At 71.3% G+C, this 57,168-nt stretch carries 50 protein-coding genes and 2 pseudogenes (1 of these 52 cut by a window edge); 35 read left to right on the top strand and 17 right to left on the bottom strand.

The features are described 5' to 3' along the window. Positions 1-10, bottom strand: partial view of a mandelate racemase/muconate lactonizing enzyme family protein gene (locus ACQP0U_RS23125; RefSeq protein WP_433310635.1) — the 5' end (the start) only. The gene continues 1,088 nt to the left of window position 1, outside the view; only the first 10 of its 1,098 coding nucleotides appear in the window; the start codon lies at positions 8-10; its stop codon lies beyond the left edge, outside the window. Between the two features lie 44 nt (positions 11-54). Here ACQP0U_RS23125 and ACQP0U_RS23120 point away from each other — a divergent pair, with 44 nt between their 5' ends. Next, positions 55-852 carry a tyrosine-protein phosphatase gene (locus ACQP0U_RS23120; protein ID WP_433310632.1) on the top strand — a complete coding sequence of 266 codons (798 nt, stop codon included), beginning with the start codon at positions 55-57 and terminating at the stop codon, positions 850-852. Here ACQP0U_RS23120 and ACQP0U_RS23115 read toward each other — a convergent pair. From ACQP0U_RS23115 to typA, 3 genes are all read right to left on the bottom strand, one after another. Then, positions 821-1,522 carry a lysoplasmalogenase gene (locus ACQP0U_RS23115; protein WP_433310629.1) on the bottom strand — a complete coding sequence of 234 codons (702 nt, stop codon included), beginning with the start codon at positions 1,520-1,522 and terminating at the stop codon, positions 821-823. The genes ACQP0U_RS23120 and ACQP0U_RS23115 overlap by 32 nt on opposite strands. 88 nt (positions 1,523-1,610) lie before the next feature. Continuing rightward, positions 1,611-2,468: a serine hydrolase gene (locus ACQP0U_RS23110; protein WP_433310626.1), complete on the bottom strand. Its 858-nt coding sequence runs from the start codon at positions 2,466-2,468 to the stop codon at positions 1,611-1,613. 113 nt (positions 2,469-2,581) lie between these two features. After that, positions 2,582-4,450 carry a translational GTPase TypA gene (typA, locus tag ACQP0U_RS23105; RefSeq protein WP_433310623.1) on the bottom strand — a complete coding sequence of 623 codons (1,869 nt, stop codon included), beginning with the start codon at positions 4,448-4,450 and terminating at the stop codon, positions 2,582-2,584. A gap of 133 nt (positions 4,451-4,583) precedes the next feature. Between typA and ACQP0U_RS23100 the strand changes: the two genes are divergently transcribed. Beyond that, positions 4,584-6,002: a DedA family protein gene (locus ACQP0U_RS23100; RefSeq protein ID WP_433310620.1), complete on the top strand. Its 1,419-nt coding sequence runs from the start codon at positions 4,584-4,586 to the stop codon at positions 6,000-6,002. Positions 6,003-6,036: 34 nt separating this feature from the next. Continuing rightward, positions 6,037-6,912 carry a transglycosylase SLT domain-containing protein gene (locus ACQP0U_RS23095; RefSeq protein WP_433310617.1) on the top strand — a complete coding sequence of 292 codons (876 nt, stop codon included), beginning with the start codon at positions 6,037-6,039 and terminating at the stop codon, positions 6,910-6,912. A gap of 45 nt (positions 6,913-6,957) precedes the next feature. On the opposite strand, the gene ACQP0U_RS23090 is transcribed toward ACQP0U_RS23095, so the two are convergent. Beyond that, positions 6,958-9,084, bottom strand: coding sequence for an MMPL family transporter (locus ACQP0U_RS23090; protein ID WP_433310614.1), 2,127 nt, complete (start codon positions 9,082-9,084; stop codon positions 6,958-6,960). A gap of 123 nt (positions 9,085-9,207) precedes the next feature. On the opposite strand from ACQP0U_RS23090, the gene ACQP0U_RS23085 reads away from it, so the two are divergent. The 5 genes from ACQP0U_RS23085 to ACQP0U_RS23065 all read left to right on the top strand — a co-directional run bounded on the left by ACQP0U_RS23085 (position 9,208) and on the right by ACQP0U_RS23065 (position 14,408). After that, positions 9,208-9,723 (top strand): MarR family winged helix-turn-helix transcriptional regulator, encoded by a 516-nt coding sequence (locus ACQP0U_RS23085; protein ID WP_433310611.1) that lies wholly within the window; start codon positions 9,208-9,210, stop codon positions 9,721-9,723. Between the two features lie 3 nt (positions 9,724-9,726). Then, complete coding sequence (locus tag ACQP0U_RS23080) at positions 9,727-11,406, top strand: CocE/NonD family hydrolase (RefSeq protein WP_433310608.1); 1,680 nt, start codon at positions 9,727-9,729, stop codon at positions 11,404-11,406. A gap of 158 nt (positions 11,407-11,564) precedes the next feature. Further along, positions 11,565-12,440: a hypothetical protein gene (locus ACQP0U_RS23075; RefSeq protein WP_433310605.1), complete on the top strand. Its 876-nt coding sequence runs from the start codon at positions 11,565-11,567 to the stop codon at positions 12,438-12,440. 115 nt (positions 12,441-12,555) lie between these two features. Beyond that, complete coding sequence (locus tag ACQP0U_RS23070; protein ID WP_433310602.1) at positions 12,556-13,131, top strand: ArsR/SmtB family transcription factor; 576 nt, start codon at positions 12,556-12,558, stop codon at positions 13,129-13,131. Next, positions 13,128-14,408, top strand: a complete 1,281-nt coding sequence (locus ACQP0U_RS23065; RefSeq protein ID WP_433310599.1) for an MFS transporter — start codon at positions 13,128-13,130, stop codon at positions 14,406-14,408. Before ACQP0U_RS23070 ends, ACQP0U_RS23065 begins: the two co-directional genes overlap by 4 nt. 48 nt (positions 14,409-14,456) lie before the next feature. Here the strand turns inward: ACQP0U_RS23065 and ACQP0U_RS23060 are convergent, their stop codons facing one another. After that, positions 14,457-14,660, bottom strand: coding sequence for a cold-shock protein (locus ACQP0U_RS23060; RefSeq protein WP_007462771.1), 204 nt, complete (start codon positions 14,658-14,660; stop codon positions 14,457-14,459). Positions 14,661-14,853: 193 nt separating this feature from the next. On the opposite strand from ACQP0U_RS23060, the gene ACQP0U_RS23055 reads away from it, so the two are divergent. Both ACQP0U_RS23055 and ACQP0U_RS23050 read left to right on the top strand, forming a co-directional pair. Then, positions 14,854-15,537 carry a class I SAM-dependent methyltransferase gene (locus ACQP0U_RS23055; protein ID WP_433310597.1) on the top strand — a complete coding sequence of 228 codons (684 nt, stop codon included), beginning with the start codon at positions 14,854-14,856 and terminating at the stop codon, positions 15,535-15,537. Between the two features lie 102 nt (positions 15,538-15,639). After that, positions 15,640-16,248: a DedA family protein gene (locus ACQP0U_RS23050; RefSeq protein ID WP_433310595.1), complete on the top strand. Its 609-nt coding sequence runs from the start codon at positions 15,640-15,642 to the stop codon at positions 16,246-16,248. A gap of 88 nt (positions 16,249-16,336) precedes the next feature. On the opposite strand, the gene ACQP0U_RS23045 is transcribed toward ACQP0U_RS23050, so the two are convergent. Both ACQP0U_RS23045 and ACQP0U_RS23040 read right to left on the bottom strand, forming a co-directional pair. Continuing rightward, on the bottom strand, positions 16,337-16,990 hold the full coding sequence (locus tag ACQP0U_RS23045; protein ID WP_433310592.1) for an MBL fold metallo-hydrolase: 654 nt from the start codon (positions 16,988-16,990) through the stop codon (positions 16,337-16,339). Between the two features lie 7 nt (positions 16,991-16,997). Continuing rightward, a complete protein-coding gene (locus ACQP0U_RS23040; protein ID WP_433310589.1) occupies positions 16,998-17,714 on the bottom strand; it encodes a maleylpyruvate isomerase family mycothiol-dependent enzyme in 717 nt (238 codons plus the stop codon). Between the two features lie 179 nt (positions 17,715-17,893). On the opposite strand from ACQP0U_RS23040, the pseudogene rsgA reads away from it, so the two are divergent. The 5 genes and pseudogenes from rsgA (at position 17,894) to ACQP0U_RS23015 (ending at position 26,736) form a co-directional block, all read left to right on the top strand. Next, positions 17,894-18,963 (top strand): annotated as a pseudogene (gene rsgA, locus ACQP0U_RS23035) (ribosome small subunit-dependent GTPase A). 239 nt (positions 18,964-19,202) lie between these two features. Then, positions 19,203-22,148: an excinuclease ABC subunit UvrA gene (gene uvrA / locus ACQP0U_RS23030; RefSeq protein WP_433310586.1), complete on the top strand. Its 2,946-nt coding sequence runs from the start codon at positions 19,203-19,205 to the stop codon at positions 22,146-22,148. Between the two features lie 162 nt (positions 22,149-22,310). Further along, the gene (locus ACQP0U_RS23025; RefSeq protein ID WP_433310584.1) at positions 22,311-22,793 is read left to right on the top strand and encodes a Rieske (2Fe-2S) protein; all 483 of its coding nucleotides are present in this window, start codon (positions 22,311-22,313) and stop codon (positions 22,791-22,793) included. A 179-nt stretch (positions 22,794-22,972) separates the two neighbouring features. Further along, a complete protein-coding gene (uvrC, locus tag ACQP0U_RS23020) occupies positions 22,973-24,961 on the top strand; it encodes an excinuclease ABC subunit UvrC (protein ID WP_433310581.1) in 1,989 nt (662 codons plus the stop codon). A gap of 1,115 nt (positions 24,962-26,076) precedes the next feature. Further along, positions 26,077-26,736 carry a C39 family peptidase gene (locus tag ACQP0U_RS23015; RefSeq protein WP_433310578.1) on the top strand — a complete coding sequence of 220 codons (660 nt, stop codon included), beginning with the start codon at positions 26,077-26,079 and terminating at the stop codon, positions 26,734-26,736. Between the two features lie 64 nt (positions 26,737-26,800). On the opposite strand, the gene recQ is transcribed toward ACQP0U_RS23015, so the two are convergent. Together recQ and ACQP0U_RS23005 are read right to left on the bottom strand one after the other, a co-directional pair. Next, the gene (gene recQ / locus ACQP0U_RS23010) at positions 26,801-28,645 is read right to left on the bottom strand and encodes a DNA helicase RecQ (protein ID WP_433310575.1); all 1,845 of its coding nucleotides are present in this window, start codon (positions 28,643-28,645) and stop codon (positions 26,801-26,803) included. 76 nt (positions 28,646-28,721) lie between these two features. Continuing rightward, positions 28,722-29,066 carry a hypothetical protein gene (locus ACQP0U_RS23005; protein WP_433310573.1) on the bottom strand — a complete coding sequence of 115 codons (345 nt, stop codon included), beginning with the start codon at positions 29,064-29,066 and terminating at the stop codon, positions 28,722-28,724. Positions 29,067-29,319: 253 nt separating this feature from the next. Between ACQP0U_RS23005 and rapZ the strand changes: the two genes are divergently transcribed. The 8 genes from rapZ to ACQP0U_RS22965 all read left to right on the top strand — a co-directional run bounded on the left by rapZ (position 29,320) and on the right by ACQP0U_RS22965 (position 36,341). Continuing rightward, on the top strand, positions 29,320-30,222 hold the full coding sequence (gene rapZ, locus ACQP0U_RS23000; RefSeq protein WP_433321059.1) for an RNase adapter RapZ: 903 nt from the start codon (positions 29,320-29,322) through the stop codon (positions 30,220-30,222). Next, positions 30,219-31,208: a gluconeogenesis factor YvcK family protein gene (locus tag ACQP0U_RS22995; RefSeq protein ID WP_433310571.1), complete on the top strand. Its 990-nt coding sequence runs from the start codon at positions 30,219-30,221 to the stop codon at positions 31,206-31,208. Before rapZ ends, ACQP0U_RS22995 begins: the two co-directional genes overlap by 4 nt. Positions 31,209-31,262: 54 nt before the next feature. Continuing rightward, positions 31,263-32,243 carry a DNA-binding protein WhiA gene (gene whiA, locus ACQP0U_RS22990; protein ID WP_030491583.1) on the top strand — a complete coding sequence of 327 codons (981 nt, stop codon included), beginning with the start codon at positions 31,263-31,265 and terminating at the stop codon, positions 32,241-32,243. A gap of 266 nt (positions 32,244-32,509) precedes the next feature. Further along, a complete protein-coding gene (gap, locus tag ACQP0U_RS22985) occupies positions 32,510-33,514 on the top strand; it encodes a type I glyceraldehyde-3-phosphate dehydrogenase (RefSeq protein WP_088988543.1) in 1,005 nt (334 codons plus the stop codon). Then, the gene (locus ACQP0U_RS22980) at positions 33,511-34,710 is read left to right on the top strand and encodes a phosphoglycerate kinase (protein ID WP_433310567.1); all 1,200 of its coding nucleotides are present in this window, start codon (positions 33,511-33,513) and stop codon (positions 34,708-34,710) included. Before gap ends, ACQP0U_RS22980 begins: the two co-directional genes overlap by 4 nt. Further along, positions 34,711-35,502 (top strand): triose-phosphate isomerase, encoded by a 792-nt coding sequence (gene tpiA / locus ACQP0U_RS22975; RefSeq protein ID WP_433310564.1) that lies wholly within the window; start codon positions 34,711-34,713, stop codon positions 35,500-35,502. 96 nt (positions 35,503-35,598) lie between these two features. Next, positions 35,599-35,859, top strand: a complete 261-nt coding sequence (gene secG / locus ACQP0U_RS22970) for a preprotein translocase subunit SecG (RefSeq protein WP_121653040.1) — start codon at positions 35,599-35,601, stop codon at positions 35,857-35,859. A gap of 140 nt (positions 35,860-35,999) precedes the next feature. Next, complete coding sequence (locus tag ACQP0U_RS22965) at positions 36,000-36,341, top strand: RNA polymerase-binding protein RbpA (RefSeq protein ID WP_433310561.1); 342 nt, start codon at positions 36,000-36,002, stop codon at positions 36,339-36,341. A 17-nt stretch (positions 36,342-36,358) separates the two neighbouring features. On the opposite strand, the gene pgl is transcribed toward ACQP0U_RS22965, so the two are convergent. The 6 genes and pseudogenes from pgl to tkt form a co-directional block, all read right to left on the bottom strand. Further along, on the bottom strand, positions 36,359-37,129 hold the full coding sequence (pgl, locus tag ACQP0U_RS22960) for a 6-phosphogluconolactonase (protein ID WP_433310558.1): 771 nt from the start codon (positions 37,127-37,129) through the stop codon (positions 36,359-36,361). Between the two features lie 143 nt (positions 37,130-37,272). Beyond that, a pseudogene (locus tag ACQP0U_RS22955) lies at positions 37,273-38,288 on the bottom strand (glucose-6-phosphate dehydrogenase assembly protein OpcA). After that, positions 38,285-39,838, bottom strand: a complete 1,554-nt coding sequence (gene zwf / locus ACQP0U_RS22950; RefSeq protein WP_433310555.1) for a glucose-6-phosphate dehydrogenase — start codon at positions 39,836-39,838, stop codon at positions 38,285-38,287. The pseudogene ACQP0U_RS22955 and the gene zwf overlap by 4 nt, the downstream one beginning before the upstream one ends. Positions 39,839-39,840: 2 nt before the next feature. Beyond that, positions 39,841-41,490 carry a glucose-6-phosphate isomerase gene (locus ACQP0U_RS22945; RefSeq protein ID WP_433310552.1) on the bottom strand — a complete coding sequence of 550 codons (1,650 nt, stop codon included), beginning with the start codon at positions 41,488-41,490 and terminating at the stop codon, positions 39,841-39,843. 52 nt (positions 41,491-41,542) lie between these two features. Continuing rightward, positions 41,543-42,718 (bottom strand): transaldolase, encoded by a 1,176-nt coding sequence (tal, locus tag ACQP0U_RS22940; RefSeq protein ID WP_433310549.1) that lies wholly within the window; start codon positions 42,716-42,718, stop codon positions 41,543-41,545. A gap of 15 nt (positions 42,719-42,733) precedes the next feature. Then, positions 42,734-44,872, bottom strand: coding sequence for a transketolase (gene tkt, locus ACQP0U_RS22935; RefSeq protein WP_433310547.1), 2,139 nt, complete (start codon positions 44,870-44,872; stop codon positions 42,734-42,736). A gap of 266 nt (positions 44,873-45,138) precedes the next feature. Between tkt and ACQP0U_RS22930 the strand changes: the two genes are divergently transcribed. The 3 genes from ACQP0U_RS22930 to ACQP0U_RS22920 all read left to right on the top strand — a co-directional run bounded on the left by ACQP0U_RS22930 (position 45,139) and on the right by ACQP0U_RS22920 (position 47,687). Then, a complete protein-coding gene (locus ACQP0U_RS22930) occupies positions 45,139-46,092 on the top strand; it encodes a heme o synthase (RefSeq protein ID WP_433310544.1) in 954 nt (317 codons plus the stop codon). A gap of 325 nt (positions 46,093-46,417) precedes the next feature. Next, complete coding sequence (locus ACQP0U_RS22925; RefSeq protein WP_030491570.1) at positions 46,418-46,753, top strand: hypothetical protein; 336 nt, start codon at positions 46,418-46,420, stop codon at positions 46,751-46,753. A gap of 13 nt (positions 46,754-46,766) precedes the next feature. Next, complete coding sequence (locus ACQP0U_RS22920; RefSeq protein WP_433310541.1) at positions 46,767-47,687, top strand: ATP-grasp domain-containing protein; 921 nt, start codon at positions 46,767-46,769, stop codon at positions 47,685-47,687. Between the two features lie 632 nt (positions 47,688-48,319). Here ACQP0U_RS22920 and ACQP0U_RS22915 read toward each other — a convergent pair. Then, positions 48,320-49,285 carry a COX15/CtaA family protein gene (locus ACQP0U_RS22915; protein ID WP_433310539.1) on the bottom strand — a complete coding sequence of 322 codons (966 nt, stop codon included), beginning with the start codon at positions 49,283-49,285 and terminating at the stop codon, positions 48,320-48,322. Between the two features lie 98 nt (positions 49,286-49,383). On the opposite strand from ACQP0U_RS22915, the gene ACQP0U_RS22910 reads away from it, so the two are divergent. The 9 genes from ACQP0U_RS22910 to ACQP0U_RS22870 all read left to right on the top strand — a co-directional run bounded on the left by ACQP0U_RS22910 (position 49,384) and on the right by ACQP0U_RS22870 (position 57,061). Further along, positions 49,384-50,184, top strand: coding sequence for a helix-turn-helix transcriptional regulator (locus tag ACQP0U_RS22910; protein WP_433310536.1), 801 nt, complete (start codon positions 49,384-49,386; stop codon positions 50,182-50,184). Continuing rightward, positions 50,181-51,611, top strand: coding sequence for a Fe-S cluster assembly protein SufB (gene sufB, locus ACQP0U_RS22905; RefSeq protein WP_091403689.1), 1,431 nt, complete (start codon positions 50,181-50,183; stop codon positions 51,609-51,611). Before ACQP0U_RS22910 ends, sufB begins: the two co-directional genes overlap by 4 nt. 88 nt (positions 51,612-51,699) lie before the next feature. Beyond that, a complete protein-coding gene (gene sufD / locus ACQP0U_RS22900; RefSeq protein ID WP_433310533.1) occupies positions 51,700-52,842 on the top strand; it encodes a Fe-S cluster assembly protein SufD in 1,143 nt (380 codons plus the stop codon). After that, positions 52,842-53,168: a non-heme iron oxygenase ferredoxin subunit gene (locus tag ACQP0U_RS22895; protein ID WP_091403693.1), complete on the top strand. Its 327-nt coding sequence runs from the start codon at positions 52,842-52,844 to the stop codon at positions 53,166-53,168. Before sufD ends, ACQP0U_RS22895 begins: the two co-directional genes overlap by 1 nt. Then, positions 53,168-53,941 carry a Fe-S cluster assembly ATPase SufC gene (gene sufC, locus ACQP0U_RS22890; RefSeq protein ID WP_238682679.1) on the top strand — a complete coding sequence of 258 codons (774 nt, stop codon included), beginning with the start codon at positions 53,168-53,170 and terminating at the stop codon, positions 53,939-53,941. The genes ACQP0U_RS22895 and sufC overlap by 1 nt, the downstream gene beginning before the upstream one ends. 20 nt (positions 53,942-53,961) lie before the next feature. Beyond that, a complete protein-coding gene (locus tag ACQP0U_RS22885) occupies positions 53,962-55,266 on the top strand; it encodes a cysteine desulfurase (protein WP_433310530.1) in 1,305 nt (434 codons plus the stop codon). Next, entirely contained in the window at positions 55,266-55,739 is a 474-nt protein-coding gene (gene sufU / locus ACQP0U_RS22880) for a Fe-S cluster assembly sulfur transfer protein SufU (RefSeq protein WP_387171343.1), read from the top strand. Before ACQP0U_RS22885 ends, sufU begins: the two co-directional genes overlap by 1 nt. 76 nt (positions 55,740-55,815) lie before the next feature. Further along, the gene (locus ACQP0U_RS22875) at positions 55,816-56,265 is read left to right on the top strand and encodes a metal-sulfur cluster assembly factor (RefSeq protein WP_433310526.1); all 450 of its coding nucleotides are present in this window, start codon (positions 55,816-55,818) and stop codon (positions 56,263-56,265) included. A 187-nt stretch (positions 56,266-56,452) separates the two neighbouring features. Next, positions 56,453-57,061, top strand: a complete 609-nt coding sequence (locus ACQP0U_RS22870) for a TIGR03086 family metal-binding protein (protein WP_433310523.1) — start codon at positions 56,453-56,455, stop codon at positions 57,059-57,061. Positions 57,062-57,168: the final 107 nt, after the last annotated feature.

Genomic DNA, 57,168 nt, shown 5'->3' with positions numbered 1-57,168 from the left:
AGATCGTCATGTGAGGCACCCTATACGGAGGTTCACGGTGGGAGGGGAGACCGGATGACCGGGCAGGGCTGGGAGCTGGTGGGTGCACCGAACGCGCGTGACCTGGGCGGGCTCGTCGGCGCGGACGGGCGGCGGGTGCGTGTCGGCCAGTTGATCCGTACTCCGGCGCTGGGTCGGCTGACCGACGAGGATCTGCCGGTGCTGGCGAAGCTGGGGCCGGCGTGCGTGGTCGACCTGCGCGACGGCACGGAGATCGCGGTCGCGCCGGAGGACCGGTTCGCCGGTGAGCCACGGGTGGTGCGCCTGCCGGTGCACGACCCGCAGCACCCGGTCTTCACGTACGTCTCGGCGGTGCTGCTCGGTCACGACCTGGACGCGTACGCGGAGCTGGCCCGGCAGGGCACGGCGGAGGCGATGGCGGCGATCTACCGCTGGTTCGTCACCGGTGAGTCGGCGCGGGTCGGTTTCGCCGAGGCGGTGCGGCTGGCGGCCCAGCCGGAGAACCTGCCGCTGCTCTACCACTGCTCCGCCGGCAAGGACCGCACCGGGTGGCTGACCGTCATCCTGTTGACGGCGCTCGGGGTGGACGAGGCGGCGATCCGCGCCGACTACCTGCGCAACAACGAGCTGACCGACAGCCTGCGGGCGGTGATCGTCGAGGCGATGCGACGGAGGAACCCCGAGCTGGACGTCGACGCGGTGCTGCCGGTGCTGGAGGTTCGCGCCGAGTACCTCGACGCCGGTTACGCCGAGGTGCGTCGGGTGCACGGCTCGTTCGACGCGTACCTGCGGGACGGGTTGGGGCTCACCGATTCCGACCTCAGGGCGCTGCGGGCGCAGCTGCTGGAGTGACAGGCGCGTCGGTGGGTGTGCCGGCGCGGGCCGCCCGACCGGTGACGATCAGTGCCTGGCCGGCGGCGTAGGTCGCCATCACCAGCACCGGCGCGCCGGGTGGTTGGGCCACGTCGGCCACCCCGGCGGCGATCAGCAGGTCGGAGCCGAGGAACAGCGCGGCGCCGAGTCCGACGCGCCAGCCCTGGGTGGTGGCGGTGGTGGCCATGGCGGCCAGCGCGAGCGCGTAGCCGGCCACCGGCACGGCCAGCCCGGCATCGGCCAGCCCCGCCCACATCCAGGTCAGGGCGACGGCGGTCAGCACCGCGTACCCCAGGGGGACGGCGACCAGCGGCGCACGGCGCAGCGCGGTCGCGGCGCCGTGTCGGGTGAAGGCCGCGAGGTAGCACAGGTGTGTGCCGAGGAAGCAGGCCATGCCGGCGAGGAACCAGCCGGTGCCGTCGATCATCAGGGCGACGTCGCCGCCGGTGGCGAAGGCCAGCCCGGCGAGGAGCAGCCGGTCCGGTCGGGCCGCGCGTTCGGCGCTGGCCCGCCAGAGGTACGCGGCCAGCAGCGGCATCAGCAGCGGCTTGGTGAGCAGGAAGGCCAGGCCGCCCCCGGTGGCGTTGGCCAGCAGGTTCGCTGCCGTCACGACGAGGAAGGCGATCAGCACGGTGCGACTGCGGGGCATCGGCGGCTCCGGGGTGGGGGTGCGAGCAGCCTAGCCGGAGTCGGCGGGTGTCGAGCGCGGCGCTGGCCTCGCCGCCGAGGTCGTGGGGTCAGAGTTGGTGGCGGGCGGCCCAGACCTGCGCCGAGATGTGCGCGAGCAGCAGGCAGGCGTCGTCCTCCACCTCGTCGCCGTCGTCGCTGCCGTCCAGGTCGGTGGTGGTGCAGACGGCGATCAGGTACGGCGGGGCGTCGTCGGGCAGCACCACGCCGGCCCCGTGCCGGACGCCGCGCACCCAACCGCTCTTGTGCGCGATGCGGGTGCCCTCGGGTAGGCCGGCGGCGAGGTCCTCGCGGTGCTCCTGGGCGAGCAGGACGTCCAGCATGGTGGCGCAGGCCGTCGGCGAGGCGAGTTGGCCGGGGGTGTCGGCCCCGCTGGCCAGGGCGCCGAGCAGGGCGGCCAGGTTGGCGGCGGTGACGGTGTTGGTGATGCCTGCCTCGCGGGCGGCGAAGTCCTCGATGCCGCGGCCGGTGACGCTGTTGCGGGCGCCGGCGAGCGCCCAGACCTCGGCGACCGCGGGCAGCCCGACGTGGCCGAGGGCGAGGTTGGTGGCGAGGTTGCTGGAGCGCACGATCATCCGGTCGGCCAGCCAGCGCAGCGACGTGGTGCCGCCGAGGAGGTCCCAGACCGCGTCGTCGTTGTCGTAGGGCTGCGCGCAGGCGAAGCGGGGTGCGCCGGGCTGGGCGGAGTCGAAGTCGTTGACGACCGGAACCGGGGCGTCGAGGTCCAGGGTGCCGGCCTCGGCGGCGCGGTGCAGCGCGGCGAGCACCGCCACCTTCATGGTGCTCGCGGCGTAGTGGGTGGCGTCCGCGTGCCGGGTCCAGGTCGGCGGGGTGTCGAGCCGTCCCACGTACGCGGAGACGGTGCCGGGCACCCGGTCCAGGTGGGCGTCGAGATCATCCCAGGTCATGCCGGTGACCGTAGCGGATCACGGAGTGGGCGGGTTCGCGTACCTGTCGCCGGGAAGCGAACGGGCGCGCCGGCCGCAAGCGGCCGACGCGCCCGGTGTCGGGTGCTGGTGGGTCAGCCGGCGTGCTTGCGGCGGGCGGCGGCGCGGCCCCGCAGCTGCTGGTCGAGCACCACCTTGCGGATGCGCACCGCGGTCGGGGTGACCTCGACGCACTCGTCCTCGCGGCAGAACTCCAGGGCCTGCTCCAGCGAGAGCTTGCGCGGCGGGATCAGCTTCTCCGTCTCGTCGGAGGTCGACGCCCGCATGTTGGTGAGCTTCTTCTCCTTGGTGATGTTGACGTCCATGTCGTCGGAGCGGGAGTTCTCCCCGACGATCATGCCCTCGTACACCTCGGTGGTGGGGTCGACGAAGAGCTGGCCGCGCTCCTGAAGGTTGATCATCGCGAAGGCGGTGACCGCGCCGGCCCGGTCGGCGACCAGCGAACCGTTGTTGCGGGTGCGCAGCTCACCGAACCACGGCTCGTACGACTCGAAGACGTGGTGCAGGATGCCGGTGCCCCGGGTGTCGGTCAGAAACTCGGTGCGGAAGCCGATCAGGCCGCGCGCCGGGACCAGCCACTCCATCCGGATCCAGCCGGTGCCGTGGTTGACCAGCTGCTCCATCCGGCCCTTGCGGGTGGCGAGGAGCTGGGTGATCGCGCCCAGGTACTCCTCCGGGGCGTCGATGGTCAGCCGCTCGACCGGCTCGCAGGTCTTGCCGTCGATCTCCTTGGTGACCACCTGCGGCTTGCCGACGGTCAGCTCGTAGCTCTCCCGGCGCATCTGCTCGACCAGGATGGCCAGCGCCAGCTCGCCGCGGCCCTGCACCTCCCAGGCGTCCGGCCGCTCGGTGGGCAGGACCCGCAGCGACACGTTGCCGATCAGCTCCTTGTCGAGCCGGTCCTTGACCATCCGCGCGGTGACCTTGGAGCCCTTGACCCGGCCGACGAGCGGCGAGGTGTTGGTGCCGATGGTCATCGAGATGGCCGGCTCGTCGACGGTGATCAGCGGGAGCGCGACCGGGTTCTCGACGTCGGCGAGCGTCTCACCGATCATGATCTCGGGGATGCCGGCGACGGCGATGATGTCGCCCGGGCCGGCGCTCTCGGCCGGCTTGCGCTCCAGGCCCTCGGTCATCAGCATCTCGGAGATGCGGACCCGCTGGGTGCTGCCGTCGGTGCGGCACCAGGCCACCGTCTGACCCTTGCTGATGGTGCCCTGGCGGACCCGGCACAGCGCGAGCCGGCCGAGGAACGGGGAGGCGTCGAGGTTGGTGACGTGCGCCTGCAACGGCGCGCCGTCCTCGTACGCGGGTGCCGGGATGGTGTCCAGCAGGGTGCGGAACAGCGGCTCCAGGGAGGTGCTGTCGTCGGGCACCGAGCCGTCGGCGGGCTGGGTCAGCGAGGCGATGCCGTCGCGGGCGCAGGCGTAGACGATCGGGAAGTCGATCTGCTCCTCGTCGGCGTCCAGGTCGAGGAAGAGCTCGTAGGTGTCGTCCACGACCTCCTTGATCCGGGCGTCCGGGCGGTCCACCTTGTTGATCACCAGGATGATCGGCATCCGGGCCCGCAGCGCCTTGCGCAGCACGAAGCGGGTCTGCGGCAGCGGGCCCTCGCTGGCGTCGACGAGCAGCACCACACCGTCGACCATGGTCAGGCCGCGCTCGACCTCGCCGCCGAAGTCGGCGTGGCCGGGGGTGTCGATGATGTTGATGGTGACCGGGTCGGAGCCGTCCGCCGGCAGGTAGTGCACGCCGGTGTTCTTGGCCAGGATCGTGATGCCCTTTTCCCGCTCCAGGTCCCCGGAGTCCATGACCCGCTCGGTGTTCTCGCCGCGTGCGCCGTACGCGCCGGCCTGCCGCAACATGGCGTCGACCAGGGTGGTCTTGCCGTGGTCGACGTGAGCGATGATGGCGACGTTGCGGAGGTCGGTGCGAAGCTGCATACCCTCTATCCTTCCGCCTGCGCTCGCGCAGGCTGCGTCGGGGTCACCCCCAGGTGCCCCTGATCTATGGTGAAACCGCTGTGCCGGTGGTTCCCCCGGCTGGCATGCTGGCTCCCGTGTCCCGGGGGCCTGAGTGCACGACCTGCTGACCTGGGTGCAGGGTCTGCCCACCCTGTGGATCTACCTGGTCGCCGCGCTGATCGTGGCGGGCGAGACCGCGGTGATCTTCGGCCTGCTCGTGCCGGGTGAGGCTACCCTGCTGCTGGTCGGCTTCCTCACCTACAACGGTACCTTGCGGCTCGGGCCGGCGTTGCTCGCGATGATCGTCGCCGCGGTCCTCGGCGATGGGCTGGCCTTCCGCGCCGGACGGCGGTACGGCCCTCGAATGCGCGCGGGGCTGGGTCACCGGGTCGGGTCCGAGCGGTGGGCCCGTGCCGACGCCATGCTGGCCCGCCTCGGTGGGCGGGGGGTGTTCGCCGCCCGGTGGGTGGCTTTCGCCCGCACCCTGGTGCCCCGGCTGGCCGGTGCGGCGGGCATGCCGTACCGGCGGTTCGCCCTGTGGAACCTGGCCGGGGTGGTGACCTGGGTGGGTGGCTCGGTGCTGCTCGGTCACCTCGCCGGTGAGTCGTACGACACTGTCTCCCGGCTGCTCGGTCGGGCCACCGGGGTGGCGCTGCTGCTGCTGGCCGGGCTGGTGGGTGTGGTGCTCGTCGGCAGGTGGCTGGGCCGTAACCCCGACCCGGTGCGCGCGCTGCTGTCCCGGGCCGGCGCGCTGCCCCCGGTGCGGTGGCTCACCGCCCGCTACGGGGTGCTGTTCTTCCTGGTGGCCATGCGGATCGGCCCGGCCTGGACGCTGCTGCTCAACCTGGCCGCCGGCCTGCTGTTGCTGTTCGCCGCCGGGCTCGCCATCGCCGGTCTGCTCGCGGTGGCGGTCCGCAACAGTGGGCTGGCCGCGCTGGACGGCGCCATCGCCGGGTGGTTCGCCGCCCGGCGTACCCCGGACGCCGCCGACGCCACGCTTGTCGTGGTGTCGGTGGTACGCGGGTCGGTGCTGATCCTGTTGGTGGCGCTGGTGGCGGCGGTGCTGGCGTGGCGCAACCGGCCGTGGCGGGCGGACCTGCTCAGCGTGGTCGGCACGGTGGGCGCGTTCGTGCCGCTGGTGGTGCTGGCCGTGGTGGCCGAGCTGACCGGCCCGAACGGGACCGCCCCGGGCGGCGGGGAGGCGGCGCCGCTCTCGACCCAGAACGCCGTGGTCGCGGCGAGCTTCTGCACCCTGGCCTGGCTGGTGTCGCGCGGCGCCCACTGGCCGGTGGCCGTGGCCGCCTGGACCGCCGCCGCGGCGGGGGTGCTCGGGGTCGGCGGCGCGCGGCTCTACCTCGGACTGGACACGGCGAGCGGGACCGCCGCGGCGGTGCTGCTCGGGGTGCTCTGGACTGTGGTGTTCATGGTCGCCTGGGCGACCCGGGACCGGGCGGTGGGGGATCGTCAGGCGCCGGTGGACCAGGCCCCGCAGTCGTCGCAGGGGCACCCCCGACCGGTCGAACCTTGTTAGGGTGCGGCGACTGTCACACGGGGGAGGCAACGGCATGGTTCGACGGACGGGCCGGCTGGCCGCCGCAGTGCTCGCCGGGCTCCTGCTGGCGAGCGCGCTGGTCGGCTGCGCAGCCAAGGGGGAGAGCCCACAGGACCTGGCCGCGCCGGTCGCCGTCACGGACGGGCCGACGGATGCCCCGTCCGACGAGGTCAGCGGGGAGCTGAGCCCGTCGGTGAGCGCCGTGGAGTCGATGGGCGCCGCGCCGAGTCGTAGCGCGACCCCGACCCCGAAGCCGACGAAGAAGCCGACCCGGGCGGCACCGAAGCCGCGCGCGGTGGCGAAGCCGCCCACCGAGACCGAGGTTCCGCCGGCGCCGCCGAAGCCGGCACCGAGTTCCTGTAAGCCGACCTACAAGGGCACCCAGGCGACCCGGGCCGAGGTGAAGGCGGCGCTGACCGACGCGGCCAACCGCACCTACTGGCCGGTCTCGGCACCCGATATCAAGATCCCGCTCACCCTGCTCAAGGCCACCGCGTGGCAGGAGAGTGGCTGGCAGTCCAACATCTACGCCTGCGACGGTGGGGTCGGGCTGTTGCAGGTGATGCCGGACACCGCGACGTGGATGAACCAGCGCTTCGACAAGAGTTACAAGATCGACGCCTACCAGGACAACGCCTACCTCGGCGCCACCTACCTGGCCTGGGCGACGAAGTACATCGGTGACATGTACTTCGAGTCCGACTTCCGTCTCGACCCGGCACTGTGCACCAGCGAGTTGAATTCCTGCCTGCTCAACGCCGTCATCGCCGCGTACAACTTCGGGCACGGCGCGGTGGCGCGGGAGGGGGAGCCGCTGGCCATCCCCAATCCGTCGTACGTGCGCAACGTGCGGGCGCTGATGAGCGAGTGCGTCTGCCTGGCGTACTGACCTCGTCGGGGCCGTGACGGATTCGCCACGGCCCCGACGTGTTGGTCAGTCGTGCGCGGCAACCGGCTCGGTCGACCTCGGGCTGGCCTGCACCGGGTCGGGCGTGATGCGGCCGGGCCACCAGAAGCGGTCGCCGAGCAGGAATGCCAGCGCCGGCACCAGGACCGTGCGGACCAGCAGGGTGTCGAGCAGGACACCGATGCAGACGATGATGCCGATCTGGGTCAGGGTGATCAGCGGCAGCACGCCGAGCACGGCGAAGACCGCGGCGAGCAGCACGCCGGCGCTGGTGATGACGCCGCCGGTGACCCGCAGGGCGGAGAGCATCCCGGCGCGGGTGCCGGCGGTGCGGGCGTCCTCCCGGGCTCGGGTGACCAGGAAGATGTTGTAGTCCACCCCGAGTGCCACCAGGAACACGAAGGCGAGCAGCAGCACGCCGCTGTCCAGGGCGGGGAAGCCCAGCACGTGGTCGAAGAGCAGCCAGGCCGCGCCGAGGCTGGCGAAGAACGACGCGATCACGGTGAGCACCAGCAGCAGCGGTGCGAGCAGGCCGCGCAGCAGCAGCACGAGCACGGCACCGACCAGCAGCAGGATGATCGGCAGGATGAGTCGTAGGTCACGGTCGTTGGCCTCGTCGGAGTCGTAGGTGGCGGCGACGGAGCCACCGACGATCGCGCCGGACGGTGCGTCGGCGCCGGCGGCGGCCGGCGGCGCGGAGTCGGGAACGGCGGCGACCGCCTCGCGCAGCGCCTCGATCGCCCGGTCCGAGGCGGTGGTGCCGGGTTCGGCGTCGAGGACCACGTCGACCTGGGCGACGGCAGTGCCGGCGTCGCCGGGGCGCGCCGAGGCGACACCGGGTACCGCGGTGGCGGCGTCGGTGACCGCCCGCACCGCCGCCGGGGTGGTGATCACGGCGACGGGTTGGGTGCTGCCGGCGGGGAAGGCCCTGGCCAGGGTCTGTGCCCCGGTCACCGCCTCGGGTTCGGCCCGGAACTGTTCGGTCTCGGACAGGCCGGTGCGGATGCCGAGCCCACCCAGTGCCAGGCCGCCGAGCAGCAGGGTGGCCAGCGTGGCGACCACCACCGGGCGGTGTTGCACGGCGGTGCCGAGTCGACCCCAGAGTCGCCCCTCGCGGACCGGGCCGCCGACCCGGGGTACGAACGGCCAGAACAGGCCGCGACCGAAGAGCACCAGCACGGCGGGGAGCACGAACAGGGCCGAGAGCATGGCGAAGACCACACCGGTGGCGCAGGCGACCGCCAGTGCCCGGTTGGTCTCCTGCTCGCTGAGCAGCAGGGTGAGGACACCGAGGACGACGGTGCCACCGCTGGCGAGGATGGGCTCCGCAGTGCGGCGCAGCGCGGCGCGCATCGCCGCGAACCGGTCCTCCTCGCGGTGCAACTCTTCCCGGTAGCGGGCGATGAGCAGCAGCGCGTAGTCGGTGGCGGCGCCGAAGACCAGCACGCTGGCGATGCCGGTGACCTGGCCCTGCTGGAGGTTGATGCCGACGCCCGGCACGATGACGTCCACCGCGCGCAGGGTGAGCTGCTCGGTCGCGGCGACCACGACCAGCGGCACGATCCACAGGAACGGGCTGCGGTAGGTGATCAGCAGGAGCAGCGCGACCACTGCGGCGGTCACCGCGAGCAGGGTGATGTCGGCGCCGTCGAACACCGAGGACAGGTCGGCGGTGAAGGCCGGGGAGCCGGTCACCTCGGCGGTCAGCCCGTCGGGGAGGTCCGCGAGGGCGGTGCGTAGCTGGCTCACCGTGTCGGTGACGACCTCCTGCCCGCCGGCGGTGTCCAGCGGCACGGCGACGAGGGCCACCGCCCCGTCCGGGGATACCTGGGCGGGGCTGACCTGCCCGTCCGCCGCGAAGCGGCGCAGGTCGTCGGCGCGAGCGCCGACGGCGGCCCGGTCGGCGTCGTTCAGCGCGCCACCGTCGCCACGGCTGATCACCACGATGGCCGGCTGCACGTCGCTGGAGGGCAGCTGGTCCTGGAGACGCTGCACCTGGGTCGACTGCCACTGCGCGGACAGGCCGGTGGCGGAGACCGGCGCCGGGTTGTCCGGCTGGGGTGTTCCGAAGACGGCCGCGGCCACGACGATCGCGGCGGCCACGGTGAGCCAGGCGGCCAGCCGGCCACGGGCGACTCTGGTGAACACAGACATCAGGTGACCTCAAGGTCTTTCGGAAGCCGAGTATCTTGATAGTCGAGATTATCGAGGGCTGTTCTATGCTGCAACCCGGGGGACCGACGACGGGAAGAGCGGCGCGAGGTGGCGACTCACGGCATGTACCGACGGCGCGACACGCGCCGCGAGCAGCTGGTCGCGGAGATCACCAACAACCTCCGGCGGTACGCGGTGGACGCCCAGCAGGTCGGCCACGCCTTCGCCAACCTGCACGGTCTCAACCCGACCGACCTGCAGGCGTTGATCGCGGTGATGGACGCCGAGCTGCTCGGTGACCCGATCACCCCCGGCCGCCTCGGCGCGCAGCTGAACCTCTCCTCCGGCTCGGTCACGGCCCTGATCGACCGACTGGAACGGGCCGGGCACATCCGCCGGGACCGGGACACCATCGACCGACGCAAGGTGCTGCTGCACTACGCCGACCAGGGCGCCGCCCTGGCCATGGAGTTCTTCCAGCCGCTGGGCGCCCGGACCGACACCGTGATGGCCCGATTCGGCGAGGACGAGCTGGAGGTGGTGCACCGGTTCATGGCGGAGATGAGTGAGTCGCTGCGGGGGCACCGGGACGCGGTGCGCGCCGCCCGGCCGGAGCCACCCCGCCGCCCGACGGGCTGACCGGTGCCGGCCAGGCTCGTCACTCGCCTCGCCAGCGCCGCGCTGCGCCTGCCACCGACCCGCCCCGGCCCGGTGCGGGTCACCCGTGACCTCCCGGTGCGGGCCCGCGACGGTGTGGTGCTGCGCACCGATCACTACGCCCCGGGCGTCGGTGGCGCGCCGACAGTGCTGATCCGCACTCCCTACGGGCGGGGCGGACCGCTGCGGCTGCTCGGTCGGCTGCTGGCCGCCCGAGGTCGACACGCGGTGATCCAGTCGTGCCGGGGCACCGGCGGCTCCGGTGGGACGTTCGCACCGCTGGTACACGAGCGCGCCGATGGCATGGACACCCTGGACTGGCTGCGTCGCCAACCCTGGTGGTCCGGCCAACTCGGCATGTTCGGGGTCAGCTACCAGGGCTTCGCGCAGTGGGCGCTGGCCGCCGACGCCGGTGAGGAGTTGCGCGCGATGGTCGCCGTGGTGACCGCCTCGGCCACCAGGGACTCGACGTACGCGGGGGAGTCCTTCGCCCTGGACACCGTGCTGACCTGGGCGGAGCTGCTGCACGCGCAGACTGTGCCGTGGCTGGCCCGGCAGCGGGAGCTCAAACGGGGGCAGCCCCGGTTGGCCGCCGCGTTGGAGCACCTCCCCCTGGCCGACGCCGACCGGGTGGCCACCGGCGTGACCATTCCGTTCTTCCAGGAGTGGCTGCGCCACCACACCCCGCAGGCCGCCTACTGGCGGACCCGTGTCTTCGCCGACCAGGTCGCCCAGGTGCGGGCGCCGGTGGTCATGGTCAGCGGTTGGCACGACATCTTCCTGCCCGCCCAGCTCGACGACCACGCCGTTCTGCGCGCCGCCGGCACACCGACGCGCCTGGTGATCGGCCCGTGGACGCACGGCAGCCCCGGACTGTTCGTGGCCGCGCTGCGTGAGGGGTTGGCCTGGCTCGACGAGCACCTGCCGGCCCCGTCTGGACCGCGCGGACGACCACGGCCCGCCGGGCCACCCGTCCGGCTGTACGTCAGCGGCGCCGGCGGTGGCTGGCGGGACCTGCCGGACTGGCCCCCGCCGGCGGTCGAGACCGCCTGGCACCTGCAACCCGGTGGCGCGCTGGCGGCACGCCCACCGCTCGTGTCGACGCCTGACGAGTTCCGCTACGACCCCGCCGACCCCACCCCGTCGCTGGGTGGGCCGCTGCTCGTCGCCAAGCGGGCCGGCTCGGTGGACAACCGCCGCGTCGAGGCCCGCCCCGACGTGCTGACCTACACCAGTGCCCCGTTGACCGGGCCGGTCGAGGTGATCGGCCCGGTTCGCGCCGAGATCCACGTCCGCAGCGACCTGCCGTACCTGGACGTCTTCGTTCGTCTGTGCGACGTGGACCGCCGGGGTCGCTCGTGGAACGTCTGCGACGGTCTGGTGCGGGTCACACCCGAGCGCTTCCCGGCCGACCCGTCCGGGGTGCTGCGGATCCCGGTGCCGCTCTGGCCGACCGCGTACCGGTTCGCCGCCGGGCACCGACTGCGGGTGCAGGTCTCCGGTGGCGCCCATCCACGGTGGGCCCGCAACCCTGGCACCGGGGAACCGCTCGGTACGGCGGTGACGCTGCGTGCCGGCTGGCGGCAGGTTCTGCACGACCCGGATTACCCGTCGGCGCTGCTGCTGCCGATCGTCCACTCTGTCGCGCCTGAATATCCATTCTGAACAGACCCCTCCTGAGCTGGGCGTTTGTCAGAAACGCGGGCTATGGTTGAGTCAACGCCCGGCGCCGTGCACCAGTAGACCGGGCTCGTCCAAAGCCCAGCGCCGCGTACGCGGTGTGACGTCGTGCCCGGTCCCCACCTCTCGGAAAGGGGGACCCCATGACCCGGGCCCCGGCTAACCTTCTGGCCGTCCGAAGCCTGCTCCTCACACACCTCGACAACGCCCCCGGCTCAGACGACCTGGACCCGGGCGAGGTCGGCATCGTCGGCGACTCGGCCCACCGGGGCGGCTACCACTGCGGATCGGACCGGGTTGTCACCAACGACTACTCGGTGGTCGAGTCGCCCCGCGACCGGGCCGGGCTGACCCTGGACGCGGCGGCGCTTGACGTCGGCCAGTTCAGTGTCCTCTCCGGTGGTCGTACGAACACCCTGCCCAGTTTCTCGGTCTGGTGCGTCGCGCAGTGCGCGGCCAACGCGGCCGACACCCGGGACATCCGGGAGATCATCTACAGCCCCGACGGCACCACGGTGAGACGGTGGGACCGCCTCGGCAAGCGCACCAGCGGCGACAGCTCACACCGCTGGCACACCCACTTCAGCTTCTTCCGCGACGCCATCAAGGCGGGTCGCGACCAGCGGCCCCTGTTCCGCCGGTACCTCAGCTCCATCGGACTCCTGGAGGACGACGACATGACCCCCGAAGAACACAACTGGCTGGCCACCGTCCACAAGAACCTCACAGTGCTGGACGGCCGCAACCCGATCGGGCAGATCTACACCCGGATGGCGATGGGCGAGGATGCCACCGTCCCGAACTTCACCTCGGCGCACCCGACGCTGACATCGCTCGCCGCCCAGGTGAGCGCCTTGCAGACGGCGCTGACCGCGCTGTCCAACCGGGACTTCACCGACGAGCCGGCGATCGTCCAGGGCGTGCTGGCCTCGCTGACCCCGGAGAAGATCGCCGCGGCCATCCCACCCACCATGGCCAAGCAGGTCGCCGACGAGTTGGCCCGCCGGCTGGTCGCCTGAGCGGGGGGGGGGGGGGGCGGCCCGTAGCCGCCGGGCCGCCCCTCTCGGCACATCCGCAATGATTCTTGAGCAATAAACATTGCGGAAGAGTCATTGCGGATGCCATTCTGTCGTCATGGACAGCTCCGACGTACGCCAGATCACCGACTCCCGGGTGCTGGCCGCCATGTCCCACCCCCTGCGCCGCCGGCTGATGGACGTCTTCAAGGTCCACGGGCCCTCCACCGTCGGGCTGCTCGCCGAACGCACCGACCAGGCCCCCGCGAACGTCAGCCACCACCTCAAGGTCCTCGCCGCCGCGGACCTGGTCACCGAGGCGCCCGAGTTGGCCCGGGACCGGCGCGAGCGGTGGTGGCGCCTGGTCACCCGGGGCCTGCGCTGGTCCAACACCGACTTCGACGCCGACCCGGCCTCGCGAGCGGTCGCCGACGCCGCCACCTCGCTCAACCTGGACCGGCACGTCGCCCTGGCCCGAGCCTGGCACGCCGCCGACGAGACCACCCAGGCCACCTGGAACGACGCGCCGTTCTCCACCGACCACTGGCTGCGCCTCACACCCGAGGAGTTGGCCGAGCTGAGCCGCGAGATGCTCGCCGTCCTCGCCCGCTGGGCCGACCGGGACCTGCCCGACGACGACGCCGACCGCCGGCCGGTCTTCGTGTTCGTCCACGGCGTACCGGCTCGACCGTGACCACCGCCACCCGCAGCGAGCCCACCGACGTCCGGCCGAGAGGAGGGCTGCTGCGGCACCGCGACTTCCGGCTGCTCTGGGCCGGCCAGGCGGTCAGCAGCGTCGGCAGCAACGTCACCACCGTCGCGTTGCCCCTGGTCGCGGTCGCCGTCCTCGACGCCGGCACCTTCCAGGTGGCGGTGCTCACCGCCGCGGCCTGGCTGCCCTGGCTGCTGATCGGCCTGCCGGCCGGCGCCTGGGTCGACCGGCTGCCCCGCCGACCGGTGATGGTGCTCTGCGACCTGCTCTGCGCGGTGGCCTTCCTCAGCGTGCCGCTGGCCGCCCTCCTGGACCGGCTCACCGTCGCGCAGCTGCTGGTGGTCGCCCTCAGCGCCGGCGCCGCGCGGGTCTTCTTCGAAACCGCCGACCAGGTCTACCTGCCGGTGCTGCTGCGACCCGGGCAACTACCGGAGGGCAACGCCAAGCTCCAGGCGACCCAGACCGCGAGCTACGTCGTCGGCCCCGGCCTCGCCGGCCTGATCGCCCAGCTCACCGGTGCCGTCGCCGCACTGCTGCTGGACGCGCTCACATTCCTGCTCTCCGCGGTGTTCCTGCTGCGGATCCGCACCCGCGAACCACGCGTACGCCCGGCGGAGCGGTCCCGGTCGCTGCGCCGCGACATCACCGAGGGGCTGCGCTTCGTCATCCGGGACCCGTACCTGCGGGTGCTCACGGTCTTCGGTGCGGCCAGCAACATCGGGCTGACCGGTTATCAGGCCGTCCTGGTGGTCTACCTGGTCCGCGAACTGCGTCTCGAACCGGGCCTGGTGGGCGGGCTCGTCGGCGTGATGAGCGCTGGGGGGATCATCGGAGCGCTGCTCGCCACCACGGTGGCCCGACGCTGCGGCACCGCACGGGCCCTGCTGATCGCGGCGGCGCTCACCGGGCCGCCCGCGCTGCTCATCCCCCTCGCCGCACCCGGCGTCGGGCTGGCCTGGCCGGCCCTCGGCGGTCTGCTGATCGGCCTCGGGGTGGCCATCGGCAACGTGGTCAAGGGCGCCTTCCGGCAGACGTACACGCCACACCACCTGCTGGGCCGGGTGACGGTGAGCATGCACCTGCTCAACTACGGCACGATCCCGCTGGCAGCCGTGCTGGCCGGTGCGATCGGCGCACGTTACGGCGTCGGGACGGCAATTGTCGGGATGACCGCCTGGCTGGCGCTCACCCCGTTGATTCTGTTGGTTGGGCCAATCCGGAGGCGGCGGGACCTGCCCGCCGCCCCGGTGGCGTCTTGAGTGCGCTGCGACGGCGGCCGGAGACCGGCCGCCGTCACCGGCACGGAGCTACATCGGGCGGACGTTGTCCGCCTGCGGACCCTTCTGCCCCTGGGTCACCTCGAACTCGACCTTCTGGCCCTCGTTGAGCTCCCGGTATCCGCTCGAAGCGATGGCGGAGTAGTGGACGAACACGTCCGGCCCTCCACCGTCCTGCTCGATGAAGCCGAAGCCCTTTTCCGAGTTGAACCACTTAACCGTGCCGGTTGCCATGCATCTCTCCCTGTTCAAAGCGGCTGACCCTCGGCCTCTGGCCGATGATCGCCCGTACCTGTCCGACAGTAACGGGCAAAACCCCGATCCGCTGGCCGAAGTGCCGTAGGTCTTTGGGTGAAGTCGGGTGAACTCTGCGCGGCGGCATGCGAAACCCGCCCCGACCAACCGCCGCTGGGGCATGCTTGCGCCGATGAGGGGTGCCGCAGCCGACGCGCTGACCGAGCTGGAACGCGAGATCGACGCGCCCGGGGCAGGTCTGGACCGGCTCCGGTTGATGCCCACCCCGTTCGTCCCCGAGGTGCGGCTGCACCTGGCCGAGGACGCGATCGTCTGGTGGGCCCGGATGGAGGCCGCCGCCGGGCACGCGCTGCCGGCGCCGTACTGGGCGTCCGCCTGGGCTGGAGGACAGGCCCTGGCCCGCCACCTCCTGGACCACCCGGAGCTGGCCGCCGGCCGCCGGGTCCTCGACCTCGCCGCCGGGTCCGGGCTGGTGGCCATCGCCGCCGCGCTGGCCGGCGCCACCGAGGTGATCGCCAACGACATCGACCCGTACGCCGTCGCCGCCGTCACCCTCAACGCACGGGCCAACCATGTCGCCGTCGACGCCACCGGCGACGACCTGCTCGACGGCACCGAGGCGAAAGTCGACCTGGTGGTCGCCGGGGACGTCTTCTACGACCGCGCGATGGCCGACCGGATGCTGCCCTTCCTGCAGCGGGCCGCCGCCGCGGGCGTCGACGTGCTGGTCGGCGACCCCGGCCGTGGACACCTGCCGACAGACCGCCTGACCGTGCTGGCCGACTACCCGGTGCCCACCACCGAACCGTCGGTCGACTCGTCGCTACGCCACGTGCAGGTGCTGCGCCCCGACTGAGACGGCGACCGCGACTCAGGGGCGACCCCGAGGCGGATACCAGGGGCCACTGGGGGCTACGACCCGATGTCCGAAGTGGCGCGGCGGCCATAGCGTCGACGCATGACGCAATGGCTGACCCAGATCGGAGAACTACCGGTTCTGCTGCTGATGGGTGCGCTCGGGCTCGTCATGCTCTTCGACGCCGTACCCCTGCTGGGTGTCCTCATCCCCGGCGACGTGGCGATCCTCGCCGCCGTCGGGGTCGGCCGCCCAGCCACCGGGCTGGCCACCTTCACCGCGGTGCTGATCGGCTGCCTGGCCGGCTGGTCGCTGAGCTTCCTGATCGGCCGTCGCTACTCCGACCGACTGCGGCACAGCCGCATCGGCGGCTGGATCGGCGAGGCCAGGTGGACGGCGGCGGAAGGAATCCTGCGCCGCGGAGGCGGCCGGATGATGGTCGTCGCGCCGTTCCTGCCCGTCTTCAACGCGCTGCTGCCACTGGCCGCCGGCGGGCTGCGGATGTCGTACCGCCGATTTCTCGGCTGCGCGACGATCGGCGCGGCCGCCTGGGCCGGTCTCTACCTCGCCCTGGGCACCGCGTCACGGTCGGTGGCCGGGCTGCTGCCGGGCGACCCCAGCCCGCTCCTGGTCACCATGGGCGTCGGGCTGGTGCTGGCCTCCGTCGCGTTGCTGGGGGCGCGGCGGCGGTTGTTCTCCGTCGTCGGCTGAGTCTGCTTCTTTCCTGGGGGCGTGGGGGCGCCTGGAGCCGGGTTGCGGTGGGTGGGGGCGGGGGCCCGCCGCGCCCGGCTCCGGGCGGTTACCAGCCTCGTGCTTTCCACTGGGGGAGGGCGGGGCGTTCGGCGCCCAGGGTGCTGTCCTTGCCGTGGCCCGGGTAGAACCAGGTGTCGTCCGGTAGCTGGTCGAACAGCTTGCGCTCGACGTCGCCGATCAGCGCCGCGAAGCGCTCCGGATCCTTGTCGGTGTTGCCCACCCCACCGGGGAAGAGACTGTCGCCGGTGAACAGGTGCGGGGTGCCGGCCGGGTCGCGGTAGAGCAGCGCGATCGAACCCGGGGTGTGCCCCTTGATGTGGATGACCTCCAGCGCGCAGTCGCCGACCGCCACTGTGTCGCCGTCGGCCAGCCGCTCCGCCTCGATCGGCAGCCCCTCCGCGTCATCGGCGTGCACCAGCGCCCGGGCCCCGGTCTTGGCGACGACCTCCTCCAGCGCCACCCAGTGGTCCATGTGCTGGTGGGTCGTCACCACTGCGGTGAGCCCACCGTCGCCGATCAGTTCGAGCAGCCGGGGTGCCTCGTTGGCGGCGTCGACCAGCACCTGGTCACCGGTGCCGGTGCAGCGCAGCAGGTAGGCGTTGTTGTCCATCGGGCCCACCGACAGCTTGCTGATGGTCAGCCCGTCCAGCTCCCGAACCGCCGGTGCGCCGCCGTGCGTGACGTCTCCGCTGTATGTCATGAGGTTTCTATATCCATTCCGGTGGAGTAGGCAGGGGGCCGTCGGGAGTGACGGAGAGCGGGGCGCCGTCGGCACGGCCGATCAGCCAGGCGGCGAGGTCGGGGGCGGGACCGGCGACGATCGGGGCGCCGACGCGCTCCCCGATCACCACCTCGTGCTCGCTGCCGTCGAGGCGGAGCACCATCGACGGCGGTGTCGGCGCCGTGGCGTGATGGCTGGCCGCCTCACGCAGCAGTCGGTGGGCGAACGTCTCCGACCAGTCCGCGGCACGGTAGTCGGCGGCCAGGTCGAGGTGGTGCACCTCGATCTCCCGCAGCCGGCCCCAGACCAGCAGCGCCGCCGGCCACGGGCCCTTGCGTGCCTGCACCGTCGCCGCCCAGGCCTCGGCCGGCATCGCCGCGACCGCCTCGGCGAACAGGTCCGCGGTGCGTCGCAGGTCGTCCAGGTGCTCGGCCGGTGGTCGGCCCGAACCGGCTTCGATGTCCGCCGTGCGGGCCTCCAGCGAGGCGTACATCGGAAGCGCCTCCCCGGTGCGGGCCGCGGTGAGCAGGTTGACGAAGCCGTCGGCGTTGCGCGCCAGATGCGCCAGCACGTGGCCACGCGTCCAGCCCGGCAGCAGCGACGCGGCGGCCAGGTCCGCGGCGTCGAAAGACGCAGCGGTACGCAGTAGTCGGCTGGTGGCCGCGTCCACCTCGCCCATCAGCAGCAGCGGATCCGTGGTCACCCGTCGACACTAGCGGTCCGCCGCCCACGCCGTCGCCGGGGAAATCGCTTTCGGCGCGTCGTCGCGCGACCTACCGTCAGCGGCAGACGCGGCACCGGGACATCGGACGGAGGTGGTGATCATGCCGGACGTGGCACGCGTGTTCCGCCATCACCAGCTTCGACACCGATGAGGATGCCATGAAGATCGATCTGACCGCCCTCGGCTGGGACGCCGAGCGGACGGCGTACGCCGCGCGCTGCGGCGAGCACCAGCCGGGCCGGGTGGCCCGGGTGGACCGGGGGGTCTGCACGGTGCTCACCGCAGACGGCCCGGTCCGGGCCAGCCTGGGTGGGGCGGTGCTGACCGCCGCCGCGCGGGACCCGTCCGCGCTGCCCTGCGCCGGGGACTGGGTGCTGCTCACCCACTGGCCGGACCGCCGCGTCACCGTCGAGGTGGTGCTGCCGCGGCGGGCCGCGCTGATCCGGCGTACCGCCGGCAAGGACGCCAGCGGCCAGGTGCTGGCCGCCAACCTCGACGCCGCCGCCGTGGTGGAGCCGGTGCACCCCGAGCCGGACGTGGGCCGGATCGAGCGGCTGCTCTCCCTGGCCCACGAGTCCGGCGCCCGGCCACTGGTCGTGCTGACCAAGGCGGACCTTGCGGCCGACCCGACCGCGCTGGCCCGCCAGCTCGCCGCGGTCGCCCCGGGGTGCCGGTGCTGCCGGTCAGCGCCGAACGTGGCCTCGGGCTGGACCCGCTGCGCGCCGAGGTGGCGCCCGGCCGCACGCTCGGCCTGCTCGGCCCGTCGGGTGCCGGGAAGTCGAGCCTGGTCAACGCCCTCGTCGGGGCGGTGATGATGCCCACCCAGGCGATCCGGCGCGTCGACGGCAAGGGTCGGCACACCACCACCTGGCGGGCTCTCGTACCCGTCCCCGGTGGTGGTGCGGTGATCGACACGCCCGGTGTGCGGGCGGTCGGCCTGCTGGACGGCGCGGCCGGGCTGGACCGGGCGTTCGCCGACATCGCCGGGCTGGCCGAGGGCTGCCGGTACGCCGACTGCGGCCACGACGGCGAGCCCGCCTGCGCGGTCCGGGAGGCGCTGCACACCGGCGAACTCTCCACCCGTCGGTGGGAGAGCTGGCGGCGGCTGCAGGGTGAGGTGGCCCACGAGAGTCGACGGCGGGAGGCCCGGGTGGCGGCGGAGCGGCGCGGCGGGTGGCGTTCGGCCCGACGCCGGGCCACGCGCCCGCCGACGCCCGGCGGCTTCTGAGCTGTGCGCCCGCCCGGGCCCTGGAGGCCTCTGAACGCGCACCCGCCGATGGCGGGTGCGCGGGGCTTGCCGGCGGGGCGGCCGACCGGGCTGAGCTGGGGGAATGTGCGGGCGGGGGAAACTGTCATACCTCGGGGCTAGAGTTGCCGAGGCGTGTTTTCCGCGCTCGCACGACCGCTCAAGACCACCCAGAGCGGGACAGATCCTTCGCTTCGTCTTCTCCCGGGAGTACACGCACCGTGGCCGACCGACTGATCATCCGTGGCGCGCGCGAGCACAACCTGCGTGACGTCAGTCTCGACCTGCCCCGGGACGCACTCATCGTGTTCACCGGGCTGTCCGGGTCGGGCAAGTCGAGCCTGGCCTTCGACACGATCTTCGCCGAGGGGCAGCGCCGGTACGTCGAGTCGCTCTCGTCGTACGCCCGGCAGTTCCTCGGCCAGATGGACAAGCCAGACGTCGACTTCATCGAGGGCCTGAGCCCGGCCGTCTCGATCGACCAGAAGTCCACCTCACGTAACCCGCGTTCGACGGTCGGCACCATCACCGAGGTCTACGACTACCTGCGTCTGCTCTACGCCCGCATCGGTGAGCCGCACTGCCCGGTCTGCGGTGAGCGCATCTCCCGGCAGAGCCCGCAGCAGATCGTCGACCGCGTCCTCGCCATGGCCGAGGGCACCAAGTTCATGGTGCTCGCCCCGGTGATCCGCGGCCGCAAGGGCGAATATGTCGACCTCTTCGCCGAGCTGCAGGCCAAGGGTTACGCCCGGGCCCGGGTCGACGGCGTGGTGCACCCGCTGACCGAGCCGCCGAAGCTCAAGAAGCAGGAGAAGCACACCATCGAGGTGGTGATCGACCGGCTCACCGTGAAGCCGAGCGCCAAGCAGCGCCTCACCGACTCGGTCGAGGCCGCGCTGGGCCTGTCCAGTGGCCTGGTCCTGCTCGACTTCGTCGACCTTCCCGAGGACGACCCGGACCGCGAGCGCCGCTACTCCGAGCACCTGGCCTGCCCCAACGACCACCCGCTCGCCATCGAGGATCTCGAGCCCCGGGTCTTCTCCTTCAACGCGCCCTACGGCGCCTGCCCGGAGTGCACCGGTCTGGGCACCAAGAAGGAGGTCGACCCGGAGCTGCTGGTCCCCGACCCGGAGCGCAGCCTGCGCGAGGGCGCCATCCAGCCCTGGTCCACCGGGCACAACCTGGAATACTTCCTGCGCCTGCTGGAGGCGCTCGGCGAGGCCCAGCACTTCGACATCGACACCCCGTGGCGGGCGTTGCCGGCGCGGGCGCAGAAGACGATCCTGCACGGCTCCGACGACCAGGTGCACGTGCGCTACCGCAACAAGTACGGCCGTGAGCGCTCCTACTACACCGGCTTCGAGGGCGTGGTGCAGTGGATCGAGCGCCGGCACTCCGACACCGAGTCCGAGTGGTCCCGCGACAAGTACGAGGGCTACATGCGCGACGTGCCCTGCGCGGCGTGTGGCGGTGCCCGACTCAAGCCCGAGGTGCTCGCGGTCACGTTGGCGGGCAAGAGCATCGCCGAGGTCTGCAACCTGTCCGTGGGGGAGTGCGCCGACCTGCTCGCCGGCATCGAGCTGACCGACCGGCAGAAGATGATCGCCGAGCGGGTCCTCAAGGAGATCAACGCCCGGCTGCGGTTCCTGCTCGACGTCGGCCTGGACTACCTCTCCCTGGACCGCCCGGCCGGCACGCTGTCCGGCGGTGAGGCACAGCGCATCCGGCTGGCCACCCAGATCGGCTCCGGCCTGGTGGGCGTGCTCTACGTGCTCGACGAGCCGTCGATCGGGCTGCACCAGCGCGACAACCACCGGTTGATCGAGACCCTGATCCGGCTGCGCGGGCTGGGCAACACGCTGATCGTGGTGGAGCACGACGAGGACACCATCCGCACCGCCGACTGGATCGTCGACATCGGGCCGGGCGCGGGTGAGCACGGCGGCAAGATCGTGCACAGCGGTTCGGTGCCGGCGCTGCTGAAGAACAAGGAGTCGATCACCGGGGCGTACCTGTCCGGTCGGCGGTCGATCCCGACGCCGACGGGCCGCCGCCCTCAGGACCCGGGCCGGGAGCTGGTGGTGCACGGGGCGCGGGAGCACAACCTGCGCAACCTGACCGTCTCGTTCCCGCTGGGCCAGCTGATCGCGGTCACCGGGGTCAGCGGGTCGGGCAAGTCGACGCTTGTCAACGACATCCTCTACGCGGTGCTGGCCAACCAGATCAACGGCGCCCGCATGGTGCCCGGTCGGCACACCCGGGTCTCCGGTCTGGAGAACGTGGACAAGGTCGTCGGCGTGGACCAGTCGCCGATCGGCCGGACGCCGCGCTCCAACCCGGCCACCTACACCGGGGTCTGGGACCACGTCCGCAAGCTCTTCGCCGAGACGACCGAGGCGAAGGTACGCGGGTACGGCCCGGGCCGGTTCTCGTTCAACGTCAAGGGCGGGCGCTGCGAGGCGTGCTCGGGCGACGGCACCATCAAGATCGAGATGAACTTCCTCCCTGACGTGTACGTCCCGTGCGAGGTCTGCAAGGGAGCCCGGTACAACCGGGAGACCCTGGAGGTGCACTACAAGGGCAAGACCGTCTCGGACGTGCTGGAGATGCCGATCGAGGAGGCCGCCGAGTTCTTCTCCGCCATCCCGGCCATCCACCGGCACCTCAAGACGCTTGTCGACGTCGGTCTGGGCTACGTCCGCCTCGGTCAGCCCGCGCCGACCCTCTCCGGTGGTGAGGCGCAGCGGGTCAAGCTCGCCTCCGAGCTGCAGAAGCGGTCCACCGGGCGGACGGTCTACGTGCTCGACGAGCCGACCACCGGTCTGCACTTCGAGGACATCCGCAAGCTGCTGATGGTGCTGGAGGGGCTCGTCGACAAGGGCAACACGGTGATCACCATCGAGCACAACCTCGACGTGATCAAGACCGCTGACTGGCTGATCGACATGGGTCCCGAGGGTGGTCACCGCGGCGGTACCGTGCTCGCCACCGGCACCCCGGAGGAGGTCGCCGAGGTCGCCGAGAGCCACACCGGCGAGTTCCTGCGCCAGGTGCTCAAGCTCGACGGCAAGGCCAAGGGTGCGGCTGCCGCCACCACCCGGGCGGCCAAGGCCAACGGCGTGACCAAGGCGCGGGCCAGCCGTAAGGTGTCGGCCGCCGCGCGCTGACCTCTGTGTGCGTGTTCGTCGGGTGGGGCGGGTCGAATTTCGACCCGCCCCACTTCATTTGCGGGTCGGACGAATGCCGCAATGAACCATCCGGCACAGTTGCCCGTGTGGAGAAGTGTGGCCGGCTTTTGACCGGCGCAGCGGGCGAGAGAGAGGCGAGGCATGAGTGACGATCAGGCACTGACCGGTCCGGGTACGCAGACACGTCGTACCCTGCTCACCGGCGTCGGGGCGGTCGGCGCGGCCGTCGTCCTGGCTGCCTGCGGCAGCGACGACGGCGGCGGCAGCGGCGCACCCACGAGTGGTGGCCCGGCCGTGCCCAGCACCGGTGACGCCGGCGGCGGCGACCGGCAGAATGCCCAGTCGTTGGCCACCACCGCCGACATCCCGGTCGGTGGCGGCAAGGTCCTCGCCGCCGAGGGCGTGGTCATCACCCAGCCCTCGGCCGGCCAGTTCAAGGGCTTCAGCCCGATCTGTACGCACCAGAACTGCCCGGTGACGAACGTCGACGGCGGCACCATCAACTGCACCTGCCACGGCAGCAAGTTCTCGATCGAGGACGGCTCGGTGAAGGCCGGCCCGGCCACCAAGCCGCTGCCGCCCAAGGACATCAAGGTCACCGGCGACCAGATCTCGCTGGCCTGACCCGCCCGGGGCCGACCGACGGCCCCACGCTGGCCGGCGCGTCCGCCCAGCGCTGCAAGATCGACTCGCGTTTCCGGAAGTCGGGGTGTCCGTGACGTGCCGACACCCCGACTTCCGGGACGCCAAGTGGATCACGCGCCTGCGGTGGGCTGTCGGGGCCGCGGACTAGGCTTGTTGGCGTGGCTGACCCCTCGACCTACCGCCCCGCACCCGGCACCATCCCGGAGCTACCGGGGGTCTACCGCTTCCGCGACGGCACCGGCCGGGTGATCTATGTCGGCAAGGCGCGGAATCTGCGCAGCCGACTCAACTCCTACTTCGGCGACGTCTGGAACCTGCACGAGCGCACCCGGCAGATGGTCACCACCGCAGAGTCGGTGGACTGGATCACCGTCGGCACCGAGGTCGAGGCGCTCCAGCAGGAGTTCACCTGGATCAAGCAGTACGACCCGCGGTTCAACGTCCGCTACCGCGACGACAAGTCGTACCCCTATCTCGCCGTCACCCTCGACGAGGAGTACCCGCGGCTGCAGGTGATGCGCGGCGCCAAGCGCAAGGGCGTGCGTTACTTCGGTCCCTACTCGCACGCCTGGGCCATCCGGGAGACCCTCGACCTGCTGCTGCGGGTGTTCCCCGCGCGGACGTGCTCCGCCGGGGTGTTCAAGCGGGCCGGCCAGGTCGGCCGTCCCTGCCTGCTGGGCTACATCGGCAAGTGCTCGGCGCCGTGCGTCGGCACCGTCTCGGCGGACGAACACCGGGCCATCGTCGACGGGTTCTGCGACTTCATGGCCGGGCGCACCGACACGATGGTCCGCAAGATCGAACGCGAGATGACCGAGGCGAGCGAGCAACTGGAGTTCGAGCGGGCCGCCCGGTTGCGCGACGACGTGGCCGCGCTGCGCCGGGCGATGGAGAAGCAGACGGTCGTCCTCGGCGACGGCACCGACGCGGACGTCGTCGCGTTCGCCGACGACCCGCTCGAGGCGGCCGTGCAGGTCTTCCACGTCCGCGACGGTCGGGTCCGCGGCCAGCGCGGTTGGGTGGTGGAGAAGACCGAGGACCTGACCACCGGAGACCTGGTGCACCACTTCTGCACCCAGGTGTACGGCGGCGAACACGGCGAGGCCGACGTTCCCCGGGAGCTGCTGGTCCCCGAGTTGCCCGCGGACGCCGACGCGCTGGCCGAATGGCTCTCCGACCACCGGGGCAGTCGGGTGTCGCTGCGGGTGCCACAGCGCGGCGACAAGCGCTCACTGATGGAGACCGTGGAGCGCAACGCCAAGGACGCACTCGCCCGGCACAAGCTGAAGCGCTCCGGTGACCTGACCACCCGGGGCAAGGCACTGGACGAGATCAGCGAGGCGCTGGGCATGAGCACCTCGCCGCTGCGCATCGAGTGTTTCGACATCTCCCAGATCCAGGGCACCGACGTGGTCGCCAGCATGGTGGTCTTCGAGGACGGGCTGCCCCGCAAGAGCGAGTACCGGCGGTTCATCGTCCGGGGCGCCACCGACGACCTCTCCGCGATGTCCGAGGTGCTCCGGCGTCGCTTCGCCCGCTACCTGGACGCCAGGGCCGAGACGGGCGAGGTGGGCGTGGAGTCGGCCGACGACCCGGCCGCCCCCCAGGACGCGGTCGAGCCGCAGGTCGGCGTCCTGATCGATCCGACCACCGGCCGACCACGAAAATTCGCGTACCCGCCGCAGTTGGTGGTCGTCGACGGCGGCGCCCCACAGGTCGCGGCCGCCGCGCAGGCCCTCGCCGACCTCGGCATCGACGACGTGGCCCTGTGCGGGCTGGCCAAGCGGCTGGAGGAGGTGTGGCTCCCGGACGACGAGTTCCCGGTCATCCTCCCGCGCACCTCGGAAGGGCTCTACCTGCTGCAACGGGTGCGCGACGAGGCCCACCGGTTCGCCATCACCTTCCATCGGCAGCGCCGCTCCAAGCGGATGACCGAGTCGGCGCTGGACCAGGTACCCGGCCTGGGTGAGGTGCGTCGCAAGGCACTGCTGCGGCACTTCGGCTCGCTCAAGCGACTCTCCGCCGCAACTGTCGAAGAGATCACCGAGGTGCCGGGGGTGGGGCGGCGCACCGCCGAGGCGATCCTGGCCGCCCTCGACAAGGACACGAAGGCCGGCGACGGCGCGGGGGCGAAGCCCAGCAGCTGAGCGCTGCCCCCACGCGTCCGGCGGGCGGCCACCTCACGCTGACCCGTCCTCGCTCGCCCCATCGTGAGCGGCGGCCGCGTCCGACATGATCGTGCTCGATCCAGGATGTGTGGCCTCACGCCGCAAGCGACGGTCCCACCCCGCATGATCGCGCTCGATCCAGGATGTAGTGGCCTCGCGGCGCAGGAAGGGGCCTATTTCCTGGATCAAGCACGATCATGACGAGCCCGGCCCCATGCGCTGCCGGGGCCGGGCCGGGTCGGGCCGGGGTCGGCCCGGGCCGGGTCGGATCGGTCGAGGCCGGGTCGGGTCGGGCCGGGTCGGGTCGGTCAGGTCGGGCCGGGTCGGATCGGTCGAGGCCGGGCCGGGTCCGGTCGGGTCGGGTCGGGTCGGGCCGGGTCGGGTCGGGTCGGTCGGGTCGGGTCCGGTCGGGCCGGGTGGGGAGGTCGGGCCGGTGCTGGCCGGGTGAGGCGGGCGCGTCGGTGAGGGCCGCGGGGTTGGGTCGGGTCCGGGGGCGCGAATGGCGCAGACCGGCGTGATCCACTCGGCTTTCATGAAATCGGGGTATCCCCGACGCCCGGACACCGCGATGTTCAGGAACCCGAGTGGATCAGACCGCCGTGGCCGTCGTGTCGGGTTCACCCGGTTGGCCGGGTGGGCGGGTTGTCGGGTTTGACCCCGGGTGTCGGGTGGTCGGGGCCACCCTCAGCCTGGAATCGGGGGCCGGGCCGGGTCGTTATACCTGGCAGACCACCGCAACAGTCCGGGTCATGGTGCGCCGGCCCCGCCGGAAACAGCCGCCAGGCCCTCCCGCCGGAAACATTCGCCGCGACCTCCGGCCGGAACAGCCGCCGGGAACATCCGGCAGGCCGCCCCGGTTACACCCCCCGCACAACCGAGCACCGGCCGGCCACCACCGGCCGACCCCTCGGGCAGGCCGAAGTGAGCCGCCCCCGGGTAGGCGGAATGATTCGCCGCCGGCACCCGTTACACCCTGTCCCGACGCCGACCCCCACTCGCGGGTCGCCGGGCAACCCCCCTCTCGAACTTTCCCCGCACAACCACACCCCCCCGGGTGTGGTGTGGGCACCCCCGATGCAGAGGAGCACGCCATCATGCGTACCGATCTGATCCGTAAGACCGCCCTGACCGCCGCCGGCCTCGCCTTCACCGGCGGCGCCATCGCCGGCCCCGTCACCACCGCCTACGCGGCGTCCGACGCCAAGCCGGCCTCGCAGACCCAGACCGACCGCAAGGGCGGCCACGGTGAGCGCGAGCTGGGCGTGCGCTACGAAGCGCAGCCGAACTTCTACTACTGCGGGCCCGCCGCGACCCGTAACGCCCTGTCCGTGCAGGGCAAGAACATCAACGTCGACGACATGGCCAAGGAGATGGGCACCACCGAGGCCGGCACCAACTCCATCAACGACATCACCCCCGTCCTGAACAAGGAAACCGGCAAGAACGCCTACCGGTCCGTGGAGATCAGCACCCCGAACGCTGACACCAAGCAGACCGACACGCTACGCGCCGACGTCGTCACGACCGTCGACGACGGCCGGGCCGTCGTCGCCAACATCGCCGGCACCAGCACCGACACCAACGGCGTGAGCCACTCCTACGAGGGCGGGCACTACATCAGCGTCGTCGGCTACCGCGACAACGGCAACACCGTCAAGATCGCCGACTCCGCCGACCCCAACACCGCCTCCTACTGGATCACCGTCGAGCACCTCGCCGACTGGATCGCCACCCGCGGCTACGCCACCAGCTGACCCACACACCCGCACGACGCGAAGGGCCGGACCCCACCACGGGGCCCGGCCCTTCGGCATGACGTCAGTCCGTGGCGAGGACGGCCAAAATCTGTTCGCCGTACTTGGCGAGTTTGTTCTCGCCGACCCCGCTCACCCGGGACAGCTCGGCCAGGGTGCTGGGCGCGTCGCTGGCGATCTGTCGCAGTGTGGCGTCGTGGAAGATGACGTACGCCGGGACGCCCTGTTCCTTGGCGGTGGTCGCGCGCCAGCCGCGCAGCCGCTCGAACAGTGCGGCGGCGGCCGGGGTCAGCTCGGCCACGACGGTGGACGAGCCGCGCGGCTTCGATGAGCGGCTCGATGCCGGCTTCTCCGGCTCGCGGCGCATGGTGACCGTGCGGCGGCGGCCGAGGACGTCGGCGCTGGCCTCGGTCAGCGCCAGCGTGCCGTAGTCGCCCTCCACGGCGAGGAGCCCTTCGGCGAGCAGTTGCCGGACCACGCCCCGCCACTCGGCTTCACTGAGCTCCGAGCCGATGCCGAAGACGGTGAGCGAGTCGTGACCGTACTGGCTGATCTTGTCGGTCTGCTTGCCGAGCAGGATGTCGATGCAGTGCCCGGCGCCGAAGCGCTGGTTGCGTTCGCGGTCGAGGCGGAAGACGGCGGAGAGCAGCTTCTGGGCGGCGACGGTGCCGTCCCAGGTCTCCGGTGGGGTAAGGCAGGTGTCGCAGTTGCCGCAGGCGGCAGTCGTCGTCTCGCCGAAGTATTCGAGCAGCTGGACCCGCCGGCAGCGGACTGTCTCGCAGAGGGCGAGCATGGCGTCCAGGTGTGCGGCCAGGTTGCGGCGGTGGGCGAGGTCGCCGTCGGACGTCTCGATCATCTTGCGTTGCTGGACCACGTCCTGCAGCCCGTACGCCAGCCAGGCGGTGGACGGCAGGCCGTCGCGGCCGGCACGGCCGGTCTCCTGGTAGTAGCCCTCGACGGACTTGGGCAGGTCGAGGTGGGCGACGAACCGTACGTCTGGCTTGTCGATGCCCATGCCGAAGGCGATGGTGGCCACCATGACCAGGCCGTCTTCGCGCAGGAAGCGTTGCTGGTTGGCGGCGCGGGTGCCGGCGTCCAGCCCCGCGTGGTACGGCAGGGCGGCGACCCCGTTGGCGGTGAGGAACTCCGCCGTCTTGTCGACCGAGGCCCGGGACAGGCAGTAGACGATGCCGGCGTCGCCGGGGTGCTCGTCGCGCAGCAGGGTCAGCAGCTGCTTGCGGGGCTCCCGCTTGGGCACGATCCGGTACTGGATGTTGGGCCGGTCGAAGCTGGCCACGAAGTGTCGGGCGTCGTCGAGGTTGAGCCGGCTCGCGATCTCGGTGCGGGTGGCGCTGGTCGCGGTGGCGGTCAGGGCGATGCGGGGCACCTGTGGCCAGCGTTCGTGCAGCATCGACAGCGCGAGATAGTCGGGGCGGAAGTCGTGCCCCCACTGGGACACGCAGTGCGCCTCGTCGATCGCGAAGAGGGAGATGTGCCCCCGGTCCAGCAGGGCGAGGGCGGATCGGGTGCCGAGCGCCTCCGGGGCCAGGTAGAGCAGGTCCAGTTCGCCGGCGACGAAGGCGGCTTCCACCCGCCGCCTGGCGTCCAGGGTCTGGGTCGAGTTGAGGAACCCGGCGCGGACGCCGACAGCGGTGAGGGCGTCCACCTGGTCCTGCATGAGCGCGATCAGCGGGGACACGACGACGGCGACCCCGTCGCGGACCAGGGCCGGGATCTGGTAGCACAGGGACTTGCCGCCACCGGTGGGCATCAACACCAGCGCGTCGCCGCCGTCGACCACGTGGTCGATCACGTCCTGCTGGAAACCACGGAACGCGTCGTAGCCGAACACCCGGCGCAGCGCGTCGAGGGCGTCGGAGGCGGCACGCAGGTCGGTGGGGGAAGCCATCCGGGGAGTCTACGAGCCGACCACGACAGCGCCCGTCCGGCGCACCCGGGTCGGGTGGGCCGGACGGGCGGCGCGGTCAGCCGGGTTGGCTGGACCGGTTGGCCAGGCCGCGCGGCGGGGCCTTCATCCCGACCACGATGTCGACGATCTCGATGTAGCGGGCCTTGTTGCCCATTCGGAAGGCGGTGGCCGCCGCGTTGATCTCCTCAAGGGTGTCGGCCTCGACCATGGTGACCTGGTCGTAGCTGCCGTTGACCCCGGTGCAGACGACGTGGGTGAGCTGCTTCGCGAAGCGGCCCAGGTCGCGGGCGTGCTCGGCGGAGATCTCGTGGATGCCCTCGCGGCCGAGGGCGAAGTACTCGGGGTTGATCCGCATGAACAGGAAGCCGACGTACTTGTTCTTGTCCGCCAGGTCGTGCATCGCGCCCTCCCAGATGTTGGCCTTGACCTGCGGTGATCACAAGGAGCGTATAGATGATTACTGATCGTCATCAAGCGTGCGTGCTGTCGGGAGGGCGACGGTCGCACGGTCCGGGGGCGCCTCCCGGCCACGGGTGCCCGGCCGTGACCCGGTGGCGGGATAGAGTCGCTGATTGACCAATCGCGGCCGAGGGCGGCCGCGGCGCCACGGCTTGGGGGTACGGGTGAGCGAGGCGCGCACAGCCGGTGACCGGATTGACGGCCCGGATGCCGATGACGAGCAGTTGGCGGCCGAGTCGGAGACCACCCTCGTGGTGGTCACCGGCCTCTCCGGGGGTGGCCGCAGCACTGTCGCCCGGGCGTTGGAGAACGTCGGCTACTACGTCGTGGACAACCTGCCGCAGGCCCTGATGCTGGACATGGCCGAGCTGGCGTTCAAGGCGGGCGGCGCGGCCCGGCGTACCGCCATGGTGCTGGACGTGCGGTCGCGGGCCTTCTCCACCGATCTGGCCGGGGCGATCCGGGAGCTCAAGGATCGCGGGTTCTCGCCCCGGGTGGTCTTCGTCGACGCCGACGACGAGGTGCTGATCCGGCGGTTCGAGAGCGTCAGGCGTTCGCACCCGTTGCAGGGTGACGGGCGGCTGGCCGACGGCATCGCCGTGGAGCGCGGTCTGCTGGAGGAGGCGCGCGACCAGGCCGACGTGATCATCGACACCAGCCACCTGAACGTGAACCAGCTCCGGCGGCGTATCGAGGAGCTGTTCGGTGGCGAGGACGCCCGCCGGCTGCGGGTCACAGTGCTGTCGTTCGGCTTCAAGTACGGCCTGCCCCCGGACGCCGACTTCGTGCTGGACGCCCGCTTCCTGCCCAATCCGTACTGGGTGCCGGAGCTGCGTGAGCACACCGGGCGGGAGGAGGCGGTCAGCGCGTACGTCCTGGGCCAGGAGGGCGCTGACGCCTTCGTCGCCTCGTACGCCGACCTGGTCAACGCCACCACCACCGGCTTCGAGCGGGAGGGCAAGCGGTACCTGACGGTCGCCGTGGGCTGCACCGGCGGCAAGCACCGCAGCGTGGCCATCGCCGAGGAGTTGGCCAGTCGACTGCGCCACTCCGGGCTGGCGGCGAACGCCCAGCACCGCGACCTGGGGCGGGAATGACGGCCCGGCGGGTGGTGGCGTTCGGCGGCGGGCACGGCCTGTCCGCCTCGTTGCGCGCGTTGCGCCACTGCGCACCCGAACTCGACCTCGACATCACCGCGGTGGTCACGGTGGGTGATGACGGCGGCTCCAGCGGTCGGCTGCGGGCCGAGCGGGGTGGCCTGCCCCCGGGAGATCTGCGCCAGGCGCTTGTGGCGTTGGCGGGGGACCACCCGGCCACCCGGCGCAGCGCCGGGCTGTTCCAGCACCGCTTCGCCGCGGCCCCGCGCGGCACCGACGGGGCGTCGGTCGGCACCGACGGTCTGTCCGGGCACGCGGTGGGCAACCTGGTGCTCTGCGGCCTCATGGAGCTGCTCGGCGACCCGGTGGCCGCGCTGGAGCACGCCGGCGCGATGCTCGGCGCGGTGGGCCGGGTGTTGCCGATGTCCCGCCAACCGGTCGGTATCGAGGCGCGGGTGCGCGGCGTCGATCCGGCCGCCCCCGACGAGGTGCGCACGGTGAGTGGTCAGCACCAGGTGGCCGTCACCACGGGGCGGGTCGAGTCGCTGCGCCTCACCCCGAGCGCCCCACCGGCCTGCGCCGAGGCCATCGAGGCGATCCGGGCAGCCGACTGGTTGATCTTCGGGCCGGGTAGCTGGTACACAAGTGTGCTTCCGCACCTGCTGGTGCCGCAGTTGGCCGACGCGATCGTGTCGACTTCGGCCCGGCGGCTGGTCACGCTGAACCTCGCCGCGGAGAAGGAGACCCTCGGGCTTTCCGTCGCCGACCATCTCGCGGCGCTGCACTGGTACCTGCCCGAGCTCAAGGTGGATCTCGTGCTCGCCGACGCCAAGGCGGTGGGTGACCCCGAACCGGTCGAACGTGCGGCAGAATCGCTGGGTGCCCGCCTGGTCCTCGCCCCCGTCGCCGTTGTCGACGGGACTCCCCGCCATGATCCGGCTGCCCTGGGCGCCGCGCTGGTGCCTGTACTGGGCGCCGATCGTTAGACACGTACGTAATCTCCGGCGACACGCCGGAACAGGTCCGTGAGGGGACGCACAATGGCGATGACGGCCGCGGTCAAGGACGAGCTGAGTCGGGTCGACGTGCCCAAGCCCTGCTGCCGGCGGGCGGAGATGGCCGCTTTGTTGCGGTTCGCCGGCGGGCTGCACATCGTCTCCGGCCGCGTGGTGGTGGAGGCTGAACTGGACACCGGGGCGGTGGCCAGGCGGCTGCGCCGGGAGATCGCCGAGGTCTACGGCTACCCCAGCGAGATCCACGTGCTGGCCTCCGGTGGGCTGCGCAAGGGCAGCCACTTCATCGTGCGGGTGGTCAAGGACGGCGAGGCCCTCGCGCGGCAGACCGGCCTGCTCGACGTGCGGGGTCGGCCGGTGCGCGGGCTGCCGCCGCACGTGGTGGCGGCCAACGTCTGCTGCGCGGTCTCCGCGTGGCGGGGCGCGTTCATGGCCCACGGCTCGCTCACCGAGCCCGGCCGCTCCAGCGCGCTGGAGATCACCTGCCCGGGGCCGGAGTCGGCGCTGGCGCTTGTCGGCGCGGCCCGCCGCATCGGCATCACCGCGAAGAACCGCGAGGTTCGCGGGGTGGACCGGGTGGTCGTCAAGGACGGTGACGCGATCGCCGCGCTGCTCACCCGGATCGGCGCGCACTCCAGCGTGCTGGCCTGGGAGGAGCGTCGGGTACGCCGCGAGGTGCGGGCCACCGCCAACCGGCTCGCCAACTTCGACGACGCCAACCTGCGCCGCTCGGCACGGGCGGCGGTCGCCGCCGCCGCCCGGGTGACCCGTGCGCTGGAGATCCTCGCCGAGGAGGCCCCCAACCACCTGACCGACGCCGGGCGGCTGCGCCTGGAGCACCGGCAGGCGTCGCTGGAGGAGTTGGGCGCGCTGGCCGACCCCCCGCTGACCAAGGACGCCATCGCCGGGCGGATCCGCCGGCTCCTGGCGCTGGCCGACAAGCGGGCCCGGGACCTTGGCATCCCGGATACGGAAGCAGCCGTCACGCCCGACATGCTCGTGGTCTGATAGGACGGTGGGGCCGCACGGTGCGCCCGGGAGCACGACCCGGCGCAGCGTGGCCTCGCACGCTCGGATAAGGTCGCTGAGTACGGCAAGGGGGCCGACACCGGCACTTCTCGTCGTGCCCACCGCCTCGGGCGGTCAGGTCCTCAGACCGCGCGGCGGGGTGGCCGAGATGAACCGTCGACGGCCGGCTCCAACGGTCGGCGCACACCATTCCCGCCGGCCCGTTGTCTGAAGCCGGCGGACCAGAACGCGAGGAGATGGGACCTGTGACCATCCGGGTTGGCATCAACGGCTTTGGCCGTATCGGCCGTAACTTCTTCCGGGCAGTGCTGGCGTCTGACGCCGACATCGAGGTCGTGGCGGTCAACGACCTGACCGACAACGGCACGCTCGCTCACCTGCTCAAGTACGACAGCATCCTCGGTCGCCTGCCGTACGAGGTCAAGGCCACCGCCGACGAGATCACCGTCGGTGGCAAGACCATCAAGGCGTACGCCGAGAAGGACCCGTCGAAGCTGCCGTGGGGCGAGGTCGGCGCCGACGTCGTCATCGAGTCGACCGGCTTCTTCACCGACGCCACCAAGGCCAAGGCGCACGTCGACGGCGGGGCCAAGAAGGTCATCATCTCCGCCCCGGCGAAGAACGAGGACGTCACCGTCGTCATGGGTGTGAACCACGACACCTACGACCCGGCGAAGCACACCATCATCTCCAACGCCTCGTGCACCACCAACTGCCTCGCCCCGATGGCGAAGGTCCTGCACGACACGTTCGGCATCCAGCACGGTCTGATGACGACGATCCACGCGTACACCCAGGACCAGAACCTCCAGGACGCGCCGCACTCGGACCTGCGTCGTGCCCGCGCCGCCGCGCTGAACATCGTGCCGACCTCGACCGGCGCCGCCAAGGCGATCGGCCTGGTCCTTCCGGACCTCAAGGGCAAGCTCGACGGGTACGCCCTGCGGGTGCCGATCCCGACCGGCTCGGTCACCGACCTCACCGTCAACGTGGGTCGCGAGACCACCGTGGACGAGGTCAACGCCGCGCTGAAGGCCGCCGCGGACGGCCCGCTCAAGGGCATCCTGGTCTACAACGAGGACCCGATCGTCTCCACCGACATCGTGACCGACCCGGCGTCGTGCATCTTCGACGCGCCGCTGACCAAGGTTGTCGGCAACCAGGTCAAGGTCGTCGGCTGGTACGACAACGAGTGGGGCTACTCCAACCGCCTGGTCGACCTCGTCAAGCTGGTCGGTTCGTCGCTGTGAGCATCCGGACCCTCGACGACCTGCTCGCCGAGGGGGTGTCGGGTCGGCGCGTGCTGGTGCGCGCCGACCTGAACGTCCCGCTCGACAAGCAGACCGGTGCCATCACCGATGACGGGCGGATCCGCGCGGTGCTGCCGACCCTCGGCGCGCTGGTCGAGGCCGGCGCGAAGGTGGTCGTCTGCTCGCACCTGGGCCGCCCGAAGGGCGCCCCGGACCCGCAGTTCAGCCTGGGCCCGGTCGCCGGGCGGCTCGGTGAGCTGCTCGGCGCGCCTGTGCACTTCGCCACCGACACCGTCGGTGATTCCGCCCGCTCCACCGTCGCCGATCTGGCCGACGGTCAGGTCGCCCTTCTGGAGAACCTGCGTTTCAACGCCGGTGAGACCAGCAAGGACGAGGCCGAGCGGGGTGCCTTCGCCGACCAGCTCGCCGCGTTCGGCGACGCGTACGTGGACGACGCGTTCGGTGCCGTGCACCGCAAGCACGCGAGCGTCTTCGACGTGCCGGCCCGGTTGCCGCACGTCGCGGGCCGGCTGGTGCTGCGTGAGGTCGAGGTCCTCTCGAAGCTCACCGGTGATCCTGAGCGCCCGTACGTGGTGGTGCTCGGTGGGTCGAAGGTGTCCGACAAGCTCGCCGTGATCGAGGCGCTGCTGCCCACTGTCGACCGGCTGCTCATCGGTGGCGGGATGTGCTTCACGTTCCTCAAGGCCCAGGGCCTGGAGGTGGGCACCTCGCTGCTGGAGAAGGACATGGTCGACACCTGCCGCAACCTGCTTGAGCGGTCCAACGGCAAGATCATGCTCCCGGTCGACGTGGTGGTCGCGGACGCGTTCGCTCCGGACGCGGCGCACGACACGGTCCGGGTCGACGGCATCCCGAGCCACCGGCTCGGCCTGGATGTCGGCCCGGAGACGGTGGCCGGCTTCAGCGCCGCGCTGTCCCAGGCAAAGACGATCTTCTGGAACGGCCCGATGGGCGTGTTCGAGATGCCTGCCTTCGCGGCGGGCACCCGGGGGATCGCCGAGGCGATCACCAAGGCCGACGCGTTCAGCGTCGTCGGCGGCGGTGACTCCGCGGCGGCGGTCCGTGCCCTCGGGCTGGACGAGTCGTCCTTCGGGCACATCTCCACAGGTGGTGGCGCCTCCCTGGAATACCTCGAGGGCAAGACCCTCCCCGGCATCGCGGCCCTGGAGAACTGAATGTCGAGCACTACCCGCCGGCCGTTGATGGCCGGCAACTGGAAGATGAACCTCAACCACCTCGAGGCCAACCTGCTGGTGCAGAAGCTGGCGGCGAGCCTCACCGAGAAGCAGCTCACCGACGTCGAGACGGTCGTGCTGCCGCCCTTCACCGACCTGCGGACCGTGCAGACCGCGGTGGACGGGGACAAGCTGCTGATCGGCTACGGCGGGCAGGACCTGTCCCCGCACGCGTCCGGCGCGTACACCGGGGACATCTCCGGGCCGCTGCTGGCCAAGCTCGGCTGCACGTACGTGGTGGTCGGGCACTCCGAGCGGCGGGCGTACCACAACGAGGACGACGCGTTGGTCAACGCCAAGGTCAAGGCGGCGTTGACGCACGGCCTGACGCCGATCCTCTGCGTGGGGGAGGGGCTGGACGTCCGCGAGCAGGGCACCCACGTGGCGCACTGCTCCGACCAGCTCGACGGGGGCCTCGCCGGGCTCACCCCCGAGCAGGTGCGGCAGGTCGTGATCGCGTACGAGCCGGTCTGGGCGATCGGCACGGGCAAGACCGCCACCCCGGACGACGCTCAGGAGGTCTGCGGGGCGGTCCGTCAGCGGCTGGCGGAACGCTTCGACCAGGAGACCGCCGACCAGGTTCGGGTCCTCTACGGCGGCTCGGTCAAGGCGTCCAACATCGCCTCGATCATGGCCCAACCGGACGTGGACGGGGGCCTCGTGGGGGGCGCCAGCCTGGACGCGGAGGAATTCGCTCAGATCTGCCGGTTCCCGGAGCACCTCGCCCGCTGATCGCTCGGTATCCTTGACACCGCCCGTCCGCCGGTCGGTGCCGCCGTGCCCGATCAGACCGGGCGAGGATCGCTACGAGAGGAACTGACCCCAGCCATGCCGATCTGGTTCGCATACACGTTGATCGTGTTGCTGGTCATCACGAGCATTCTGCTCACCCTGCTGATCCTGCTGCACCGCGGCAAGGGCGGTGGTCTGTCGAGCATGTTCGGCGGTGGCGTCAGCTCCAGCCTCGCCGGCTCCTCGGTCGCGGAGAAGAACCTGGACCGCTACACCGTTCTGGTGAGCGTCGTCTGGTTCGCCGCGATCATCGGGCTCGGGCTCTGGCTACGCCTCCAAATGAACAGCGGCGCCTGAGCAGGCTCAGTAAGTCGTACAATCTGCGCGCGGTTCGTCACTCGACGGGCCGCGCGCAGGCTTTTCTCCGCTGCACCGCGTCGCCCGCCGCTCCACCCCCGAAGACGGCGGGTCCCCTCCGACGACAGGAGCGAGCAGCCGTGCCGAGTGGCAACGTTATCCGGGGAGCCCGGGTCGGGTCCGCACCCATGCGCCCGGACGAGCGGCACCAACCCGCCCCCCGACAGGACGTCACCTACTGGTGCCGTAACGACCACCGGATCGACATCCGGATCGCCGCGGACGTCGAACCGCCACCCCTGTGGGACTGCCCCCGCTGTGGCCTACCCGCCGGCCGGGACGCCCAGAACCCGCCGGGCCGGGTCCGCGCCGAACCGTACAAGAGCCACCTGGCGTACGTGAAGGAGCGGCGCACCGCCGAGGAGGGGGAGGCCCTGCTCGCCGAGGCGCTCGCCGCTCTACGCCGTCGACGCGGCGAGTAGCGGGGCCCTCTTCGCCCTCAGCGCAGGCTGCGCAGCCGGGCGGGTACGTCGGCCGCCGCCGCCCGGTCCAGCAGCCAGCGGGTGCGGTTCACGCCACGTACGCCGGCCGCCGGCAACTGCACCGGCCCGGCGCCGGCCAACGCCATACCCACCGCGCGAGCCTTGTCGGCGCCGGCGGCCACCAGCCAGACCTCCTCGGCGGTGTTGATCGCCGGCAGGGTGAGGGTGGTCCGCGTCGGCGGCGGCTTGGGGCTGCCCCGCACCGCGCTGACCGGCCGGGTCTCGTAGCCGACCGGGTGCTCGGGGAAGACCGAGGCCACGTGCCCGTCCTCGCCGACGCCGAGCATCAGCACGTCGAAGTGCGGCAGTGTGGCGTGCCCGGGCCGGGCGGCGCGTGCCAACTCGTCCGCGTACGCGGCAGCCGCCGCCTCGGGGTCGTTGCCGGCCGGGCCGTCCGAGGCCGGCATCACGTGCACCCGGGCCGGGGCCAGCGGCACCACGTCCAGCAGGGCGGCGCGGGCCTGGGTCTCGTTGCGGTCCGGGTCACCGGCGGGCAGGAACCGTTCGTCGCCCCACCACACGTCGACCCGGGACCAGTCCACCGCGTCGCGGGCCGGCAACGTCGCCACCGCACGGTAGACGGCAGCGGCGACCCGACCTCCGGTGAGCACCACCGAGGCTTCGCCCCGGTCGGCCTGGGCGTCGAGCAGCTTCACCAGCAACCGGGCCGCCACGGCCTGCGCCAACAGGTCGGCGTCGGCGTGGACGGCGACACTCGCCTCACTCATGGTTGCGCCTTCGTTTCCCGACCGCGCGGCGGTCGCTGTCGTGCCCGGGGCGGTGTGCCCGAGGTGGTGGGGCGGAAACCCCGGAGGTAGCGGGGCAGGGCCGGTGCGTACCGGCCCTGCCCGACGTCGTGCCCCGGCTGGGCTCAGCCCTCGCCGCTCGTGCCGGTGTGCGCGGTGACCCCGGCCTCGGCGCGCTGCGCGGTGGCCGGATCCTTCCAGACGTGGACCCGCTGGGGGGGCGCTGCTCCAGCCCTCGCAGCCCGACCGTCGCGCCCAGCGCCTCCGCGTACACCTGGTCGGCGTCCAGACGGCGCAGCTCCTCGGCCAGCTCGTCGCCGAGCGGGCGGCGGACCAGCGGCAGGGCCCGGTCGTCCTGGCCGGTGCGCCGGAACACGGCCATGCTGTCCTCGCGGGTCAGCGTCAGCTGGTCGCCGTTGGCGCAGCTGAGCTGCACCTCCCGCATCCGGGGGAACTCGTCGCTGTCCACCCGGCGTGGGGTGATGCCGAGCCGGCTGGACAGCCAACCGGCCATCAGCGCCGCCGTCGGATCGGTTGCCGGCGCGACGATTGTCGCCTCGGTGACCTGGGCGCTGGTGGTGTCGAACGCCCCGGCGACCAGGGTGCGCCACGGGGTGATCCGGGTCCACGCCAGGTCGGTGTCGCCCGGGGCGTAGTCCCGGGCACGCTGCCGCAGCGCCTCCACCGGGTCGGCCGCCTGCGCGGAGTCGGTGATCCTCCGGTCGGCCACCACCCCGAGGAAGTCGGTGGCGATCTCCGCCGGCGGCTCGCCGTGCCACCAGGTGACCACCGGCACGTCGGGAACGAGCAGCGGCATCACTACCGACTCGGCGTGCAGGGCCAGCCGGCCGTACATCCGGGTGACCACCGCCTCGCACGGGCCGAGTCGGCCACCGACGACGATCTCCGCGTCCAGTCGGTTACGGTCCCGCTCGATCTCCGAGCGCACCACCACCACGAGCCGGCACGGGTGCGCGGCGGCGGCGATCGTCGCCGCGGCCTCCGCCTCCCGGACCCGCTTCTCGTCCACGACCACGATGAGGGTGAGCGCCATACCGCTGGCCACCCCGCCGGCGCTGCGCCGCTCGGCGGCGAGCGCCTTGACCACCTCGTTGCCGGTGGTGTCCCACAGCCCGATCATGCTCGTCTCCAGGCGCGACCCTCGCGGGCCAGCATCTCGTCGGAGGCCCGTGGGCCCCACTCGCCGGCCCGGTACGGCTCCGGGGTGGTGCCCTCCCAGGCGTGCTCCAGCGGGTCGATCACCTGCCAGCTCTGCTCGACCTCTGCCGCGTCCGGGAACAGGGTGCGATCGCCGATCAGCACGTCCAGCACCAGACGCTCGTACGCCTCGGGGCTGGACTCGGTGAACGCCTCGCCGTACTGGAAGTCCATCGCGATGTCGCGGACCTCCATGGTCGTGCCCGGCACCTTCGAGCCGAACTTGAGCACCACACCCTCGTCCGGCTGCACCCGGATAACCAGCTGGTTGTTGCCCAGCGACTCCATGTCGGCGTCGTTGAACGGCAGGTGCGGCGCCTTCTTGAACATGATGGCGACCTCGGTGACCCGCCGGGGCAGCCGCTTGCCCGCCCGGATGTAGAACGGGACCTCCGCCCAGCGGCGGTTCTGGATGCCCAGCCGCACCGCCACGTACGTCTCGGTGGTCGAGTCGGTGGGGACGTCCCGCTCGTCCAGGTAACCGACAGCGCGTTCGCCGCCGACCCAGCCGGGCAGGTACTGGCCGCGGACGGTGTCCCGGGCGACGTCCTTGGGCAGGGTGATGGCCTTGAGCACCTTCAGCTTCTCGGCCCGGATCTCGTCGGCGTCGAAGCTGGTCGGCTCCTCCATCGCCACCAGGGCGAGGAGTTGCAGGAGGTGGTTCTGCAGGACGTCGCGGGCGGTGCCGACGGTGTCGTAGAAGCCGGCGCGGGTGCCGATGCCGACGTCCTCCGCCATGGTGATCTGCACCGAGTCGACGTACTTGGAGTTCCACAGCGGCTCGAACAGGTTGTTGGCGAACCGCAGGGCGAGGATGTTCTGAACCGTCTCCTTGCCCAGGTAGTGATCGATCCGGAAGACGTCCTGGCTGGTGAACACGTCGTCGACGAGATCGTTGAGCGCCTTCGCCGACGGCAGGTCGTTGCCGAACGGCTTCTCCACCACGACCCGGCGCCAACCGCCGGACTTGTCGTTGTCGGCCATCCCGGTGCGGGCCAGCTGCTTGAGCACGACGGGGAACGCGGCCGGCGGGATGGAGAAGTAGAACGCCGCGTTGCCGGTGATGCCGTGGGTCTGCCGCAGATCGTCGAGCGTCGAGGCGAGGGTGTCGAAGGCGGCGTCGTCGTCGAACGACCCACCGACGAACTTGATGTTGCCGGCGAGCCGCGCCCACACCTCGTCCCGCCACGGGGTGCGGGCGTGCTTGCGGGCAGCCTCGCAGGCCAACGTCTCGAAGTCGCCGTCACCCCAGTCGCGGCGCGCGAAACCGAGCACCACGAAACCCGGCGGCAGCAGCCCCCGGTTGGCCAGGTCGTAGACCGCGGGGAGCAGCTTCTTGCGGGCCAGGTCGCCGGTCACCCCGAAGATCACCAGAGCGCAGGGCTCGGGGATCCGGGGCAACCGGCGGTCCTGGGGGTCGCGCAGCGGGTTCACCGAACCGCCTCCTCGCTCCGCTTCAGTCACGTCGTCCATCCTCACGCCCGCAGATCACCTGCCGCGTCCAGTAGTTGGGCGACACCGGCGGCCCGGTCGGTCAGGTGCAACCGCAGCACCGGCCGCTCCCGACCGGCGAGGGCCTGCCGGTCCCCGGCGGCCTGCGCCGCCTGCAGCTCACCGAAGGTGTACGGCTTGCCCGGCACCGCCAGGTCCTCGGCGACAGCGCCGGTGACCTGGAGGTAGCTGCCCACCTGCGGACCGCCCTTGTGGTACTGGCCGGTGGAGTGCAGGAACCGGGGACCCCAGCCGAAGGTGACCGGCCGCCCGCCCGCCTGGGCCAGCAGCGACCGCAGCCGGGCCGTGTCGGCGTCGGCGAACCGGTCGAGGTACGCCATCACCGCGAGGTAACCGTCGTCGCCCAGCCCGTCGAGCAGCCAGCGCAGCACCCCGGCCAGGTCCCCGGGGGCGCCCTGCGGGGCGTACACCTCGATCGCGCCCTCGGTGAACGACGGCGTCTCCGCCGGCAGGCCCGAGGCCAGGATCTTGTTGGTGTTCTCCTTGGACTCGGTGACGTTCGGCTGGTTGAACGGGTCGATGCCGAGCACCACGCCGGCCACCGCGGTGGCGTACTCCCAGGCCAGGAACTGTGCGCCCAGCGGGCCGTTGACCGCCACGTCCGGGGCGGCGCCGCCGCCCGGCATGTCACCGGGGGCCAGCGCGCCGCCGTAACTGACGGTCAGCACGTCCGCGCCGGTGGCACCGGGGCTCTGCGGGGACTCCACGACCACCGGGAGGATGCCCACCCCGGCCTTGCCTGTCGACTCGGCGATCAGCTGCTCGGCCCAGTCGCCGAGCCCGTCGATGCCGGTGCCGTCGGAGATCAGCGCGACCTTGTCCCGGGCCAGCGTGGCCGCGGCGCCCAGGGCGGCACCCAACGCCAGCGCCGGGTTGTTCTGGTCCGCGCCGAGCGATGTGGCAAGCGCGTCGGCCTGGTCGAGCAGCTCCGCGACCTCGACCCCGGCCAGCGCCGAGGGCACCAGACCGAACGCGGTGAGCGCCGAGTACCGGCCGCCGACGTTCGGGTCGGCGAGCACTGTGAACGCGCCCATCTCGGCCGCGGTGGCCTCCAGCGGCGAACCCGGGTCGGTGACGATGACGAAGTGCCGGCCGGCCTCCGCCTCGGTCATCCCGGCGTCCAGGAACGCCTGCCAGTACGCGCGCCGGTGGCTGTCGGTCTCCACCGTCGACCCGGACTTGCTGGCCACCACCACGACGGTGCGCTCCAGCCGGTCACCGAGCGCCGCCCGGACCTGGCCCGGGTCGGTGGTGTCCAGCACGGTCAGCGGGCGACCCAGCGTCCGGGTGATCACCTCGGGCGCGAGCGACGAGCCGCCCATGCCGGCGAGCACCACGTGATCCAGGTCGGCCAGCTCCGCGGTCAGCTCGGCCAACTGCACGAGCAGCTCACGGCTGCGCCGGTGGGTGTCCACCCAGCCCAGCCGGATCTTCGCCTCGGCCTCGGCGTCCGGACCCCACAGGCTCGCGTCCTTGCCCGCCAGCTTGCCCGGGACGCCGGCCTTGACCAGCGCGTCCCGGGTCGAGGCGGGCGCGGCCTTGTCGACCGCGTCCGCGCCGTACACGGCGAGCCCGGCGGCTGCCTCCACCGGCCCAGCGAGTAGGTCACTCATGCCGTCACTCCGCTTCGCTGCACTGCTGCGCCGAGATTGCTGATTCGCCCGCTCATGCGCCACCGGCCTTCTCGGCGTTCTTGGCGTTGCCCTTGGCCGCCTTGTTCGGAGCGCCTGTGCCCTTCGCCGCCGCCTCCAGGGACTTGCGGACCCCGTCGAGCAGCTCCTGCCAGCTGGCCTCGAACTTCTCCACGCCCTCGCGCTCCAGGGTGACGATCACGTCGTCCATGTCCACCCCGACCGACTCCAGGTCGGCGAAGACCTTCCGGGCCGCGTCGTAGGCGCCGGTGATGGTGTCGCCGCGGGTCTCGCCGTGATCGGCGTACGCGTGGATGACCGACTCCGGCATGGTGTTGACAGTGCCGGGCGCGATCAGCTCCTCGACGTAGATGACGTCCCGGTAGTCCGGGTTCTTCGTCGAGGTGGACGCCCACAGCGGCCGCTGCGGGTGCGCGCCGGCGGCGGCGAGCGCCTTCCAGCGGTCGGAGGAGAACACCTCGGAGTAGCGCTCGTACGCCAGCTGCGCGTTGGCGATGGCGGCCTTGCCCTTGAGAGCCTTGGCCTGGTCGGAGCCGACCTTCTCCAGCCTCTTGTCGACCTCGGAGTCGACCCGGGAGACGAAGAACGACGCCACCGAGCCGATCTTCGACAGGTCGTGGCCGTTGGCCTTGGCCTGCTCCAGACCGGCGAGGAACGCCTCCATGACCGCCGAGTAGCGATCCAGACCGAAGATCAGCGTCACGTTGACGCTGATCCCCTCGGCCAGCGTGTCGGTGATCGCCGACAGGCCCTCCTCGGTGGCCGGGATCTTGATGTAGAGGTTGGGGCGGTCCACCAGCCACCACAGGGCCTTGGCCTCGGCCACCGTCCGGTCGCTGTTGTGCGCCACCCGGGGGTCCACCTCGATGGAGACCCGACCGTCGACACCGTCGCTGCCGTCGTACGACGGGCGCATCACGTCGCAGGCCCACCGCACGTCGTACGTGGTGAGCATGCGCACCGACTCCTCGACCTCGACGCCACGGGTGGCGAGGTCGCGCAGCTGCCAGTTGTACTCGTCGGCGTCGCTCAGGGCCTTGGCGAAGATCGTGGGGTTGGTGGTGACACCGGCCACGTGCTTCTCGCGGCGGAGCTGGTCCAGCCCGCCGGAGCTCAGTCGTACCCGGGAAAGATCGTCGAGCCACACCGCCACGCCTGCGGCGGTGAGCTCACTCAGCCTGTCCGTCATGCCGTCCACGCTCCCTCAGTTGCCGGTCGTGAAACCGGTGATGTCGCCCACCCGGGCCAGCGAGGCGTGTGCCGCCGCCACGATCCGGTCACCGGTGAACCCGAACTGCTCGAAGAGCACGGTGTACGGGGCGCTCGCGCCGTAGTGCTCGATACTGACGCTCTCGCCGAGGTCACCGACGATGCCGCGCCAGGACATCGCGATGCCCGCCTCCACGCTCACCCGTGCCTTTACCCCGCGGGGGAGCACCGATTCCCGGTACGCCTCGTCCTGCTCGTAGAACCATTCCTGGCAGGGCATCGAGACGACCCGCGTCGGGGTGCCGTCGGCCTCCAGCCGCTCCCGGGCGGTCAGGCAGAGCTGCACCTCGGAACCGGTGCCGACGATGATCACCTGGGGCTTGCCGTTGGACGCCTCGGCCAACACGTAGCCACCCTTGGCGACCCCCTCCGCGCCGCCCAGGACGCTCCGGTCCAGGGTCGGGAGGGCCTGGCGGCTCAGCGCCATGGCGGTCGGCCGGTCGGTGTGCTCCAGAGCCTGCCGCCAGGCCCAGGCGGTCTCGTTGGCGTCGGCCGGACGGACCACGTCCAGGCCGGGAATGGCCCGCAGCGCGGTCAGGTGCTCCACCGGCTGGTGGGTCGGGCCGTCCTCTCCGAGGCCGATCGAGTCGTGCGTCCAGACGTAGGTGACCGGCAACTTCATCAGCGCGGCCAGCCGCACCGACGGACGCATGTAGTCGCTGAAGACCAGGAAGGTGCCGCCGTAGGGGCGGGTGCCGCCGTGCAGGGCGATGCCGTTGAGGATCGCGCCCATGGCGTGCTCGCGAATGCCGAAGTGCAGCGTGCGGCCGTACTCGTGGCCGGGGAAGTCCTTGGTGGCGTGGGAGGCCGGGATGAACGACGGTTCGCCCTTCATCGTGGTGTTGTTGCTCTCGGCCAGGTCGGCCGAGCCGCCCCACAGCTCCGGGAGCACCGGCGCGAGCGCCTCCAGCACCTTGCCGGAGGCGGCCCGGGTGGCCACACCCTTGGCGTCCGCGGGGAAGACCGGCAACGCGTCGGTCCAGCCGTCGGGGAGTACGTGGCCGGCCAACCGCTCGTAGAGCGCCACGCGCTCCGGGTTGGACTTCTTCCAGGCGTCGAACGCGGTGGTCCACTCCTGCTCGGCCGCGTCGCCGCGCCCCATCACCGTGCGGGCGTGGCTGAGCACCTCCTCGTCGACCTGGAAGGTCTGCTCGGGGTCGAAGCCGAGGATCCGCTTGGTGGCCTTCACCTCGTCGGCGCCGAGCGCCGAACCGTGGATCTTGCCGGTGTTCTGCTTGTTCGGTGCCGGCCAGCCGATGATGGTGCGCAGCGCGATGAAGGAGGGACGGCCGGTCTCCGCCTTGGCGGCCACCAGCGCCGCGTACAGCGCCTCGGCGTCCTCCTGGTAGTCGCCCTGGTCGGCGTCGCCGCTGCGCCAGTCGACGGTCTGCACGTGCCAGCCGTACGCCTCGTAGCGGGCGGCCACGTCCTCGCTCTTGGCGATCCGGGTGTCGTCCTCGATGGAGATCTCGTTGTCGTCGTAGATCACCGTGAGGTTGCCGAGCTGCTGGTGCCCGGCGAGGGAGCTGGCCTCGTGGCTGATGCCCTCCTCGATGTCACCGTCGGAGACGATGCACCAGATGTCGTGGTCGAAGACGGACGCGCCGAGCTCGGCCTCGGGGTCGAACAGGCCGCGCTCACGGCGGGCCGCCATGGCCATGCCGACCGCGTTGCCCAGACCCTGCCCGAGCGGGCCGGTCGTGGTCTCCACGCCCGGGGTGTGCCCGTGCTCCGGGTGACCCGGCGTCTGCGAGCCCCACTGCCGCAGCGACTTCAGGTCGTCCAGGCTCAGCGGGTAACCGGACAGGAAAAGCTGGATGTAGAGCGTCAGGCTGGAGTGCCCGGCGGAGAGAACGAACCGGTCGCGGCCGGGCCAGTTCGGGTCGGCCGGGTTGTGCCGCATGACGCGGTTGAAGAGGAGGTACGCCGCGGGCGCGAGGCTCATCGCGGTGCCCGGGTGGCCGTTGCCGGATTTCTCTACGGCGTCCATGGCCAGCACGCGGACGGTGTCTACGGCCCGGCGATCGAGGTCGGACCAGTTCAGTGCGGAGTGCTCGGGTCGTTTAACAGCCACGATGGTTGTGCTCCTCGGCAGATGGGCGGAACCCTCACCGATGACCTTATCGAGCGTCCCTAAACGTGCGCCCAGGGATCTGTGCATGGTGTGCGCTACGTGACCATCCGGATGCTCGGTTCAACCCGGTGGTGTGACGGCCCGCACCGTTGTCGGGTCGGCCGGGCAGCCAAAACGACGACGCGTAGTGTGTGGGTCGGTATGCGGACCCGAGTGGTCCCGGCCGATCCGAACTCCCCGTGCCCGATGCCGGAAGGTGGCAATCCGTGAGCATGATCACCGAGCGCCCCGCGAGCAACCCGGCCGGGCAACACCCGGCGCGGGCGGCCGAGGGCCCGGTGGCCCGGCGGGACGTACGCGCGGTTCTCTCCGCGTATGTGGCACTCACCAAGCCGCGGATCGTCGAGTTGCTGCTCGTCACCACCATCCCGGCGATGATGCTCGCCGAGGGCGGGCTGCCGTCGCTGTGGCTGATGGCCGTCGTGCTGATCGGTGGCTCGCTCGCCGCCGGCGCGGCCAGCGTCCTCAACTGCTACATCGACCGCGACATCGACCAGTTGATGCGGCGTACCAAGCGTCGGCCGCTGCCGGCGCACACCGTGTCGCCGCGAAACGCGCTGATCTTCGGTCTGGTGCTGGCGGCGGTGTCGGTCGCCCTGATGGCGGCGTTCACCAATCTGCTCGCCGCCGGGCTGACCCTCGCCGCGATCGCTTACTACGACCTCGTCTACACCCTGTGGCTGAAGCGCTCCACCCCGGCGAACACCTTCTGGGGTGGCGCCTGCGGTGCGGCGCCGGTGCTGATCGGGTGGGCGGCGGTGACCGGCTCGCTGGCGCCGGCCGCCTGGGGGCTCTTCGCGGTGGTCTTCTTCTGGCAGATGCCGCACTTCTACCCGCTCGCCATGAAGTACAAGGACGACTACGCCCGGGCCGGCATCCCGATGCTGCCGGTGGTGGCCTCGATCCGCCGGGTGAACGCCGAGATCCTGATCTTCGCGTGGCTCACCGTGCTCACCTCCCTGGCTGTCTGGCCGCTGGGGCTCAGCGCGATCTACGGCGTGCCGACGCTGGTGGTGGGTGCCATCTTCGTGGTCGAGGCACACCGGCTCTGCCGGCGCGCGACGCGCGGCGAGGCGGTCAAGCCGATGCGGCTGTTCCACTGGTCGACGACGTACCTGACGATCGTCTTCGTGGCCGTCGCGCTCGACGCGCTGATCTGACCCCCGTCCCGGTACGCCCCGGCGCTGCCCGGTGGCTCGGTCGTGGCTCTGTCCGGCGGCGGATGGCACCGATGATCTACTGACTAATGATGTACGTGGATGAGATGTCCGGGTTTAACGTCACATCAGAGTAACTTTCAGCATGAGTCGGATCGGCTCAACTCGGGGTGCTTCGAGGCGGATTTGCCGACGTGCTTTGAGCGCAAAAGTCCTGATATAAACGGACAGCAAACCTGTGGTCATCCTTAAACCTGTAGGTAATTGGCATCACAAAAGCTTCATGGTTCTCGCCCGACGGGGTGCAACTCTGCTTAGGCTTCGCGTCATGGCAGATGGTTCCGATACGACGCTGACGGCCGAGCAGACCGCCGGCGAGCAGGCGCCCCACGGCCTGGTCGCGGGCCTCAAGGCGTTCGCCGCCGGGCACGGCGGCGCGAAGGCGGTCATCGAGTACGTCGGCAAGCGTGGCGCACGGATCGTCCTGGTGGGGTCCGACGGTGAGTGGGGCGACCAGTTCGCCGACGACACCGTCACCGCCCGGGAGGCGTGCGCCAAGGCGGGAGTCACCGTCGAGAACGCCTGGGAGCGTGAACTAATGGACCAGATGCGTCCGAGCAACGACCTCTGGCGGTCGATGGCCCGGCGCACGATGGCCCGCTGAATAAAGAGCTGAATTGACCACACACCACCAGTCGACCCGGGGGGAACCCCGGGTCGCTCTCGTTACCTGCGCCGACCTGGCCGACCTCGACCCGGACGACCGGCTGGTCCTCGCCCCGCTTGCGGCCCGCGGGGTCGCCGTCCACAGCGTCAGCTGGGACGACCCCGACGTCGACTGGTCGTCCTACGACCTGGTCGTGCTCCGCTCACCCTGGGACTACGCGCTACGCATCGACGAGTTCGTGGCCTGGGCGGCCACCGTTCCCGCGCTGGCCAACCCGGCCGACGTGGTCCGCTGGAACACCGACAAGCGCTACCTCGCCGAGCTGAGCGCCGCCGGGGTGCCGACCGTGCCGACGTCGTGGATCGAGCCGGGGGAGAGCTGGCAGCCGCCCGCCGAGGCCGGCGAGTACGTGCTCAAGCCCTCGGTCAGCGCCGGCAGCCAGGACACCGGCCGGTACGACCTGGCCGACCCGGAGCATCGGGACCTGGCCGCCGCGCACGTTCGCCGGCTCTCCGAGGCCGGCCGGGTGACCATGCTCCAGCCGTACCTGCGTGCCGTCGACACCGAGGGCGAGACGGCACTGCTCTTCCTGGCCGGCCCCGAGGGGCTCACGTTCAGCCACGCGATCCGCAAGGGTCCGATGCTGACCGGGCCGGACCTCGGCCCGGACGGGCTCTACAAGACCGAAGAGATCACCGCCCGCACCGCCCGACCCGAACAGCTGGCAGTGGCCGAACGGACCCTCGCGGCGGTGCCCGGTGGCACCCGACAGCTGCTCTACGCCCGGGTCGACCTGATCCCCGGCCCCGGCGGCGAGCCGGTCCTGGTCGAGCTGGAGCTGACCGAGCCGTCGCTCTTCCTCGGGTACGCGGACGGAGCCCCCGACCGCTTCGCCACCGCGATCACCACCCACCTGACCCACAACCGCTGACCCCGTCATCCCCCGCGGAGTCCGGATCTTGCGGGCCGTGGGGAACGTCGCGCGCCGGCAAGATCGCGCAAGATCCAGGATGTAGTGGTATCGGCGTGCCGGTGATGCCACTACAACCAGGATCGAGCATGACCGTGGCGGCCGTGGGCCGTGCACACCGCGCGCTTGGCCTCTCGGGGGCGTTCGTCGTCAAGATCCGCGCAACATCAGGGATGTTGCTGTCGCTGGCGTGTCGGAGGCAGCAACATCGCGGAAGTTGCCTAGATCTTGGCGCGGGGCGCGGGGCGCGGGGCGCGGGGCGCGGGGCGCGGGGCGCGGGGCGCGGGGCGCGGGGCGCGGGGCGCGGGGCGCGGGGCGCGGGGCGCGGGGCGCGGGGCGCGGGGCGCGGGGCGCGGGGCGCGGGGCGCCGGGCGCCGGGCGCCGGGCGCCGGGCGACCGAGGCGACCGAGGCGACCGAGGCGACCGAGGCGACCGAGGCGACCGAGGCGACCGAGGCGACCGAGGCGACCGAGGCGACCGAGGCGACCGAGGCGACCGAGGCGACCGAGGCGGCCGGGCGACCAGGGCGGCCAGCGCGACCAGTGCGACGGTGGCGGCAGGGCGGCGGCCATGGCCGCAACGCGGCCAAGCGGTCAGGCGGTGACTGGTACCGGGGTGGCGGTGTCGGTCGGGGTGGCCTGGGTTGCCGGCGCGACCGGGCGGCGTTCCCGGGTGGACCACTGCACCGACAGGGTGGCCAGCAGCACCAGGCAGGAACCGAACATGTGCGCGCCGACCAGGAGCGCCGGTACGTGGGTGAAGTACTGCACGAAGCCGATCACGCCCTGCCCCAACTCGACGGCGAGCAGGATGATCGCGGCGCGGGTGGCCCGCTGGGCACCGACGGCGCGGAACGCGAAGATGAGCGCCACCGAGAGGCCGACGAGCAGGAAGACCGCGTCGGCGTGCACCTGCGAGATCGTTTCCGGGTCGAGGCCGTTGCGGGCGGCGCCGTGGTCGCCGGCGTGTGGGCCGCTGCCGGTGACCCAGGTGCCGATGACCAGCACCGCGACGCTGACGCCGGTGGTGATCCGGGCCAGCGCGCGTAGCGGTGTGGGCACCACGGGCAGGACCGGGCCGTCGGGGTCGACGATGCGCCGCCAGAGGGCGTACGCGGCGGCGATCACCGCCATCGAGGCGAGGAAGTGTAGGCCGACCACCCACGGGTTGAGGTTGGTCAGCACGGTGATGCCGCCGATCACCGCCTGGGCGGGAATGCCCAGGAACACCGCCACGGCCAGCGCGAGGAGCCCGGGTCGGCGGGGCCTGTGGGCCAGCACGGCCAGCACGGTGGCCAGGGCGATCAGACCCACCGCGAAGGTCAGCATCCGGTTGCTGAACTCGATCACCCCGTACACGCCCATCTCGGGCGTGGTGACGTAGGAATCGTCGGTGCACCGGGGCCAGGTGGGGCAGCCGAGGCCCGAGGCGGTCAACCGGACGGCCCCGCCGGTGACGACGATGCCCACGTTCGCGATGATCGAGGCGAGCGCGAGGCGGCGCAGCAGGATGCCGGAGACCGGACGGACGATTCGGTTCACGGCGCAAATCCTACGCACCGTAGTGATCGAGGTTCGTCCGACTCCGTCGGCTCGGTGGTTCGGATCACCGGGGCCCGGGTTTGCGACCCTCCGGGTAATTACGTAACGTTGGCGTTGTGAAAAACGCGGCGGCGCTCTCCGGGCACCAACCGACGGCCGTACCGGCCCTCGGTGCGCCCGCGTCCGCGCCCGCCGTGACCACGTCGGCCGGTCTCGCCGGGCCGGCGGCGGCCGAGATCTCCACCCGGGATCGGGTCACCCAGTTGCTGCTGGAGCAGGGTGCCACCACCGCCGCGCAGCTTGGCGCGGCGCTCGGGCTCAGCCCGGCGGCGATCCGCCGGCACCTGGACGCGATGCTCGCGGACGGTGACGTCTTCGCCCGCGAGCAGACCGTGCAGGGCAGTCGCGGTCGGGGGCGCCCGGCCAAGGTGTTCCTGCTGACCGAGGCCGCCCGGGTCCGCTGTGGCACACACCACTACGACAACATGGCCACCGCCGCGCTGCGGTGGATCGCCCGCAGCGGCGGCTCGGGCGCGGTCGAGGCGTTCGCCACCGAGCAGGTGTCCGCTCTCGAGTCCCGTTGTCGGGCGGCCATGGAGGACGCCGGCGACGACCCTCTCGCCCGAGCCGAGGCACTCGCCGCAGCGCTCACGGCCGAGGGTTACGCTGCCAATGCGACCACGATCGCTTCCGGCGGCCAGCTCTGTCAGCACCACTGCCCGGTGGCGCACGTGGCCGCCGAGTTTCCCCAGCTGTGCGAGGCCGAGACCGCGGTTATCTCCCGTCTGGTCGGCACCCACGTGCAGCGTCTGGCCACCATCGCGCACGGCGACGGGGTGTGCACCACGCACATCCCGACCCAGCCGGGCCGCGCTCAATCCGGTAATCCCGTAACCACTGTGAGGACAGATAGATGACCGAGCAGATCGTCCAGCCCCTGACCCAGGAAGAGCAGCTCGCCGCCCTGGGCCGGTACGAGTACGGCTGGTCCGACCCGGACGCCGCCGGGGCGGTTGCCCAGCGCGGCATCAACGAGGCGGTGGTGCGGGACATCTCGGCCAAGAAGAACGAGCCGGCGTGGATGCTCGACCTGCGGTTGAAGGGCCTGCGGCTGTTCGGCCGTAAGCCGATGCCGGCCTGGGGCGCGGACCTCACCGGGATCGACTTCGACAACATCAAGTACTTCGTGCGGTCGACCGAGAAGCAGGCCACCAGCTGGGAGGACCTGCCCGAGGACATCAAGAACACCTACGACCGGCTGGGCATCCCGGAGGCGGAGAAGCAGCGGCTGGTCGCCGGTGTCGCGGCGCAGTACGAGTCGGAGGTCGTCTACCACAAGATTCGTGAGGATCTTGAGGAGCAGGGTGTCCTCTTCCTGGACACCGACACGGCGCTGCGCGAGCACGAGGACGTCTTCAAGGAGTACTTCGGCACGGTGATCCCGGTCGGCGACAACAAGTTCGCCGCCCTGAACACCTCCGTGTGGTCCGGTGGCTCGTTCATCTACGTGCCGAAGGGCGTGCAGGTCGAGATCCCGCTGCAGGCCTACTTCCGGATCAACACGGAGAACATGGGCCAGTTCGAGCGGACGCTGATCATCGTCGACGAGGGTGCGTACGTGCACTACGTCGAGGGCTGCACCGCGCCGCTCTACTCCTCCGACTCGCTGCACAGCGCGGTCGTGGAGATCATCGTCAAGAAGAACGCGCGTTGCCGCTACACGACCATCCAGAACTGGTCGAACAATGTCTACAACCTGGTCACCAAGCGCGCCGTCTGCCACGAGGGCGCGACCATGGAGTGGGTCGACGGCAACATCGGCTCCAAGGTGACCATGAAGTACCCGGCGGTCTACATGACCGGCGAGCACGCCAAGGGTGAGGTGCTCTCGGTGGCGATGGCCGGCGAGGGCCAGCACCAGGACGCCGGCGCCAAGATGGTCCACGCCGCGCCGCACACCTCCTCGACCATCGTGTCGAAGTCGATCGCCCGTGGCGGCGGCCGCACCTCGTACCGGGGTCTGGTGCAGGTGCTGGAGGGTTCGCACCACAGCCGCAGCACTGTCAAGTGCGACGCGCTGCTTGTCGACACCATCTCCCGCTCGGACACCTACCCGTACGTCGACATCCGCGAGGACGACGTGTCGATGGGGCACGAGGCGACCGTCTCCAAGATCAGCGACGACCAGCTCTTCTACCTGATGAGCCGGGGTCTGAGCGAGGACGAGGCGATGGCCATGATCGTGCGCGGCTTCATCGAGCCGATCGCCAAGGAGCTTCCGATGGAGTACGCCCTGGAGCTCAACCGCCTGATCGAGCTTCAGATGGAGGGTGCGGTCGGCTGACGCCGCCGCACCCCGTGGCGGGCCGGAACCTCGGCCCGTCACACCCGGCCCCAACTCGTCGTCACGGAACAGACAGACCAAGGAAGAAATGACTACCCAGGCTTCCGCGCCGCCCAGCACCAAGTCGCAGGCGCTGCGCTCGTACGACGTCGCCGACTTCCCGGCCCTCACCGGCCTGGAGGAGGAGTGGCGTTTCACCCCGCTCAAGCGCCTCCGCGGCCTGACCGGCGAGGCGCCGGCCGCAGGCGGCGCGGTCCGCCACGAGTACGGCGACCTGCCCGAGGGCGTCGCCATCACACGTGTCGGCCGTGACGACGATCGGGTCGGCAGTGTGCTGACCCCGGTCGACCGGGTCAGCGCGCTGGCCTACGGTGCCGCCGCCGACGCCCTGCTGCTGCGGGTTGCCCCGGACGTGGTGCTCGGCGAGGCGGTGCGTCTGCGGGTGGTCGGCGAGGGCGTCGAGCAGCCGTCGTTCGGTCACACCTTCATCGAGGTGGGCCGGTTCGCCGAGGCGACACTGGTTCTGGAGCATGTCGGGTCGGCCACCCTGGCCGACAACGTCGAGGTCGCCGTGGCCGACGGCGCGAAGCTGACGCTGGTCACTGTCGCCGACTGGGCCGACGACGCGGTCCAGGCCCAGCACCTGAAGATCAAGCTGGGCCGGGACGCCAGGGTCATCCACATCCAGGTGTCCCTGGGTGGCGACCTGGTCCGGCAGTTCACCAGCGTGGAGTACACCGGGCGCGGTGGTGAGGCCGAGCTGTACGGCGTCTACTTCGCCGACTCCGGCCAGCACCTGGAGCACCGCCAGCTGGTCGACCACAGCGTTCCGGACTGCCGCAGCTACGTCGGCTACCGCGGCGCCCTGCAGGGCGAGAGCGCGCACACCGTCTGGGTGGGCGACGTCCTCATCCGGGCCGAGGCGACAGGCACCGACACGTACGAGATCAACCGGAACCTGCTGCTCACCGACGGCGCGCGCGCGGACTCCGTACCCAATCTGGAGATCGAGACCGGCGAGATCGCCGGCGCCGGCCACGCCAGCGCAACCGGCCGCTTCGATGACGAGCAGTTGTTCTACCTGATGGCCCGGGGCATTCCGGAGAGTGAGGCCCGCCGTCTGGTGGTCCGTGGCTTCTTCGCCGAGCTGATCAACAAGATCCCGGTGGAGTCGCTGCGCGAGAGCCTCGGCGACGCGATCGAGGCCCGGCTGACCAAGGCGGGCGCTTGATGATCCGAATCTGCTCCACCGAGGACGTGCCGAAGGGCACCGCGATCAGCGCGGACGTCGACGGCACGCCGATCGCACTGGTGCACGGCGAGGACGGCGGCTTCTACGCCGCGTACGACGAGTGCTCGCACGCCTCGGTCGCCCTCTCCGAGGGTGAGGTCGACGGCTGCACGCTCGAGTGTTGGCTGCACGGCTCGCGCTTCGACCTGCGTACCGGCGAGCCGACCGGCCTGCCCGCCACCGAACCAGTCCCCGTCTACCCCGTCGAAGTCCGCGACGGCGACATCTACCTCAGCCTGACGCCGAGTAATGGAGTGACCCGATAATGAGCACCCTGGAGATCCGCGACCTGAAGGTGTCGGTCAAGCTGCCCGAGGGTGAGCTCAAGCCGATCCTGGCCGGCGTCGACCTGACCGTGAAGTCGGGGGAGACCCACGCGATCATGGGCCCGAACGGTTCCGGCAAGTCCACCCTGGCGTACTCGATCGCCGGTCACCCCAAGTACGAGATCACCGGCGGCACGGTGACCCTCGACGGCCAGGACGTGCTGGCCATGACTGTCGACGAGCGCGCCCGCGCCGGCCTCTTCCTGGCCATGCAGTACCCGGTCGAGGTGCCCGGCGTCTCGGTGGCGAACTTCCTGCGGACCGCGAAGACCGCCATCGACGGCGAGGCGCCGAAGCTCCGTACCTGGGGTGGCGAGCTGCGCGGCGCGATGGAGCGCCTCCAGATGGACCCGGCGTTCGCCCAGCGCAACGTCAACGAGGGCTTCTCCGGTGGTGAGAAGAAGCGGCACGAGATCGTCCAACTGGAGCTGCTCAAGCCGAAGATCGCGATCCTCGACGAGACCGACTCCGGTCTCGACGTGGACGCGCTGCGCGTGGTCAGCGAGGGCGTCAACCGGGTCCGCGACAACGGCGACACCGGCGTGCTGCTGATCACTCACTACACCCGGATCCTGCGCTACATCAAGCCGGACTTCGTGCACGTCTTCGTGGCCGGCCGGATCGTCGAGCAGGGCGGCCCGGAGTTGGCCGACAAGCTCGAGGCCGAGGGCTACGAGCGGTACGCCGCCGGGGCCGGCACGGCCAAGGCCTGAGTGGGAGAGGCGCTGCCGAGATGACCAGCATCGCGATCCCCTCGGGGATGCCGCAGTACGACGACGTGCCGCGTTTCGACGTGGCCCGGGTGCGCGCCGACTTCCCGATCCTCGGTCGGGAGATCAACGGGCACCCGCTGGTCTACCTCGACAGCGCCAACACCTCGCACAAACCCCGCCAGGTGCTCGACGTGCTCGACGAGCACTACGCGCGGCACAACGCCAACGTGTCGCGCTCGGTGCACACCCTGGGCACCGAGGCCACCGAGGCGTACGAGGGGGCGCGGGCGAAGCTCGCCGCGTTCATTCACGCGCCGAGCACCGACGAGGTGGTGTTCACGAAGAACTCCACCGAGGCGATCAACATCGTGGCGTACGCCTTCTCGAACGCCTCGCTGCGCCCGGACGCCGACAGCCGTTTCCGGCTTGGTCCGGGCGACGAGGTGGTGATCTCCGAGATGGAGCACCACTCGAACATCGTCCCGTGGCAGTTGCTCTGCGAGCGGACCGGCGCGACCCTGCGCTGGTTCCCGGTCACCGACCAGGGTCGGCTGGACGAGTCGGGCCTGGAGGACCTGGTCACCGAGCGGACGAAGATCGTCTCGCTGGTGCACATGTCCAACATCCTCGGCACTGTCAACGCCACCTCCCGGATCACCGCGCGGGTCCGCGAGGTGGGCGCGCTGCTGCTGCTGGACTGCTCGCAGTCGGTGCCGCACCTGCCCATCGACGTGGTCGACCTGGACGCCGACTTCATCGTCTTCACCGGGCACAAGATGTGCGGTCCGACCGGCATCGGCGTGCTCTGGGGGCGGGGTGAACTGCTGGCGGCCATGCCGCCGGTCTTCGGCGGCGGTTCGATGATCGAGACGGTCACCATGGCCCGCTCGACGTTCGCCGCGCCGCCGGCCCGCTTCGAGGCGGGCACCCCGCCGATCGCCGAGGCGGTCGCGCTCGGCGCGGCGGTCGACTACCTGACCGGTATCGGCATGCAGGCCATCCAGTGGCACGAGAAGGAGCTGACGGCGTACGCGCTGGACGCTCTCGGCTCGGTGCCGGACCTGCGGATCTTCGGCCCGACCGTGCCGGTGGGCAGGGGCGGCACCATCTCGTTCGCGCTGGGTGACGTGCACCCGCACGACGTGGGTCAGGTGCTCGACTCGCTCGGCGTGCAGGTGCGGGTGGGCCACCACTGTGCCAAGCCGGTGTGCAGCCGGTTCGGCGTCCCGGCCATGACCCGGGCCTCGTTCTACCTCTACACCACCACCGAGGAGATCGACGCTCTGGTGGCCGGTCTGGAGCAGGTGCGGAAGGTGTTCGACTGATGCAGCTTGACCAGCTCTACCAGGAGATCATCCTGGACCACTACAAGCGCCCACACGGGCGTGGCCTACGCGACGCCGACGACTCGGGTGACCGGGTCGCGGAGGCGCATCACGTCAACCCCACCTGCGGTGACGAGGTCACCGTCCGGGTGGCCACCGACGGCACGGTGCTGCACGACATCTCGTACGACGGGATGGGCTGCTCGATCAGCCAGGCCTCGGCGAGCGTGCTGCACGAGTTGCTGCGCGGTCGGGGCGCTGGGGAAGCTTTCGAGGTGCACGAGGCGTTCGTGGAGTTGATGTCCGGACGTGGCCAGGTCACGCCCGACGAGGACGTGCTCGGTGACGGGGTTGCTTTCGCGGGTGTGGCCCGTTACCCCGCCCGGGTCAAGTGCGCGCTGCTGCCGTGGATGGCGTTCAAGGACGCCGCGGCACGCGCCGGTGTGGGCGTGAGCCCGGAGGTGAAGGCATGAGCGAGCGTCAGCGAGCGAGTCAGTGGTGCCGCGCGATGGTGCCTCATGGCGTCATGGAGCGAAGCGGAGAGACGGCATGAGCAGCGAGAATACCGCTACCGAGGCGACGCCGGAGGCCGGTGACACCACTGTGGTGCCGCAGACCGACGCCGCGACGACCGATGCCACCGGTGACGCCGCCGCCCCTGCGGGCGGCGTCAGCAAGGCCATGATCGCCGATATCGAGGAGGCGATGAAGGACGTCGTCGACCCGGAGCTCGGCATCAACGTGGTCGATCTGGGCCTCGTGTACGGCGTACATGTCGACGACGAGAACGTCGCCACCCTGGACATGACGCTCACTTCGGCGGCCTGCCCGCTGACCGACGTCATCGAGGACCAGACCCGGCAGGCGCTGACCACCGGCCCCGGCGGCGGCCTGGTCAACGACATTCGGATCAACTGGGTGTGGCTCCCGCCGTGGGGCCCAGACAAGATCACTGACGAGGGTCGGGACCAGCTCCGCTCTCTCGGCTTCAACGTCTGACCCGATCCCACTTCGTCGAGCGCGGTACCCGTCCGGGTGCCGCGCTCGACGCGTTCCAGGCCGACGCGGAAAAGTAGTGGAACGGATCGTTCCGCTCTGCTAAGCTAACTTCAGTGAACGGAGCGGAATATTCCGCTCCAGCGGCGGGCGGGGTAGCTCGCTGGAAGCCGGCAGAGAGGGTAGAACGATGACCGAGATGGCAGCGGGGCAGTGGCGGATCGTGCTCGAAGACGCGCACAACGTGCTTCGAACGGTCGTCGAGGGGGTTCCGGCCGACGCCTGGGAGCGGCCCACCCCGTGCGAGCGGTGGAACGTCACCCAGGTGCTCCAGCACGCGACCGGCGACCAGCTCGGCTTCGCGGCGGCGATCGACGGTGGGCCGGGGCCGGCGGAGGACCCGTTCGCGCCATCCGGTCGGATCGACGGCGACAAGCTGGCCGGCCTGCGCACTGCCCTCGACGCGTCCGCTCGGGCCTGGAAGCGTGTCGCCGACGACGCCACGGAGGTGCCCACCCCGCTGCCCCAGGGCAAGCTGCCCGCCGAGGTCGGCGCCGTAGCGTGCGCCCTGGACGCGGCAGTGCACGCCTGGGACATCGCGGTGGCCACCGGTCAGCCGTCGCCGCTCCGTGTCGAACTGGCCCGGCCCCTGCTGGTGGTGGCACGGCAGATCGTCGAGCCGCTGCGGGCCTACGGCGCGTACGCCCCGGCGATCAACCCCACTCCGGAGGCCGACGAGGTCGCCGCCCTGCTCTCCTACCTCGGCCGCGACCCCCGGTGGTCCGGAGCCGGGCTCTGATCGGTCGACCGACGCCCGGGCCCCGCGCCAAGATCGCGCTCAATCATTGATGTAGTGGCCTCGGTGCGTCGCCGAGGCCACTACATCCTGGTTCGAGCACGATCTTG

Origin of the sequence: Micromonospora sp. CA-269861 (genome assembly GCF_050948505.1) — a bacterium.
Classification (GTDB): Bacteria; Actinomycetota; Actinomycetes; order Mycobacteriales; family Micromonosporaceae; genus Micromonospora.
This window is presented reverse-complemented; position numbering and strand designations above follow the sequence as displayed.

Bases quoted from the DNA above. Each gene is read 5' to 3' on its own strand.
- ACQP0U_RS23120 (WP_433310632.1), top strand. From the start codon at position 55: ATGACCGGGCAGGGCTGGGAGCTGGTGGGTGCACCGAACGCGCGTGAC.
- ACQP0U_RS23115 (WP_433310629.1), bottom strand. From the start codon at position 1,522: ATGCCCCGCAGTCGCACCGTGCTGATCGCCTTCCTCGTCGTGACGGCA.
- ACQP0U_RS23110 (WP_433310626.1), bottom strand. From the start codon at position 2,468: ATGACCTGGGATGATCTCGACGCCCACCTGGACCGGGTGCCCGGCACC.
- typA (WP_433310623.1), bottom strand. From the start codon at position 4,450: ATGCAGCTTCGCACCGACCTCCGCAACGTCGCCATCATCGCTCACGTC.
- ACQP0U_RS23095 (WP_433310617.1), top strand. From the start codon at position 6,037: ATGGTTCGACGGACGGGCCGGCTGGCCGCCGCAGTGCTCGCCGGGCTC.
- ACQP0U_RS23090 (WP_433310614.1), bottom strand. From the start codon at position 9,084: ATGTCTGTGTTCACCAGAGTCGCCCGTGGCCGGCTGGCCGCCTGGCTC.
- ACQP0U_RS23085 (WP_433310611.1), top strand. From the start codon at position 9,208: ATGTACCGACGGCGCGACACGCGCCGCGAGCAGCTGGTCGCGGAGATC.
- ACQP0U_RS23075 (WP_433310605.1), top strand. From the start codon at position 11,565: ATGACCCGGGCCCCGGCTAACCTTCTGGCCGTCCGAAGCCTGCTCCTC.
- ACQP0U_RS23070 (WP_433310602.1), top strand. From the start codon at position 12,556: ATGGACAGCTCCGACGTACGCCAGATCACCGACTCCCGGGTGCTGGCC.
- ACQP0U_RS23060 (WP_007462771.1), bottom strand. From the start codon at position 14,660: ATGGCAACCGGCACGGTTAAGTGGTTCAACTCGGAAAAGGGCTTCGGC.
- ACQP0U_RS23055 (WP_433310597.1), top strand. From the start codon at position 14,854: ATGAGGGGTGCCGCAGCCGACGCGCTGACCGAGCTGGAACGCGAGATC.
- ACQP0U_RS23050 (WP_433310595.1), top strand. From the start codon at position 15,640: ATGACGCAATGGCTGACCCAGATCGGAGAACTACCGGTTCTGCTGCTG.
- ACQP0U_RS23045 (WP_433310592.1), bottom strand. From the start codon at position 16,990: ATGACATACAGCGGAGACGTCACGCACGGCGGCGCACCGGCGGTTCGG.
- ACQP0U_RS23025 (WP_433310584.1), top strand. From the start codon at position 22,311: ATGAGTGACGATCAGGCACTGACCGGTCCGGGTACGCAGACACGTCGT.
- ACQP0U_RS23015 (WP_433310578.1), top strand. From the start codon at position 26,077: ATGCGTACCGATCTGATCCGTAAGACCGCCCTGACCGCCGCCGGCCTC.
- recQ (WP_433310575.1), bottom strand. From the start codon at position 28,645: ATGGCTTCCCCCACCGACCTGCGTGCCGCCTCCGACGCCCTCGACGCG.
- ACQP0U_RS23005 (WP_433310573.1), bottom strand. From the start codon at position 29,066: ATGCACGACCTGGCGGACAAGAACAAGTACGTCGGCTTCCTGTTCATG.
- ACQP0U_RS22995 (WP_433310571.1), top strand. From the start codon at position 30,219: ATGACGGCCCGGCGGGTGGTGGCGTTCGGCGGCGGGCACGGCCTGTCC.
- whiA (WP_030491583.1), top strand. From the start codon at position 31,263: ATGGCGATGACGGCCGCGGTCAAGGACGAGCTGAGTCGGGTCGACGTG.
- tpiA (WP_433310564.1), top strand. From the start codon at position 34,711: ATGTCGAGCACTACCCGCCGGCCGTTGATGGCCGGCAACTGGAAGATG.
- secG (WP_121653040.1), top strand. From the start codon at position 35,599: ATGCCGATCTGGTTCGCATACACGTTGATCGTGTTGCTGGTCATCACG.
- pgl (WP_433310558.1), bottom strand. From the start codon at position 37,129: ATGAGTGAGGCGAGTGTCGCCGTCCACGCCGACGCCGACCTGTTGGCG.
- zwf (WP_433310555.1), bottom strand. From the start codon at position 39,838: ATGGACGACGTGACTGAAGCGGAGCGAGGAGGCGGTTCGGTGAACCCG.
- ACQP0U_RS22945 (WP_433310552.1), bottom strand. From the start codon at position 41,490: ATGAGTGACCTACTCGCTGGGCCGGTGGAGGCAGCCGCCGGGCTCGCC.
- tal (WP_433310549.1), bottom strand. From the start codon at position 42,718: ATGACGGACAGGCTGAGTGAGCTCACCGCCGCAGGCGTGGCGGTGTGG.
- ACQP0U_RS22925 (WP_030491570.1), top strand. From the start codon at position 46,418: ATGGCAGATGGTTCCGATACGACGCTGACGGCCGAGCAGACCGCCGGC.
- sufB (WP_091403689.1), top strand. From the start codon at position 50,181: ATGACCGAGCAGATCGTCCAGCCCCTGACCCAGGAAGAGCAGCTCGCC.
- sufD (WP_433310533.1), top strand. From the start codon at position 51,700: ATGACTACCCAGGCTTCCGCGCCGCCCAGCACCAAGTCGCAGGCGCTG.
- ACQP0U_RS22895 (WP_091403693.1), top strand. From the start codon at position 52,842: ATGATCCGAATCTGCTCCACCGAGGACGTGCCGAAGGGCACCGCGATC.
- sufC (WP_238682679.1), top strand. From the start codon at position 53,168: ATGAGCACCCTGGAGATCCGCGACCTGAAGGTGTCGGTCAAGCTGCCC.
- ACQP0U_RS22885 (WP_433310530.1), top strand. From the start codon at position 53,962: ATGACCAGCATCGCGATCCCCTCGGGGATGCCGCAGTACGACGACGTG.
- sufU (WP_387171343.1), top strand. From the start codon at position 55,266: ATGCAGCTTGACCAGCTCTACCAGGAGATCATCCTGGACCACTACAAG.
- ACQP0U_RS22875 (WP_433310526.1), top strand. From the start codon at position 55,816: ATGAGCAGCGAGAATACCGCTACCGAGGCGACGCCGGAGGCCGGTGAC.
- ACQP0U_RS22870 (WP_433310523.1), top strand. From the start codon at position 56,453: ATGACCGAGATGGCAGCGGGGCAGTGGCGGATCGTGCTCGAAGACGCG.